This is a genomic window from Methylobacterium sp. P1-11 (genome assembly GCF_008329595.1).
In the GTDB taxonomy this organism is placed as follows: Bacteria; Pseudomonadota; Alphaproteobacteria; order Rhizobiales; family Beijerinckiaceae; genus Methylobacterium.
The window spans coordinates 113,259-167,932 of the sequence record NZ_NPKS01000012.1 but is presented as its reverse complement, the minus strand read 5'-3'; the positions used below and the strand labels follow the sequence as shown (position 1 = coordinate 167,932).

General features: G+C 70.6%; 56 protein-coding genes (2 of these 56 cut by a window edge). 23 read left to right on the top strand and 33 right to left on the bottom strand.

The window, feature by feature from the left end; all coding sequences use genetic code 11:
* The 7 genes from phnE (CIW48_RS14410) to CIW48_RS14380 all read right to left on the bottom strand — a co-directional run.
* On the bottom strand, window positions 1-627 hold the 5' portion of the coding sequence (phnE, locus tag CIW48_RS14410) for a phosphonate ABC transporter, permease protein PhnE (protein ID WP_149311390.1). The gene continues 240 nt to the left of window position 1, outside the view; only the first 627 of its 867 coding nucleotides appear in the window; it begins with the start codon at window positions 625-627; its stop codon lies beyond the left edge, outside the window.
* On the bottom strand, window positions 624-1,505 hold the full coding sequence (gene phnE, locus CIW48_RS14405; RefSeq protein WP_149311389.1) for a phosphonate ABC transporter, permease protein PhnE: 882 nt from the start codon (window positions 1,503-1,505) through the stop codon (window positions 624-626). The genes phnE (CIW48_RS14410) and phnE (CIW48_RS14405) overlap by 4 nt, the downstream gene beginning before the upstream one ends.
* A 16-nt stretch (window positions 1,506-1,521) precedes the next feature.
* A complete protein-coding gene (gene phnD / locus CIW48_RS14400; RefSeq protein WP_043387933.1) occupies window positions 1,522-2,451 on the bottom strand; it encodes a phosphonate ABC transporter substrate-binding protein in 930 nt (309 codons plus the stop codon).
* 96 nt (window positions 2,452-2,547) lie between these two features.
* Window positions 2,548-3,396: a phosphonate ABC transporter ATP-binding protein gene (phnC, locus tag CIW48_RS14395; protein ID WP_149311388.1), complete on the bottom strand. Its 849-nt coding sequence runs from the start codon at window positions 3,394-3,396 to the stop codon at window positions 2,548-2,550.
* A 114-nt stretch (window positions 3,397-3,510) separates the two neighbouring features.
* Window positions 3,511-4,131: a chloramphenicol acetyltransferase gene (locus tag CIW48_RS14390; RefSeq protein WP_149311387.1), complete on the bottom strand. Its 621-nt coding sequence runs from the start codon at window positions 4,129-4,131 to the stop codon at window positions 3,511-3,513.
* Complete coding sequence (locus tag CIW48_RS14385; protein WP_149311386.1) at window positions 4,124-4,810, bottom strand: DUF1045 domain-containing protein; 687 nt, start codon at window positions 4,808-4,810, stop codon at window positions 4,124-4,126. Before CIW48_RS14385 ends, CIW48_RS14390 begins: the two co-directional genes overlap by 8 nt.
* Before the next feature lie 25 nt (window positions 4,811-4,835).
* A complete protein-coding gene (locus CIW48_RS14380) occupies window positions 4,836-5,984 on the bottom strand; it encodes a ceramide glucosyltransferase (RefSeq protein WP_149311385.1) in 1,149 nt (382 codons plus the stop codon).
* A 210-nt stretch (window positions 5,985-6,194) separates the two neighbouring features.
* Between CIW48_RS14380 and CIW48_RS14375 the strand changes: the two genes are divergently transcribed.
* Window positions 6,195-7,823, top strand: coding sequence for an inorganic phosphate transporter (locus CIW48_RS14375; protein ID WP_149311384.1), 1,629 nt, complete (start codon window positions 6,195-6,197; stop codon window positions 7,821-7,823).
* A gap of 92 nt (window positions 7,824-7,915) precedes the next feature.
* On the opposite strand, the gene CIW48_RS14370 is transcribed toward CIW48_RS14375, so the two are convergent.
* Both CIW48_RS14370 and CIW48_RS14365 read right to left on the bottom strand, forming a co-directional pair.
* Entirely contained in the window at window positions 7,916-8,167 is a 252-nt protein-coding gene (locus tag CIW48_RS14370) for a hypothetical protein (protein WP_149311383.1), read from the bottom strand.
* 3 nt (window positions 8,168-8,170) lie between these two features.
* Window positions 8,171-8,578, bottom strand: a complete 408-nt coding sequence (locus CIW48_RS14365) for a MucR family transcriptional regulator (RefSeq protein WP_149311382.1) — start codon at window positions 8,576-8,578, stop codon at window positions 8,171-8,173.
* A 450-nt stretch (window positions 8,579-9,028) separates the two neighbouring features.
* Between CIW48_RS14365 and CIW48_RS14360 the strand changes: the two genes are divergently transcribed.
* Entirely contained in the window at window positions 9,029-9,274 is a 246-nt protein-coding gene (locus tag CIW48_RS14360; protein WP_149311381.1) for a hypothetical protein, read from the top strand.
* On the top strand, window positions 9,265-9,693 hold the full coding sequence (locus CIW48_RS14355; protein WP_149311380.1) for a hypothetical protein: 429 nt from the start codon (window positions 9,265-9,267) through the stop codon (window positions 9,691-9,693). The genes CIW48_RS14360 and CIW48_RS14355 overlap by 10 nt, the downstream gene beginning before the upstream one ends.
* A gap of 73 nt (window positions 9,694-9,766) precedes the next feature.
* Here CIW48_RS14355 and CIW48_RS14350 read toward each other — a convergent pair whose 3' ends face one another.
* From CIW48_RS14350 to CIW48_RS14330, 5 genes are all read right to left on the bottom strand, one after another.
* On the bottom strand, window positions 9,767-11,095 hold the full coding sequence (locus CIW48_RS14350; protein WP_149311379.1) for an MFS transporter: 1,329 nt from the start codon (window positions 11,093-11,095) through the stop codon (window positions 9,767-9,769).
* 363 nt (window positions 11,096-11,458) lie between these two features.
* Window positions 11,459-12,385, bottom strand: a complete 927-nt coding sequence (locus tag CIW48_RS14345) for a hydroxymethylglutaryl-CoA lyase (RefSeq protein ID WP_149311378.1) — start codon at window positions 12,383-12,385, stop codon at window positions 11,459-11,461.
* Window positions 12,382-13,575, bottom strand: coding sequence for a CaiB/BaiF CoA-transferase family protein (locus tag CIW48_RS14340; protein ID WP_149311377.1), 1,194 nt, complete (start codon window positions 13,573-13,575; stop codon window positions 12,382-12,384). Before CIW48_RS14340 ends, CIW48_RS14345 begins: the two co-directional genes overlap by 4 nt.
* Before the next feature lie 99 nt (window positions 13,576-13,674).
* Entirely contained in the window at window positions 13,675-14,595 is a 921-nt protein-coding gene (locus tag CIW48_RS14335; RefSeq protein ID WP_149311376.1) for a LysR substrate-binding domain-containing protein, read from the bottom strand.
* 25 nt (window positions 14,596-14,620) lie between these two features.
* Window positions 14,621-14,995, bottom strand: coding sequence for a hypothetical protein (locus CIW48_RS14330; RefSeq protein WP_149311375.1), 375 nt, complete (start codon window positions 14,993-14,995; stop codon window positions 14,621-14,623).
* Window positions 14,996-15,197: 202 nt separating this feature from the next.
* On the opposite strand from CIW48_RS14330, the gene CIW48_RS14325 reads away from it, so the two are divergent.
* From CIW48_RS14325 to CIW48_RS14285, 9 genes are all read left to right on the top strand, one after another.
* The gene (locus tag CIW48_RS14325; protein ID WP_149311374.1) at window positions 15,198-15,833 is read left to right on the top strand and encodes a LemA family protein; all 636 of its coding nucleotides are present in this window, start codon (window positions 15,198-15,200) and stop codon (window positions 15,831-15,833) included.
* Between the two features lie 10 nt (window positions 15,834-15,843).
* A complete protein-coding gene (locus CIW48_RS14320) occupies window positions 15,844-16,662 on the top strand; it encodes a YgcG family protein (RefSeq protein WP_246695245.1) in 819 nt (272 codons plus the stop codon).
* Window positions 16,652-17,284, top strand: coding sequence for a TPM domain-containing protein (locus tag CIW48_RS14315; RefSeq protein WP_149311373.1), 633 nt, complete (start codon window positions 16,652-16,654; stop codon window positions 17,282-17,284). Before CIW48_RS14320 ends, CIW48_RS14315 begins: the two co-directional genes overlap by 11 nt.
* Before the next feature lie 264 nt (window positions 17,285-17,548).
* Window positions 17,549-18,865, top strand: a complete 1,317-nt coding sequence (locus CIW48_RS14310; protein ID WP_149311372.1) for a glycosyltransferase — start codon at window positions 17,549-17,551, stop codon at window positions 18,863-18,865.
* A complete protein-coding gene (locus CIW48_RS14305; protein ID WP_091778024.1) occupies window positions 18,862-19,101 on the top strand; it encodes a ferredoxin in 240 nt (79 codons plus the stop codon). Before CIW48_RS14310 ends, CIW48_RS14305 begins: the two co-directional genes overlap by 4 nt.
* Window positions 19,098-20,420, top strand: coding sequence for an FAD-dependent oxidoreductase (locus tag CIW48_RS14300; protein ID WP_149311371.1), 1,323 nt, complete (start codon window positions 19,098-19,100; stop codon window positions 20,418-20,420). Before CIW48_RS14305 ends, CIW48_RS14300 begins: the two co-directional genes overlap by 4 nt.
* On the top strand, window positions 20,413-21,654 hold the full coding sequence (locus CIW48_RS14295; protein ID WP_149311370.1) for a cytochrome P450: 1,242 nt from the start codon (window positions 20,413-20,415) through the stop codon (window positions 21,652-21,654). The genes CIW48_RS14300 and CIW48_RS14295 overlap by 8 nt, the downstream gene beginning before the upstream one ends.
* 225 nt (window positions 21,655-21,879) lie before the next feature.
* Window positions 21,880-23,055 (top strand): zinc-dependent alcohol dehydrogenase, encoded by a 1,176-nt coding sequence (locus CIW48_RS14290; protein WP_149311369.1) that lies wholly within the window; start codon window positions 21,880-21,882, stop codon window positions 23,053-23,055.
* 116 nt (window positions 23,056-23,171) lie between these two features.
* Window positions 23,172-23,840: an SOS response-associated peptidase gene (locus CIW48_RS14285; RefSeq protein ID WP_149311368.1), complete on the top strand. Its 669-nt coding sequence runs from the start codon at window positions 23,172-23,174 to the stop codon at window positions 23,838-23,840.
* A gap of 6 nt (window positions 23,841-23,846) precedes the next feature.
* On the opposite strand, the gene CIW48_RS14280 is transcribed toward CIW48_RS14285, so the two are convergent.
* The 3 genes from CIW48_RS14280 to CIW48_RS14270 form a co-directional block, all read right to left on the bottom strand.
* A complete protein-coding gene (locus CIW48_RS14280) occupies window positions 23,847-24,608 on the bottom strand; it encodes a transglycosylase SLT domain-containing protein (RefSeq protein WP_149311367.1) in 762 nt (253 codons plus the stop codon).
* Window positions 24,609-24,694: 86 nt separating this feature from the next.
* Window positions 24,695-24,955, bottom strand: a complete 261-nt coding sequence (locus CIW48_RS14275; RefSeq protein ID WP_091778012.1) for a hypothetical protein — start codon at window positions 24,953-24,955, stop codon at window positions 24,695-24,697.
* Between the two features lie 48 nt (window positions 24,956-25,003).
* Window positions 25,004-25,300 carry a hypothetical protein gene (locus CIW48_RS14270; protein ID WP_149311366.1) on the bottom strand — a complete coding sequence of 99 codons (297 nt, stop codon included), beginning with the start codon at window positions 25,298-25,300 and terminating at the stop codon, window positions 25,004-25,006.
* 137 nt (window positions 25,301-25,437) lie between these two features.
* On the opposite strand from CIW48_RS14270, the gene CIW48_RS14265 reads away from it, so the two are divergent.
* The gene (locus CIW48_RS14265) at window positions 25,438-25,674 is read left to right on the top strand and encodes a hypothetical protein (protein WP_149311365.1); all 237 of its coding nucleotides are present in this window, start codon (window positions 25,438-25,440) and stop codon (window positions 25,672-25,674) included.
* Here CIW48_RS14265 and CIW48_RS14260 read toward each other — a convergent pair.
* Together CIW48_RS14260 and CIW48_RS14255 are read right to left on the bottom strand one after the other, a co-directional pair.
* Window positions 25,653-26,282: an MSMEG_1061 family FMN-dependent PPOX-type flavoprotein gene (locus CIW48_RS14260; RefSeq protein ID WP_149311364.1), complete on the bottom strand. Its 630-nt coding sequence runs from the start codon at window positions 26,280-26,282 to the stop codon at window positions 25,653-25,655. The two genes, CIW48_RS14265 and CIW48_RS14260, sit on opposite strands and share 22 nt — an antisense overlap.
* Before the next feature lie 54 nt (window positions 26,283-26,336).
* Entirely contained in the window at window positions 26,337-27,524 is a 1,188-nt protein-coding gene (locus CIW48_RS14255) for a hypothetical protein (RefSeq protein ID WP_149311404.1), read from the bottom strand.
* A gap of 117 nt (window positions 27,525-27,641) precedes the next feature.
* Between CIW48_RS14255 and CIW48_RS14250 the strand changes: the two genes are divergently transcribed.
* The 3 genes from CIW48_RS14250 (at window position 27,642) to der (ending at window position 30,435) form a co-directional block, all read left to right on the top strand.
* A complete protein-coding gene (locus tag CIW48_RS14250) occupies window positions 27,642-28,250 on the top strand; it encodes an NnrU family protein (protein ID WP_149311363.1) in 609 nt (202 codons plus the stop codon).
* A gap of 95 nt (window positions 28,251-28,345) precedes the next feature.
* Window positions 28,346-29,056, top strand: coding sequence for a tetratricopeptide repeat protein (locus CIW48_RS14245; protein WP_149311362.1), 711 nt, complete (start codon window positions 28,346-28,348; stop codon window positions 29,054-29,056).
* Window positions 29,057-29,085: 29 nt separating this feature from the next.
* On the top strand, window positions 29,086-30,435 hold the full coding sequence (der, locus tag CIW48_RS14240) for a ribosome biogenesis GTPase Der (protein WP_149311361.1): 1,350 nt from the start codon (window positions 29,086-29,088) through the stop codon (window positions 30,433-30,435).
* A 224-nt stretch (window positions 30,436-30,659) separates the two neighbouring features.
* Here der and CIW48_RS14230 read toward each other — a convergent pair whose 3' ends face one another.
* The 6 genes from CIW48_RS14230 to CIW48_RS14205 form a co-directional block, all read right to left on the bottom strand.
* Window positions 30,660-31,778, bottom strand: coding sequence for a carboxylate-amine ligase (locus tag CIW48_RS14230; RefSeq protein ID WP_149311360.1), 1,119 nt, complete (start codon window positions 31,776-31,778; stop codon window positions 30,660-30,662).
* A gap of 60 nt (window positions 31,779-31,838) precedes the next feature.
* Window positions 31,839-32,249 carry a dihydrofolate reductase gene (locus CIW48_RS14225; RefSeq protein WP_149311359.1) on the bottom strand — a complete coding sequence of 137 codons (411 nt, stop codon included), beginning with the start codon at window positions 32,247-32,249 and terminating at the stop codon, window positions 31,839-31,841.
* Between the two features lie 196 nt (window positions 32,250-32,445).
* Window positions 32,446-33,195 (bottom strand): SDR family NAD(P)-dependent oxidoreductase, encoded by a 750-nt coding sequence (locus tag CIW48_RS14220; RefSeq protein ID WP_149311358.1) that lies wholly within the window; start codon window positions 33,193-33,195, stop codon window positions 32,446-32,448.
* Window positions 33,196-33,259: 64 nt separating this feature from the next.
* The gene (gene purF / locus CIW48_RS14215) at window positions 33,260-34,735 is read right to left on the bottom strand and encodes an amidophosphoribosyltransferase (protein ID WP_091778131.1); all 1,476 of its coding nucleotides are present in this window, start codon (window positions 34,733-34,735) and stop codon (window positions 33,260-33,262) included.
* A gap of 131 nt (window positions 34,736-34,866) precedes the next feature.
* Window positions 34,867-35,475, bottom strand: coding sequence for a CvpA family protein (locus CIW48_RS14210; RefSeq protein WP_043357783.1), 609 nt, complete (start codon window positions 35,473-35,475; stop codon window positions 34,867-34,869).
* A gap of 270 nt (window positions 35,476-35,745) precedes the next feature.
* Window positions 35,746-36,084 carry a hypothetical protein gene (locus CIW48_RS14205; protein WP_246695244.1) on the bottom strand — a complete coding sequence of 113 codons (339 nt, stop codon included), beginning with the start codon at window positions 36,082-36,084 and terminating at the stop codon, window positions 35,746-35,748.
* 699 nt (window positions 36,085-36,783) lie between these two features.
* Between CIW48_RS14205 and alr the strand changes: the two genes are divergently transcribed.
* Together alr and radA are read left to right on the top strand one after the other, a co-directional pair.
* Window positions 36,784-37,872 carry an alanine racemase gene (alr, locus tag CIW48_RS14200; RefSeq protein WP_149311357.1) on the top strand — a complete coding sequence of 363 codons (1,089 nt, stop codon included), beginning with the start codon at window positions 36,784-36,786 and terminating at the stop codon, window positions 37,870-37,872.
* Window positions 37,873-37,916: 44 nt separating this feature from the next.
* Window positions 37,917-39,353: a DNA repair protein RadA gene (gene radA / locus CIW48_RS14195; RefSeq protein ID WP_091777997.1), complete on the top strand. Its 1,437-nt coding sequence runs from the start codon at window positions 37,917-37,919 to the stop codon at window positions 39,351-39,353.
* A gap of 192 nt (window positions 39,354-39,545) precedes the next feature.
* Here the strand turns inward: radA and moaA are convergent, their stop codons facing one another.
* Window positions 39,546-40,598: a GTP 3',8-cyclase MoaA gene (moaA, locus tag CIW48_RS14190; RefSeq protein WP_149311356.1), complete on the bottom strand. Its 1,053-nt coding sequence runs from the start codon at window positions 40,596-40,598 to the stop codon at window positions 39,546-39,548.
* An 81-nt stretch (window positions 40,599-40,679) separates the two neighbouring features.
* Between moaA and CIW48_RS14185 the strand changes: the two genes are divergently transcribed.
* Both CIW48_RS14185 and CIW48_RS14180 read left to right on the top strand, forming a co-directional pair.
* Window positions 40,680-41,105 (top strand): DUF971 domain-containing protein, encoded by a 426-nt coding sequence (locus tag CIW48_RS14185; RefSeq protein WP_149311355.1) that lies wholly within the window; start codon window positions 40,680-40,682, stop codon window positions 41,103-41,105.
* Between the two features lie 210 nt (window positions 41,106-41,315).
* The gene (locus tag CIW48_RS14180; protein ID WP_012320831.1) at window positions 41,316-41,642 is read left to right on the top strand and encodes a cupin domain-containing protein; all 327 of its coding nucleotides are present in this window, start codon (window positions 41,316-41,318) and stop codon (window positions 41,640-41,642) included.
* A gap of 54 nt (window positions 41,643-41,696) precedes the next feature.
* Here the strand turns inward: CIW48_RS14180 and CIW48_RS14175 are convergent, their stop codons facing one another.
* Window positions 41,697-42,362, bottom strand: a complete 666-nt coding sequence (locus tag CIW48_RS14175; RefSeq protein WP_091777991.1) for a L,D-transpeptidase — start codon at window positions 42,360-42,362, stop codon at window positions 41,697-41,699.
* A gap of 415 nt (window positions 42,363-42,777) precedes the next feature.
* Window positions 42,778-44,709 carry a glucans biosynthesis glucosyltransferase MdoH gene (gene mdoH, locus CIW48_RS14170; protein WP_149311354.1) on the bottom strand — a complete coding sequence of 644 codons (1,932 nt, stop codon included), beginning with the start codon at window positions 44,707-44,709 and terminating at the stop codon, window positions 42,778-42,780.
* A gap of 271 nt (window positions 44,710-44,980) precedes the next feature.
* Between mdoH and CIW48_RS14165 the strand changes: the two genes are divergently transcribed.
* A complete protein-coding gene (locus tag CIW48_RS14165) occupies window positions 44,981-46,495 on the top strand; it encodes a glucan biosynthesis protein (RefSeq protein WP_149311353.1) in 1,515 nt (504 codons plus the stop codon).
* A 44-nt stretch (window positions 46,496-46,539) separates the two neighbouring features.
* On the opposite strand, the gene CIW48_RS14160 is transcribed toward CIW48_RS14165, so the two are convergent.
* The 3 genes from CIW48_RS14160 to CIW48_RS14150 all read right to left on the bottom strand — a co-directional run bounded on the left by CIW48_RS14160 (window position 46,540) and on the right by CIW48_RS14150 (window position 49,365).
* Complete coding sequence (locus CIW48_RS14160) at window positions 46,540-46,740, bottom strand: hypothetical protein (RefSeq protein ID WP_149311352.1); 201 nt, start codon at window positions 46,738-46,740, stop codon at window positions 46,540-46,542.
* 135 nt (window positions 46,741-46,875) lie between these two features.
* On the bottom strand, window positions 46,876-48,348 hold the full coding sequence (zwf, locus tag CIW48_RS14155; protein WP_149311351.1) for a glucose-6-phosphate dehydrogenase: 1,473 nt from the start codon (window positions 48,346-48,348) through the stop codon (window positions 46,876-46,878).
* A gap of 174 nt (window positions 48,349-48,522) precedes the next feature.
* Window positions 48,523-49,365, bottom strand: coding sequence for an SDR family NAD(P)-dependent oxidoreductase (locus CIW48_RS14150; RefSeq protein ID WP_149311350.1), 843 nt, complete (start codon window positions 49,363-49,365; stop codon window positions 48,523-48,525).
* Window positions 49,366-49,522: 157 nt separating this feature from the next.
* On the opposite strand from CIW48_RS14150, the gene CIW48_RS14145 reads away from it, so the two are divergent.
* Window positions 49,523-50,701, top strand: coding sequence for an endo-1,4-beta-xylanase (locus tag CIW48_RS14145; protein ID WP_149311349.1), 1,179 nt, complete (start codon window positions 49,523-49,525; stop codon window positions 50,699-50,701).
* On the opposite strand, the gene CIW48_RS14140 is transcribed toward CIW48_RS14145, so the two are convergent.
* Window positions 50,688-51,806 (bottom strand): acyltransferase, encoded by a 1,119-nt coding sequence (locus tag CIW48_RS14140; protein WP_149311348.1) that lies wholly within the window; start codon window positions 51,804-51,806, stop codon window positions 50,688-50,690. The genes CIW48_RS14145 and CIW48_RS14140 overlap by 14 nt on opposite strands.
* A gap of 215 nt (window positions 51,807-52,021) precedes the next feature.
* Between CIW48_RS14140 and CIW48_RS14135 the strand changes: the two genes are divergently transcribed.
* Window positions 52,022-53,761, top strand: coding sequence for a L,D-transpeptidase family protein (locus CIW48_RS14135; protein ID WP_149311347.1), 1,740 nt, complete (start codon window positions 52,022-52,024; stop codon window positions 53,759-53,761).
* Window positions 53,762-54,035: 274 nt separating this feature from the next.
* Here CIW48_RS14135 and CIW48_RS14130 read toward each other — a convergent pair whose 3' ends face one another.
* Window positions 54,036-54,674 carry the final stretch of a bifunctional acetate--CoA ligase family protein/GNAT family N-acetyltransferase gene (locus CIW48_RS14130; protein ID WP_149311346.1) on the bottom strand. Its footprint extends 2,037 nt past the window's final position, so only the last 639 of its 2,676 coding nucleotides appear in the window; its start codon lies off the right edge, out of view — the gene reads right to left on this strand; the stop codon is at window positions 54,036-54,038.

Here is a 54,674-nt window from a genome sequence, read left to right as displayed (position 1 = left end):
GGGGATCAGCCCGAAGCGGATTCGGTGCAGGCGCGAGCCGCCCGAGGCGAGGACGCCCTCGCCGGCGCGCTTGTCGCAGGTCTCGATCGCCTCGGAAAACAGCTTGCCGAGCGCCCCGAAATCGGAGCACGCGATGGCGAGCGCCCCCGCGAACGGGCCCAGCCCGACGACGTTGATCCAGATCAGCGCCCAGATCAGCACGTCCACCGAGCGCATGACGTCGAGGCCGCGGCGGACGGCGAACCGCGCGAAGGGGTTGGGCACGACGTTCCGGGCCGCCAGGAATGCCACCGGGAAGGCGAGGATCGCCGCCGTCAGCGTGCCCAGGAAGGCGATGCCGAGCGTCTCGCCCAGCGCATGCAGGAACGTCCAGAACTGGCCCTCCGGCGCGGGCGGCAGCATCAGCACCGCGAAGGTTCCGAGCCGCCCGAGCCCGTGGAGGTTCCGCGCCACCGAGAAGTCGAGGCGGCAGTAGCCGAGCGCCGCGAGCCCGACCAGCACGGCGATCAGGGCGGAGAGCCGCGCCCGTCCCGGCCAGTCGGTGCGGAACTGCGCGGGATAGCGCGCGCGCAGGCGGGCGAGGTCCGCCCGGGCCGCCGCGCGCAGGGCCTCAGGGCGCGCACTCATCGGGCCTGCTCCGCGCCGATCAGGCGGTGGCGGACCCGCTCAGTGGCGAGGTCGATGCAGAACACGGTCAGGATGATCAGCACGAGGATCGCGCTCACGTCCGCGTAGTAGAAGTTGCGGATCGCCACGAGGAATTCCTGCCCGATGCCGCCGGCACCGACGAAGCCCATCACCCCGGCGCCGCGCACGTTGATCTCGAAGCGCAGCAGCGCGTAGGAGGCGAAGTTCGACAGCACCTGCGGCAGCACCGCGAAGCGCACCGTCTGGACCCAGGTGGCGCCCGAGGCCGACAGGCCCTCGACGGGTCGCATGTCGATGTTCTCGACCACCTCGGAGAACAGCTTGCCGAGCGCGCCCGTGGTGTGGATCGCGATGGCGAGGACGCCCACCATCGGGCCCAGGCCGAAGGCGATCACGAAGATCAGCGCGAACACCACCTCGGGGACGGTGCGGCACAGCTCCAGGAGGCGCTTGGCGCCGATGCGCAGCAGGCGCGACCGCACGAGGTTGGCGGCGGCCACGAAGCTGAGGGCGAAGCCCGCCAGCCCCCCGAGCAGCGTCCCGAGATAGGCCATGAGCAGGGTCTCGCCCAGCAGGCCGAGCCATTTGGGCAAGCCCCAGTACCAGGCGCGGACGTCCTCGAGCGGGTGCTCGAGGCTGATCGGCGGCAGGATCTGCTGGATGTAGGCGGTGAACTTGCCGATGTTCTCGGCGAAGACCAGCGGCCGCACCTCGGCGATCAGGCCAGCGACCACGGCGAGCGCCGCCACAAGGGCGAAGCCCGCCAACGTGCGGCGGCGGGCGGCACCGGTCGCCGCCGCGTAGAGGCCGGAGAGGGCGGCTTCCCGCTCCGGCGACAGGGGTGTCAGACCGCGCAAGGCGGGCGGCTCCGGATCAGGACTTCCGGCGCTGCTCGTCGTTGAACCGCAGCATGTCGATGATCGGCTGGTAATCCTTGAGGGTCACCGGCGTGAGATCCTGGTCCTTGCCGTCGGAGAGCCGGTCGAACGCAGCCTTGTCGGCCTTCGGCAGGGCCACGAAGGCGTCGCGGATCTTGGCCTTCAGGTCGTCCGGCAGGCTCGTCAGCATGGCGAAGGGCCCCTCCGGCAGGAAGTCGGACTTGAACACGACCCGGAAGTCGGACTGCTGCATCGGCGTGCCGTCGGGCTTCTTGAGCATGCCCTTGGCGGCCATGCGGGTGACCATCGTGTCGGTCTCGGAATTCCACAGGTTGGCGGCGGCGTCGGCCGTGCCCTGAGTGAGCGCCAGCACGGCGTTCTCGTGGCTGCCGGCGTAGAAGGTCTTGCCGAAGAACTTCTCGACGTCGTAGCCGGCCCGCTTCAGGAAGAACCGCGGCGCCTGGTTTCCGGAGGTCGAGTTCGGATCGACCAGCGCGAGGTTCTTGCCCTTTAGATCCTCGACGGTCTTGTAGGGGCTGGAGGCCAGCACGTAGACCACCGAATAGTAGCCCGAGGCGCCGGTCTCGTGCTTCTGGTTGACGATCGGCTCGATCTTAACGCCGGTCATCACGGCCCGCGCGAACGAGGCCGGCCCGTACCACGCGATCTGGATGTTGCCGGCCCGCTGGCCCTCGATCACGGCGGCGTAGTCGCTCGCGACCCGCAGCTTCACCGGCACGCCCAGCGTCTTGGTCAGGTAGGCGGTGAGCGGCGCCCAGCGGTCGGCGGTGCCCGAGGCGTTCTCGGCCGGGATCACGCCGAGCGTCAGTTCCGGATACTGGGCCTTCCAGTCCTGGGCGGCGGCCGGCAGGCCGAGGAGGGCGAGGGCCGCGGCGGCGCCAGCGAGGGTGCGTCGGGTGATCATCGTGTCGTCCTTCGTGTCGGCGTAGGGCGGGAGTTCGGCCGGCCGCAGGCCGGTCGGGCGTTTCCCGTGTGGTGTTGTTGGGGCCCGAGGCCCGGATCAGGCGCCGAGGGCGGCCTCGCGGACCGGCCGCGCCGACACCAGCCCGGGCCGGCCCGGCATCGCGGCCCGCTGCTCCGCCTCGCGCTGCGCGGCATCGTCCAGCACCTCGCCGGCCTCCAGGCCGTAGAGCCGGCGCGCCACGTCCTCGGTGAGGTCGAAGGGGCCGCCCTCGAACACGACCCGCCCCGCCGCGAGGCCGACGAGGCGGTCGCAGTAGGCGCGGGCGAGGTCGAGGGAGTGCAGGTTGCACAGCACCGTAATGCCGTAGCGCCGGTTCACGTCGGCGAGCGCGTCCATCACGAGGCGGGTGTTGCGCGGATCGAGCGAGGCGACCGGCTCGTCGGCGAGCAGGATCTCGGGCTCCTGCACGAGGGCGCGGGCGATGGCGACGCGCTGCTGCTGCCCGCCCGACAGGCCGTCGGCCCGCTGGCCGGCGAACTCGCCCATGTCGAAGCTCTCCAGGGCGGCGAGGGCCATGGCCCGGTCCTCGGCGGACCATCGCCGGAGCAAAGAGCGGTAGCTCGGCACGTGGCTGAGCCGGCCCATCAGCACGTTGGTCATGACGTCGAGCCGGCCGACGAGGTTGAACTGCTGGAAGATCATGGCGCAGCGGGTGCGCCACTCGCGCAGCGGGCGGCCCCGCAGGGTCGTGACTTCGCGCCCCTCGTGGAGGATGCGCCCCGAACTCGGATCCGCAAGCCGGTTGATGAGGCGCAGCAAGGTCGACTTGCCGGCGCCCGACCTGCCGATCACCCCGACGAAGCTGCCGGGTTCGATCCGGAGCGACACGCCGTCGACGGCGCGCCGGTCGCCGTACTGGCGCGTGAGATCCTCGATAACCAGCATGCAACCATCCGCCGCGGAATGGCCGCACGTAAACGCCGGTTTCACGACAATTGGATGACGTATTCGAGACGATTATATTTGCCGGCGCAACATCTCCGTTATTCGATAGCCGACTTAATCTTCGTACTGCTCCAGGAATGCTTCGATGGGCAGGCCGCGGAAATCCGGCAGCGCCCGACGCAGCCGCTCGTGGTCCCAGTCCCACCAGGCGAGGCGCGTCAGGCGCGCGGCGATCGCCTCGGGAAAGCGGCGCCGGACCGGCCTGGCGGGATTGCCGACCACGATCGTGTAGGGTTCGACGTCGCGGGTGACGATGGCGCCCGCTCCCACCACCGCGCCGGTGCCGATGGTGCGCCCGGGCAGGACGACCACGCCGTGGCCGATCCAGACATCGTGGCCGATCGAGACCGGGCTCGCCCGGCGTCGGTCGAAGAAGGCCGGCTCGTCCGCCTCTTCCGGCCAGTAGGCGCGCGCCCGGTAGGTGAAGTGCGCCTGCGACGCCCGCTCCATCGGGTGGTTGCCCGGATTGATCCGCGCGCTGGCGGCGATCGAGCAGAACTTGCCGATCGCGGTGTAGATCACCTCGCCGTCCTCACCGATGTAGGAATAGTCGTCGAGCACGGTCTCGGTGAGCCGGGTGCGGGCGCCGACCTCGGTGTAGCGGCCGAGGCGGCTGTCGACGACCCGGGCGCTCGGATCGAGCGCGGGTTCGAGGCCGAGGGGGCGGTCAACCACGGGCCTCTCCGAAGGGCAGGCGCGCCAGGAGCCGGAACGGCCTCGACCCGTCCTGGGTCAGGAGGCTGACGGCGTCGATCCGCAGGGGCTCCGGTCCCGCGGCGGCGTAGGCCTCGGACAGGCGCCGGTGCCAGAGGTCGCGCTCCGCCTCCGGCAGGGCGTCGGTCAGGGTCATGTGGAAGCGGAAGGCCTCGAACACGTACGGGTAGCCCCAGCGCGCGAGCAGCGCGCGGCCGCGCGGGCCGAGGCGCTCCGGCCGGCGCTTGGCGTGCTCGGCCTCGGTGAGCGGCGCCCGGAACGGGTCGAGGGCGGCGACGCACTCGGCGGCGAGGAGCCCCAGCTCCGGCGGCGGGGCCGCCGGCACCAAGGCGAGGAACGGCCCGAGGGCGGCGACCCGGAGCGGGCCCACCGCCACCGGCGGGTGCGCGGCCGCGAGGTCGCGGGCGGCGGCGACAAGGTCGGCCTCCCCGGTGCCCGGGGCGAGGCGCAGCGGCGCCTTGAGGGTGGCGTGGAACCCGTAGGCCCGCGCGCCCGCCGTGACGGGTGCGAGATCGCCGAGCCCCTCCGGATGCGGCACCTGCGTCCCGGTCACGTTGTCGGTGCCGAGGATCGCCCGGCCGAAGGCTTCGAGACGGGAGCCCGGGGCGGGCAGCCAGTAGAGGGCGTAGCGGCGCGACACGTCAGGGCCTCCGATCGTCGGGCGGTCAGGCCGTCGGCGCGTAGGAGCGCGCGTCGGCGGCCCGCCGCGGGCGCACGTCCATGGCGTTGCCCCGCCACACGATGGCGCTCCGCATCCAAGCGCCGAGCCAGATCGCCGGGATCAGGACGTCGCGCGCCAGGAAGGCCGCCAGCATGCGGGGCGAACGGTGCCAGCCCGCGCGGAGAGCGAGCCGGTGCTCGGCGGCATAGCACAGGGCGGCGAGGCCGGAAGCGCCGACAAGGCCCGCGAGGCTGCCGGCCCAGAGGGCGACGAGGAGCGCCGGCAGCAGGACGCCGCTGCCGATCTCGGGGGCGAAGAACAGCGGGAAGGTCACGCGGCGCAGCCGCGCCCAGCGCAGCTGCCGCGCCCAGACCTCCCGGAAGCCGCGCGGGCCGAGCGGCTGCTCGAACGGGCTCGCCACGAGGTGGACGCGCCGGCCGGCGGCGCGGACGAGCTTGGTGGCGGCCGCATCCTCGGCGATCTCGGCCGCCAGTGCCTGGAGCCCGCCCTGCGCCTCCAGGAAGGGCTTGTGCCAGAGCATGCTCTTGCCCTGCGCGAAGCCCAGCCCGAAGGCCTCGGCGGCGTATTGCCAGCGCGCCTGCAGGGTGTTCAGGAAGGCGCACTCCACCTCGGCCATGAAGCTGCCCGGGCGGGCGCCGGCCGGGGTGGAGCAGACGAGGCCGGTGTCGTCCCGCCACGCCGCCTGGAGCCGCTGGAGGTAGTCCGGCGGCATGGCCACGTTGGAATCGGCGAGCACCACCCAGTCGTGGGCGGCGGCACGCCAGCCACGCAGGCAGTTGTTGAGCTTCGGGTTCGCGCTGACGCGCTCGTCGCCGAGGATCAGGCGGGCGGGCACGTGCGGGTGGGCCTCGATCAGGCGCTCCACCATCGGGACGATCGGGTCGGCGGGGTCGGCGACGCAGAAGATCAGCTCGTAGGACGGGTAGTCGAGGCGGAAGCTGCGAACGAGCATCTCCTCGCTGTAGGCCTCGACGCCGCGCAGCGGACGGACCAGGGAGACGGGCGCGCCTTCCGGAAACCGCGACGGCCCGTAATTCCGGCCGAGGCGCCGGCCAGCCACGGCGATGCTGCCGATCTGGACGAGGGCCAGGAGCGCGCCGAGGGACAGGGCCGGCACCGTGGCGTCAAGCATGCGGATCCCTCGATCAATGAGGTGAGCGGTCCGGTCCGCTAGCGGCCGGACCGCGTCAGGCGTGTGACAGGGGCGACGCCGCCCGGCGCTTTCGGACCCGATCGCCGACGCGGCCGGTCACGGCACCGTCCTGCAGCCGGACGTCACCGAACCGTCACCGGCCCATTTTAATCCCGGTTCACCACCACAAAAGATTCCGCGCGAGGGTTCATGTCCGATTCCGCCGTGATGCCGTCGGGTGCGGTCGAAGATGGGCCGGCGGGCGGCCCGCGCCTCGACCACGGGATGCATCTGGGCGGGGTGGTCGCGTTCCTCCTCGTCCTGGTGGCGGGTCTCGGCTACGCGGTGGTGAGCCTCGTCGCGGACATGAACGCGGTCGGGGAAGCGCCCCTGGCCTACGGCGCCTTCGCGCTGCTCGGCCTCGCCCTGCTGATCGCCCTCGCCTTCGAATTCGTGAACGGCTTCCACGACACCGCCAACGCGGTCGCGACGGTGATCTACACCCACTCGCTGCCGCCGCTCGTCGCGGTGATCTGGTCGGGCTTCTTCAACTTCCTCGGCGTGATGCTGTCCTCGGGCGCCGTGGCCTACGCGATCGTGACTCTGCTGCCGGTCGAGCTGATCCTCAACGTCGGCTCGCATGCGGGCTACGCGATGATCTTCGCGCTCCTGTTGGCGGCGATCCTGTGGAACCTCGGGACCTGGGCCTTCGGGTTGCCGAACTCGTCGTCCCACGCGCTGATCGGCTCGGTGCTCGGCGTCGGCCTCGCCAACCAGCTGATGAACGGCGGCGACGGCACCGCGGGCGTCGACTGGAACCAGGCGCTCAACGTCTTCAAGGCGCTGCTGTTCTCGCCGGTCTGCGGCTTCGTGCTGGCGGCGCTGCTGCTGCTCGCCCTGAAATTCGCCGTGCGCCGCAAGGACCTCTACGAGGCGCCTAAGGGCGAGGCGCCGCCGCCCCTCTGGATCCGCGGCCTGCTGATCCTCACCTGCACGCTGGTCTCGTTCTTCCACGGCGGCAATGACGGGCAGAAGGGCATGGGCCTCATCATGCTGATCCTGATCGGCGCCGCCCCCACGGCCTACGCCCTCAACCGCACGATGGCGGACGACACGACGCCCGCCTTCGTGCAGGCCTCGACGGCGGCGAGCGGGGTGTTCTCCGCCCGCGCCCCGGGCGCAGCGGTGCCGGACGCCGCCGCTGCGCGCCGGACGGTGACCGAGGCGCTCAAGACCAAGGCCCTGAACGCCCCGCCCGTCTACGCGGCGCTGGCGGCGCTCTCGGACGACATCGCCGCCAGCGTGAAGAATTACGGCGCGATCCGCACGGTGCCGGCCGCCCAGACCCAGAACCTCCGCAGCGACATGTATCTCGCCGCCGACGCGGTGCGCGTGCTGCCGAGCGCCGGAGCCGATTTTTCGGAGGCCGAGAAGGCGGACCTGAAGCGCTACACGAGCCTGCTCAACGACGGCACGCGCTACATCCCGGGCTGGGTGAAGGTCTGCGTCGCCCTGGCGCTGGGTCTCGGCACCATGGTCGGATGGAAGCGCATCGTCGTCACCGTGGGCGAGAAGATCGGCAAGACCCACCTGACCTACGCGCAGGGCGCCTCGGCCGAGATCGTCGCCGCCGGTACGATCGGGCTGGCCGAACTCTACGGCCTGCCGGTCTCGACCACTCATATCCTGTCATCGGGCGTCGCCGGCACGATGGCGGCCAATGGATCGGGCCTGCAGATGGCCACCGTGCGCAACATGGCGCTCGCCTGGATCCTGACCCTGCCGGCGGCGATCACCCTCGCGGCCGTGTTGTTCTTCCTCCTGCGCCAGGTCTTCTGACGCGGGCTCCGCGCGTTCGGGCCGGAGACCGCGCTCCGTCCCCCCGGACAAAGCAACTCGGTCTCCGGCTTCCTGAGGCTCCCCCAGGCGCCTCAGGAATTTGCCATCGCCCGCACGAAGGCCAGGCAGGTTCGGCGCGCCGCCGAACTTTCGATCGCCACGAAGGCGGTGACCAGGTCGGCCGCCTGGGTGATGGCCGCGTCGGGCCGGTCGGCATCCGGGAAGAAGCTCGCGACCGGCACGTCGAGGATTCCGGCAATGCGGCTCAGGGCGTCGTTGGCGCACGCGGCGCCCGGAGGCGGTTTGCGCGTCTGGGCCGAGCCCGCGGAGGTGTCGGGCCTCATCGCTCAGGCCGCCTTGTGGCCGAGCTGGATCGCCCTGGCGATCTCCGAGCGCCGCGCGGCGTAGCCCGGGGCGACCATCGGGTAATCGGCCGGCAGGCCGTACTTGGCCCGGTAGCGCTCGGGGGTGAGGCCGTGCGCGGTGAGATGGCGCTTCAGGGTCTGGTAGGACCGGCCATCGATGAAGCTGATCAGGCCCGTTTCCTGGATCGAGGCCTCGACCTGCGCGTCGCTCAGCCCGGCTCGGCCGAGACCCGATGGCGCGCAGCGGAGGACCGCGATGGCCGAGTGCACTTGGTCGATCAGTGCGGGCAGCGCCGTGACCTCGATCGCATTGCGCGAGACGTAGGCTGCGACGATCGCGCCGACCTTCTCGAGCATGAAGGTTGAACGGTGGTCGGTAAGATGATCCATCTGAGACATCACTGTTGGAGGGCGTCCCACCATGCGGGCCTCCTCTTCGAAAGACCGGCGCGTACCGGTCTCGTGGAGAGCAAGGCCGAGCGACGGTCAGCCGGCGGGACATTTCTACCTCAAGTTGATTTCGCTCCATTTCTTGAAGTTGCAGATAATATACAATATGAGCGGGACGCGGTTTGTCTGGCGGCGCGAGGTTTCTTGCTCGGCCGCGCAACCGGCGGCATTCCCGGTTTGGTTACTGAGGCGTTCACTGTTTTCGGCCGCGGACATCGGCGCCGGAATCCGACTTCGGGCAATGTCGGCTCCGGAGCATCACGTCTGGAACGGCTGACCGGTGCGGTTGTCCGGCGTGGGTGAAGGTCCCGCACAATCCGCCGGCCCCAGCGACGTTCCGCGGCCGGCCTCCCGACTTCCTCCTCACCTCGGTGTCGCGGGGATCGATCCTTGCAGACCCTGTTCTCGACCGCCGGCCTGCCGCCGATGGACAGCTTCCGACGCTGGCGGGAGGTCATCTCCGATCATCTGATGGCGGTGGAGCTTCGGAAGCTCCATGACGGCCCGTTTTCGGCCAAGCTGGAACAGGCGGTGATCGGCTCCCTTGTTGTGACGCATGCGACGCACGGCGCCATGCGGACCGCGGCGACGCACCGACCGCCCGGAGGCACGACGGCCCCGATTCGCTGTTCGTAGTCCTGAAGCGCGCCGGCCGCTCGGTCATCCAGCAGAACGGCCGCGAGGCGGTGACCCAGTCGGGCGACCTCGTCGTGGTCGACCGGCAGCCGCTGGTGGAGATGACGGAGACGGACGGCCGCTGGATCCTGGATGTGCCGCGCGAACGTCTAGAGCGCGTGCTCGGGCTGGCTCGTCTCTATACGGCCCTGACCGTCGGCGCGGATCTCGCCTCCGCGAGCTTGGCGACAACCTTCTTCACCGAGCTGATGACCGTTCGCGACCGGCTCGGGGCGAACGCGGTCGCGCATGACGGAAATCGGCATCGATCGGATCGTCGCCGGGCTCGCCGAGCGGATGGCCCGGAAGGTGCCCCAATCGATCCACGGCAACGTCGTGGTTCAGCGCGCCAAGGCGTATGTCGAGGCCAACCTGAGTGACCCGGGTCTCGATCCGCCCCAGCTCCGGGCGCCCCGTAGGTCAGTCGACCCGGGACGCCCTGGGCGGGCCCGGTCAGGCCGCGCGGTCGCTCCGGCGAAGGCTCGCCGGCATGGCAAAGAGCGCGAGCCCGGCGGCCACGAGGCACAGGACGCCGATGCCGTAGAGGGCGGGCGTGGTCGAGCCGGTGAGGTCCTTCACCCAGCCGACCATAACCGGGCTGACGATGCCGCCGAACTGGCCCAGCGTGTTGATCAGCGCGATCCCGCCCGCCGCGCCGACACCGGTGACGAGCTTGGCCGGCAGCGTCCAGAAGGTCGGGATCGAGGCGACGATGCCGGCGCCCAGCAGCGCGAGCGCGACCATCAGCGGCACGATATGCTTGTCGAACAACCCGGCGCCGAAGAAGCCGAGTGCGGCCGCGATGGCGAGACCGGCGACGAATTTCGGCCGCTCGCCCGAGGCGTCCGAGAGGCGCCCGATCACCACCATACTGATCGCCCCGCAGATGTAGGGAATCGCCGTGAGGAAGCCCACCGAGGCCGCTTGGCCGCCGCTCGCTGTCTTGATCAGGTCCGGCCCCCAGAAATTCAGGCCGTAGGAGCCGATCTGCAGCAGGAAGTAGATCAGCCCGATCATCAGGAAGCCGGGCTGCCTGATCGCCCCGAGCAGCGAGTGGTCGCCGATCTCGCGGTTGTGGTGGGCGATGCGGCTCGACAGGAGCGCCTTCTCGGGCTCCGACAGCCAGCGCGCATCTGAGATGCGGTCGTCGAGGCGCGTCAGCACGAGCACGCCGAGCACGAGGCAGGGCAGGCCGCCGGCCAGGAACAGCCATTGCCAGCCGGCGAGGCCGCCGACGCCGTTGAGGCCGCCGAGGATCAGGCCCGCCACCGGCGCGCCGAAGATACCCGAGAAGGCCGAGGCCACGAACATGAAGGAGGTGATCCGGCCGCGATGCGAGGCGGGGAACCAGATGGTCAGGTAATAGAGGATGCCCGGCGCGAAGCCCGCCTCCATGGCGCCGATCAGGAAGCGCAGGGCGTAGAAGTGCCACTCGCTGCGGATGAAGATCATCAGCGCGGTGGCGATGCCCCAGGAGATCATGATCCTGGCGATCCAGCGCCGTGCCCCGACCCGGTAGAGGAACAGGTTCGAGGGCACCTCGAAGATCACGTAGCCGACCACGAACATGCTCGCGCCGAGCCCGTAGGCGACGTTGCTGAAGCCGAGGTCGCTCTGGAGCTGGAACTTGGCGAAGCTGATGTTGATGCGATCGAAGAACGCGAACATGTAGCAGATCATGATCAGCGGCATGAGCCGCCACGCGACCTTGCGAACGATTCCGTCCTCCGTCACCGCGCCGGCCTCGGCGGCCGCCGGTGAACCCGACAGGGCTGCGGTCATGGTTTCCTCCGTTTGATGTTAGGGACTCGGATGAGCGGCGCCGCCTTCAAACGGGCGGCTTGAAGCGCTCGGCAATCTCGCATCGGCGGCTCCGCGACGCTGGACGGCGATGCCGGTATCGCCGGACCAAGCGCGGGTCCCCTCTCCCGCACGGGAGAGAGACGGGGTGAGGGGTGAGCGTTGTCCGGATCAGGCTCGCCTTGCGCCGCGATGGCGCGCACGATCCCGAAGCGGCTGATCCCTCACCCCAACCCTCTCCCGCATGGGAGAGGGGGCACGGTGCGTCTGTTCGAGACGACAGCGCCTCACTGTCGTGTACCCGCAGGTCGGGTCACCGTGAGCCTGCCCCATTCCGTCTCCGCTTCAGGCCGCTCTCGCGGGCGCCGGGTGGAGGTCACAGGGCCGGCCGGCCTTGGCGACTTGGCCGGGCACGTCGTGGCCGACGAGCCGCGGCAGGTCCCGCGACAGGCCGATCAGCGCCGGAAGGTCGAGCCCCGTCGGCACACCCATCTCGTGGGCCATACTGACGAGATCCTCGGTGCAGATGTTGCCCGTGGCGCCAGGCGCGAACGGGCAGCCGCCGAGGCCGCCGAGCGCCGCGTCGAAGCGGCGGGCGCCGGCATCATAGGCGGCCAGCACGTTGGCGAGGCCGAGCCCCCGGGTGTTGTGGAAGTGGAGCGTCAGGCGCCCGGGGCCGACAAGCGGCAGGATCCGCGCGACGAGGCGCGCCACCTGCCGGGGATTGGCCATGCCGGTCGTGTCGGCGAGCGTCACCCCGTCGATGCCGAGCGAGAGGTAACGCTCCACCTGCGCGACGACTTTATCGGGCAGCTGGTCACCCTCGAACGGGCAGCCGAAGGCGGTCGCCACCGTGGCGTTGGTTCTGACAGGGGCGCCGTGCACCGAATCCATGATCCGGGCGAAGCCGGCGATCGAGTCGGCCGGGCTCATGCCCATATTGGCGCGATTGTGGGTCTCGCTCACCGACGCCACGAGGTTGACCTCGTCGACCCTGGCGGCGAGCGCCCGCTCGGCGCCCTTCGGGTTCGGCACCAGGGCGACGTAGACCGTCCCGGGCCGCCGCCGGATCGCGGAAAAGACCTCGGCCGCATCGGCGAGCGCCGGCACCGCCTTCGGCGAGACGAAGGACGAGACCTCGATCCGGCTGAGGCCGGTCTCCGACAAGGCATCGATCAGGCGGATCTTCTCCGCCGTCGGCACGAAGACTGGCTCGATCTGGAAGCCGTCCCGCGTCGCGACCTCCTGGACGATCAGCGTGTCGCCGCTCATGCCACGGCTCCCTTTTCGCGCAGGGCGGCGATGCGCGCCGCGTCGAGACCGAGTTCGGTGAGCACGGAATCCGTGTGGGCGCCGAGCGCCGGTCCCTGCCAGCGGACTTCGCCGGGCGTCTCGGAGAGCTTCGGCACGATGCCGGGCATCTTCACCGGGGTCCCGCCGGGCAATTCCGCCTGCAGGATCATGTCGCGCGCCTGATAGTGCGGATCGGCCACGATATCGGCCACCGAGTAGATCCGGCCCGCGGGAACGTCGGCGGCGTCGAGCACGGCGAGCGCCTCCTCGACACTCTTGGTCTTGGACCAGCCGGCGATGAGCCCGTCCAGCAGGGCGGATTGCTTCGAGCGGCCCTCATTGGTGCGCAGCGCCGGGTCGTCCGCGAGGTCGGGCCGGCCGATCGCCGTCATCAGGCGGCGGAAGATCGGGTCGCTGTTGCCGGCGATGACCACGTAGCCGCCGTCGCGCGTCGGATAGGTGTTCGACGGGGTGATGCCCGGCAGCGCGCCGCCGGTGCGGGTGCGGACCTCGCCCAGCAGGTCGTATTCGGGGACGAGGCTCTCCATGACGTTGAACACGCTCTCGACGAGCGAGACGTCGATGACCTGACCGCCACCCTGCCCGGTCTTGACCCGCAGCAGCGCCATCAGCGCGCCGATCACGCCGTGGAGCGAGGCCAGGGTGTCGCCGATGCTGACGCCGACCCGGGCCGGCGGGGCCTCCGGGCTGCCGGTGGTGAAGCGGATGCCGCCCATCGACTCGCCGATGGCGCCGAAGCCGGGCCGGTCGCGGTAGGGGCCGGTCTGGCCGTAGCCCGAGATCCGGACCATCACGAGGTTCGGGTTGAGCGCGGAGAGCACGTCCCAGCCGAGGCCGAGCTTCTCCAGGCCGCCGGGACGGAAGTTCTCGACCACGACGTCTGCGCTCCGGGCGAGCTGCTTGACGATCTCGAGACCCTCTGGCGACTTCAGATTGACGGCGATCGACTTCTTGTTGCGCGATTGCAGGTACCACCAGAGCGAGGTGCCCTCGTGCATCTTGCGCCACTTCCGGAGCGGGTCGCCCTCGCCCGGGGGCTCAACCTTGATGACCTCGGCGCCGAATTCGGCCATCAGCCGCGTCGCGAAGGGCGCGGCGATCAGCTGACCGAGCTCGAGAACGCGGATACCGGTGAGCGGACCGGACACGGCTTTCCTCCATCGTTTGTTGCCCCGAGATAAGGCTCTTCCCGACGCGAAGTCCAAACGCGATGCACCAGCGCGCGTTCGCCGACGGAGAACGCACGCTCAGCGCGCGGCGGCCCGGAGATGCTCCAGCAGGAGCGCCGCCGCCGGGGACAGCGCGCCCGGGCGGACGACGAGGCGGAGCGTGCGCGCGGCCCAGGGATCGGTGAGCGGTACTGCGGCGAGCCGCATCGGAGGTCCCAGCAGAGCGTAGACGTGCTCCGGCACGGTCCCGAGGCCCAGGCCGACCTGCGCCATCCGGCAGATCGCGTCGAAGCTCGGGACGTGCATGCGCAGCCGCAGCGGCCGGCCGAGACGCCGGGCCTCGTCGCGCAGGGCGGCGTAGATCGAACTCTCCGCATGCAGCCCGACATGGTCGTAATCGAGGGTGTCGGCCAACGCGACGGCGCCGCGCTCGCTCAGGGGATGGTCGGCCGGCATCACCAGGACGAGGCGGTCGCTCCGGTACGGGAAGGCGGTGAGGCTGCGGGTGTCGGTGTTGCCCGCACAGAGGCCGAGATCGGCGAAGCCCTCCTCGACGCCGGCGACGACGCCGCCGCTCGGGCGCTCCTCGAGGTCGACCCGGATCCCATGCTGCGCCGCCAGGAAGGCCTGCAGGTCCTCGGGCAGGAACTCCACGATGGCCGAGAGGTTGGCGAGGACCCGCACGAAGCCGCGGACGCCCCGGGCGTGCTCGGCGAGTTCCAGGGCGATCTGCTCGGCGCTCGCCAGCATGCGGCGGGTGTGGTGCAACAGGGTCTCGCCCGCCGGCGTGAGGCGCATGCCGCGGGGCTCGCGGGTGAGCAGGGTGCAGCCGAGGGCGTGTTCCAGTTCGGCGAGCCGCTTGCTCACAGCCGACGGGGCGATCGCCGCCCGCCGCGCCGCGCCGTTCAGCGTCCCCTCGGCGCAGATGGCCGCGAACAGCCGGAGTGTCTTGAGGTCGAGGCGGCTCAGGGTCGCGGCCGCGGGCAGGTCGGCGGACATCCGGCGGCTCGGCTCGGGTGCGCCGTCAGTCGCGGGATCCGACCGGCTGGCCGTAGGTGCCGAGGCCGGCCTTGGCCCCCTCCCGGTTGACGAGGCCGAACCGCAGCACCGCCTGCTCCAGGTAGTCGATCGCGTCGACCAGATTGGCGCGCGCCTCGGCGATGCTCGCGTCCCCCTCCTCGGCCGGCGTCTCGGCGAGCTTCACGGCGGCGATCAGGACGCGGTCGCGCTCGTCCTCGATCCGCGGATCGCGGGCGAGGTGGCCCCGGACCCGGGCGTCGAACGTCTCGATGATCGACCAGGGCAGCGCGTCCTTGCCGGACGGCGCCCGGTACGCCCGGGCGTGGCGCCGCGCGTCGGCGCTGGCGGCCCTGACATGGTCGGCGAGTGCTGCATCCATTTCCGGTCTCCGCGACGCCGCGCCGATGGGTCCGCTCGTTGGTCCGAACGTGTTCCGGCCCGGTCCGTTGCCGACGCCCATACCGGGCGGCGCCACAAACCTTCAAGGCCGCGGACACGGGGCCTTACCTTGGCGGTTCCGGCCCTTATCTCTCGTGTTCGTGATCAAGCGGCCGAGTCTCGGCCGGCAGATGGGGGACGATATGGGAATGACGCTGACGGCTGGCGCAGTGCGCCGCACATCGCCCGCGGTGCGCCTCCTCGGCGTGCTCTCGGTGATCCTTGTGGCCGCGGGTCTCTCCGGCTGCGGGGCGGTCAACCGGGTGCCGACGCTGCAGGAGCAGGCCAAATCCTCATGGAGCGAGGTGCAGAACCAGTACCAGCGCCGGGCCGACCTGATCCCCAACCTCGTCGAGACCGTGAAGGGCTACGCCCAGCAGGAGAAGGACGTGCTGATCGGCGTCACCGAGGCACGCGCCAAGGCGTCGAGCGTTAAGGTCGATGCCTCGACGGTGAGCGACCCGCAGAAATTCAAGGAATATCAGGACGCCCAGAATCAGCTCTCGGGGGCGCTCGGTCGGCTGCTGGTGACGGTGGAGAAGTACCCCGACCTCAAGTCGAACCAGAACTTCCTCGCCCTGCAATCCCAGCTGGAGGGCACCGAGAACCGCATCGCGGTGGCGCGGCGCGACTACATCACGGCCGTCCAGGCCTACAACACCGAGGTGCGCACCATTCCAGGGCGGTGGATCGCGGCGATCCTGTATCCGGACGCCAAGCCGATGGAGACCTTCACGGCGACGCCGAATGCCGACCGGCCGCCGAACGTGAAGTTCTAGGGTGCAACCGATGGGGCTGAGTTCGGGGCGGACCACGGGCCAGGCCATGCCCCTCCGGGCGCGGCTTGCCCTGGCGCTCGCCGTCCTCGTCACTTGCCTCACGATCTACGCGTTCGGGGCGCTGGCGGCCGAGCTGACCTTCCCGGCGCTGACCGGCCGCGTGGTCGACGCTGCCGGCGTCCTCACGCCGGAGCAGCGCGGCACGCTCGAAGCCAAGCTGAAGGCGCACGAGGACAAGACCTCGGATCAGGTGGTCGTTGCCACGGTGCCGAACCTGCAGGACACGACCATCGAAGACTATGCCAACCGCCTGTTCCGCGATTGGAAGCTGGGACAGGCCAAGACCAACAACGGCGTCCTGTTGCTGGTGGCGCCGAGCGAGCGGAAGGTCCGGATCGAGGTCGGCTACGGCCTCGAGGGCGCCCTCACCGACGCCCTGTCCAAGGTGATCATCGCCAGCGCCATCACCCCGCGCTTCAAGACCGGCGACTATTTCGGCGGCCTCAACGCCGGCATCGACGGAATCCTGTCGATCCTGGCCGGCGACGCGGAGGAATGGCAGCGCAAGCCCCAGGTGCGGACCGACGAGGTCGATCCCGCCCAGGTGGCGGTCTTCATCGCACTGTTCGTGATCGTGCTCTTCGTCGCCTGGCGCATGAGCCGGGGCGGAAGGGCCGGGCGTGGCGGCGGTATCGTGCTTCTGCCGGGCCCCGGCTCGGGCGGATGGGGCGGCGGCTTCTCGGATGGCGGGTCGTCGGGCGGCTTCGACGGTGGGTTTTCCGGCGGCGGTGGCTCGTCGGGCGGCGGAGGAGCCTCCGGTGACTGGTAGACGTGCGGATGTGCTGACTCCGGAGGCGCGGGACCGGCTCGCCCGCGCGGTGGCACGGGCAGAAGCCGGAACATCCGGCGAGATCGTCGTGATGGTGAGCCGGCGTGCCGGCGCCTATCGCTCGGTGGTCCTGCTCGCCACCCTGGCGGCGGCGCTGATCCTGCCCTGGCCGCTGATCATCCTGACCGCCTGGAGCGCCGCGTCGATCCTGCTCGCCCAGGCGGGGCTGGTGGCCGCGATCCTCGTGGCGAGCCAGAACGAGCGGCTGCGCATGGCCCTGGTGCCGCGCAGCCTGCGCAGCGCGCGCGCCCGGGAGGCCGCCCGCCGAGCGTTCTGGTCCCGGGGCCTGAGCCTGACGCGCAACCGCACCGGTGTCCTGCTCTACCTGTCGCTCGCCGAACGGCACGCGGAGATCGTCACCGATCTCGGTGTCCTGCGGGAGATCCCGCCGACCGCCTGGGACGGAATCCTCGCCGAGCTGGTGCCGGCCCTCGGGCGCGGCGCCGTCGAGGCCGGCCTGACGGCGGCGGTCGAGCGTGTCGGGGCCTGCCTGGCGGAGCATCTCCCCGCGGGTCCCGGCGACCCCGACGAGTTGCCGAACCGGGTTGTCGTGGTCGACTGACAGCAGTCGCAACGCGTGATGGCCACCGGCACCCGATGCGCGACGGCTGCAGCATACGACATTCCGATATTGCACCGGACCTCAACCGGATGCCATGGTGCGGTGCCGCACGAAGCACCCTTCGGTTGTGTAACTGCGCCGGACCGGCCGCGATTCCCCCTCTGAGTCCGGCGTGCCGGAGCCCCGGGGCACCTGCGCATGACGCCGCCGGGTTGCTGACCAGGGACGCCGCCGGCGCGACCGGCTGCGCGCGAGGAGGCCGTGATGAAGATCCTGATCGCCGCGACGCCGCTCACCGGCCACGTGAACCCGCTGCTCGCCATCGGGCGCACGGCAGCCGCCCGAGCGGACGACGTCCTCGTGCTGACCGACCCGGCCTTCCGGCCGAAGGTCGAGGCGGCGGGCCTGCGCTTCACGCCCTACGCGGATAATCATTCGGCCGAGTACCGCGAGACCAAGCTGCCGGCGGGGCCGGAGCGCTACCGCCGCGAATTCGAGCGCCGGTTCTTGGATCCGATGGCGATCCAGGCCGCCGCCTTGCGGGCGCTGATCGCCGCCGAGGCGCCCGACGTGATCGTGGCCGGCAGCATGTTCCTCGGGGTTCTGCCGCTGCTCCTCGACACCGCGCCGCGGCCACCCATCGTGACCGTCAATGTCAGCTTCCTGTTCCTCGACCGTCCTGACCACGCGCCCGTGGGCCTCGGCCTGCCTCCGGCCCGCGACCGGGAGGATCTGGTTCGCTATGCCGCCCTCAAGGCCGGCATGGACGCGGCCTTCGTCAATCCGGTGCGGGCCTACACGGACGCGAAGCTCGCAGAACTCGGCCGGCCGCCTCTGCCGGCCTCCCTCCCGCATTCCATCGTGATCCTGCCGGACCTGTTCCTGCAGCCGACCGTGCCAGGCTTCGAGTACGATTACGGCACCCTGCCGCCGGGCCTGCGCTTCATCGGCCTGCTCCAGCCGCCAACGCCACCAGCGCCGCTCCCGGACTGGTGGTCCGAGCTGGAGCGGGCGAACGCGGCGGGCCGGCCTGTCGTGCTCGTCACTCAGGGAACGCTGGCCAACGCGGATTTCGGCGAGCTGGTCGAGCCGACTCTGACCGCCCTGGCCGACCGGGACGATCTGCTGGTCCTGGCCACCACCGGCGGGCGCCCGGTGGATGCGCTGACGGTTCCGGTTCCGGCCAATACCCGCGTGTCGTGCTTCCTGCCGTTCCGGGAGTTGCTGCCGCGCGTGAGCGTGCTGGTGACCAACGGCGGCTACGGGAGCGTCTCGCAGGCGCTCGCCGCCGGTGTTCCGATCGTCTCGGCCGGGCTGACCGAGGACAAGGCGGAGGTGAACGCGCGCATCGGCTGGTCCGGTGTCGGGATCAACCTCGGGACCAACGCCCCGAGCCCGGAGGCCGTCGGCACCGCGGTGGCGCGCGTGCTCGATGAGCCCGGCTTCCGGACGCGTGCCGGGGCATTGCGGGATGCCTTCGCGGCGCGCGACGCCATGGCCTCCATCCTGACGGCTCTGGACGATCTCGCGCGATCCAATGCCGGGGCCGGCGTCGCGCGCGCGCTGGCGAGGTCGGCATGAAGCCGGCTTCCGGCGCCGGGGTGCTCCGGGTCGTCGTGGATCTTAACCGCTGCCAGGGCTACGCCCAGTGCTGCTACGCCGCGCCGGACGCCTTCGCCATCCGCGGCCACGAGATCCTGTTCTACGATCCCGCGCCGCCGGCCGAACGGCGCGGCGCCATCGAGCGGGCCCTGCAGGCCTGCCCGGTCCGCGCCATCAGCCTTCAGGCCGGCCCCGATGACGGAGACGCTCCGTGACCCCCGAACCCGCCGGCATCGTCGTGGTCGGGGCCTCCCTCGCCGGCCTGCGCGGCGCCGAGGCACTGCGGCGGGGCGGCTATGACGGTCCGCTCACCCTGGTTGGCGCCGAGCCCTACCGCCCCTATGACCGGCCACCCCTGTCGAAGCACGTGCTCGCCGGGGAACTTGCCGCCGACGCGACCCGGCTGCCGGAACTGACCGACCTCCGCGCACGCTGGCGCCTCGGGAGCCCCGCCGTTTCCCTCGACCGGGCTTCCCGCACGCTCCGGCTCGGCGACGGGTCCGTCCTGGCCTACGAGGCCCTGCTCATCACCACCGGCGCCGAGGCCCGGCCCTGGCCGGCCGAGACTGGCGGCGGTCTCGCCGGCATCTTCACGCTGCGCGGACGCGACGACGCGGCCGCCTTGCGGGAAGCCCTGGTCGCGCGGCCGCGCCAGGTGCTCATCGTGGGCGGTGGCCTGATCGGCTGCGAGGCGGCGTCCTGCCTGCGCGATCTCGGCCTGCCCGTGACCCTGGTCGATCCGAATCCGGCACCCCTGGCCCGGGGTCTGGGAGGCTTCGTCGGCGGGGTGATCACCGGGTGCCTGCGCGATTCCGGCGCCATGTTCCGCCCCGGCACGATGGTGCGCGCCTTCGAGGGCGATGCGGCGGGGCATGTGGCCCGGGCGCGGCTGGCGGACGGCAGCACCATCGAGACCAATCTCGTCATCGCCGCCCTGGGAGCGACCCGGGCGACGGGCTGGCTGCGGGGCGCGGACCTGAAGGCGGATGCCGGTGGGGTGACCTGCGACGCGGCCTGCCGGGTCCTCGCCGCCGACGGGACGCCCTGTCCGGACATCTACGCCGCCGGCGATGTCGCCCGGTGGCCGATCGCGCTCTATGGCCATCGTCTGATCGCGGTGGAGCATTGGGGTAACGCCATCGAGCAGGCGGCGCATGCCGCACGCAACCTGCTGGCCGGTCCCGGTGACCAGCGCCCCTACACGCATCTGCCAGCCTTCTGGTCGAGCCAGTTCGGGGTCAACATCAAGCTGGTCGGGCTCCCCGAGGGGGCCGATTCCGTCGCGGTCGTGCAGGGTTCGCGGGCCTCCCGGCGCTTCCTTGCCGTCTATGGACGGGCCGGGCGCAGCATCGCGGCCGTCTCGTTCGATCAGGCGCGCTGGCTGCCCGCCTACGCGGAGGCGATCACGGCCGGCGCCCCGTTCCCGCCGATCAACGACGCCACCGACCGGCCCCGCATCGAGACGGCCGCCCCGGGCTTCCCGCCGCCGCGCACCGCCCCGGCACACCCCGCCGCCGAGACCGTCCATGTCTGACGATGCGCTGTTCGCAGCCGTGATGGATCCGGCCAACCGGGCCGATCCCTACCCGCTCTATGCCCGGCTGCGGGAGCGACCGGTCTCCCGCCAGCGCGACGGCAGCTACGTCGTCTCTACGCACGCGGCGATCCGCAGCCTGCTGTTCGATCCGCGGCTCAGCTCCGAGGACCTGCCGCCGCCCCGGCGCCCACGCACTGGCAACCCGCTCAAGGACCTGATCCTCAACCCGATCAAGAACCGCATCAGCGCGACGCACCGGCCGTTCATCTTCCGCGATCCGCCGGACCACGACCGGCTCCGCAGCTTGGTCATGCGGGAATTCTCCATCGCACGGGTGCAGGCTCTGCGACCGCGGATCGCCCAGGAGGTCGACGCCCTGATCGACGCGTGCCGGGGACGCGGGGAGGTCTGCCTCGTGAGTGATCTCTCCTATCCCCTGCCGGTGACGGTGATCTGCGAATTGCTCGGCGTGCCGCGCGCGGACGAGCCGCGATTTCAGGCCTGGGCGACGCAGCTCGCCACCGCAGTGGAGCCGGACGCACGCCACGATGACGGGACCCGCCGCCAGATCGTCGGCGCCTTCGATGAGATCGCCGCCTATATGGGCGATCTCATCCGCGAGAAGCGTCGGCGGCCCACCGACGACATGCTGAGCGGTCTGGCCGCCCCCGGTCCGGGCGGCCGGAAGCAGATGAGCGACTTCGACCTCCTGTCCACGGCGGTCCTGCTGCTGGTGGCGGGCCACGAGACCACCGTGAACCTCATCACCAACGCCATGCTGACCCTTCTCCGGCACCCCGAGGAGCTGGAGCGGCTCCGGGTCGATCCGGAGCGCGCGCCACGGCTGATCGAGGAAGTCTTGCGCTATGAGCCGCCGGTGCATTTCCGGACCCGGAAGGCTCTCGGCACGATCACCGTGGCCGGCGAGACGATTCCCAAGGGCGCGCCGGTGATCCTGCTCTTCGCCGCCGCGAACCGCGATCCATCCCGCTTCCAGGCGCCGGACGGCTTCGATCCCGACCGGGGCGACATCGAGCATTTCGGCTTCGGCGGAGGCCTGCATTACTGCGTCGGCGCACCCCTGGCGCGGATCGAGGCCGAGATCGCCCTGGTGGCGCTGAGCCGCCGCCTTGTCGCCCCGCGCCTCGCGGTCGATCCGCCGCCTTACCGTCCGGGCGCTTCGCTCCGGGGGCCGGCGGAGCTGCGCATTGGCATCGACGGTACCGCCTGAAAGAACCCGGCGCGGTGGTGCGAGTCGTAAAGCGATGGTGAACGGAGCTGTTTCACGTGAAACAATTGTAAACCTCTGGGCCCGGGGTGAGCGGACCACGCTCGGGCTGCCCCGCCCGACAGCCATCACGCCGCAATCGTCCCCGGAACTTGGCCGTACCGACGGGAGCTTTACGGGAGAACGGCCTCGGCGGCCGCAATCCCAAAAGCTTCTGGAGATCCTGCGATGAAGGCACTGTGCTGGCATGGCCGCAACGACATCCGCTGCGACACGGTCCCGGACCCGGTCATCGAGGATTCCCGCGACGTCATCATCAAGGTGACGAGCTGCGCGATCTGCGGCTCGGACCTGCACCTCATGGACGGGCTGATGCCGACCATGAAGAGCGGCGACGTCCTCGGCCACGAATTCATGGGCGAGGTGGTGGAGGTCGGGCAGGGCTTCACCAAGTTCAAGAAGGGCGACCGGATCGTCGTGCCCTTCAACATCAATTGCGGGGAATGCCGGCAGTGCAAGCTCGGCAATTTCTCGGTCTGCGAGCGGTCGAACCGCAACGCCGAGATGGCAGCCGCGCAATTCGGCTACCCGACAGCGGGCCTGTTTGGCTACTCGCACCTGACCGGCGGCTATGCCGGCGGCCAGGCCGAATATGTGCGCGTGCCGATGGCGGACGTCGCGCCCATGAAGGTGCCGGACGGCATGGACGACGAATCCGTCCTGTTCCTTACCGACATCCTGCCCACCGGCTGGCAGGGCGCGGAGCATTGCGAGATCCAGGGCGGCGAGACCATCGCAATCTGGGGTGCCGGCCCGGTCGGCATCTTCGCCATCCAGTCAGCGAAGATCATGGGGGCTGAACGGATCATCGCAATCGAGACGGTGCCCGAGCGTGTCGCCCTCGCCAAGAAGGCCGGCGCCACCGACGTCATCGACTTCATGAACGAGGACGTGTTCGAGCGGATCAAGGAGATCACCAAGGGTCAGGGTGCCGACGGCGTGATCGACTGCGTCGGCATGGAGGCGAGCGCCGGCCATGGCGGTCTCACCGGCATGCTCTCTACCGTCCAGGAGAAGCTGACCGCCACCGAGCGCCCTTACGCGCTGGCCGAAGCCATCAAGGCAGTCCGGCCCTGCGGTATCGTTTCGGTGCCCGGCGTCTATGGCGGTCCGATCCCGGTCAATATGGGCTCGATCGTCCAGAAGGGCCTGACCCTCAAGAGTGGCCAGACCCACGTGAAGCGCTATCTCGAGCCGCTGACCAAGCTGATTCAGGAGGGCAAGATCGACATGACCTCCCTGATCACCCACCGTTCGCAGAACCTCGCGGACGGGCCGGACCTCTACAAGGCCTTCCGCGACAAGAAGGACGGCTGCGTGAAGGTGGTGTTCCACCTGAACTGAGACGCCGCGCGCCCCGGCCACGATCGGCCGGGGCGCATGCCGTCGGACCCGGCTGGGCGCGGCGTCCCGGAAGCGTGTAGAGCCGGCTCCGTACTTACGAACCGTCCGGGACGTCCATGTGCAATCTCTACAGCCTGCGGACCGGTCCCGCGGCACTGCGCCGGGCCTTTGGGATCGCGCAGGACCATACCGGAAACCTGCCGCTGTTGCCGGCTATCTTTCCCGATCAGATGGCGCCGGTGGTCCTGAACGGCGAGGCCGGGCGGGACCTGGCAATGATGCGCTGGGGCATCCCGGGTCCGAAGGCGTTCGGCGCGCATCCGATCACCAACGTGCGCAACGTCGCGAGCCCGCATTGGCGGCCCTGGCTCGGCATCGCCCATCGCTGCCTCGTGCCGGTCACGGCCTTCAGCGAGTATGCGGATACCAAGCCACGCAAGACGCCGGTCTGGTTCGCCCTCGATGAGGACCGGCCCCTCTTCGCCTTCGCGGGGATCTGGCGGTCCTGGACCGGCGTGCGCGGGACGAAGCGCGAGAATCCCGACCGGATTTCCGAGGAACACCGGTTGTTCGCCTTCCTGACCACGGACGCGAACGGCGTCGTCGGGCCGGTCCATCCCAAGGCCATGCCGGTGCTGCTCACGAAACCGGACGAATGGGCAACCTGGCTCGAAGCGCCTACCGCGGAGGCGCTCCGGCTGCAGCGGCCGTTGCCGGATGCCGCCATGCGCGAGGTCGCCCGGGGACCGCGATCGGACGGGGCCGACACCGAGATTGGGGACTGACCGGCGTTACCCGCCCGCCGGGTCGCCGGAGGGAGCACCCACGGGGCCGGCCGTCACGCCGCGGGCCCGCCAGCGCGCCATCACGGCGGCGTTGAGCCGGGCGATCCGCGCCCGGTGAACCTCCCAGAACGAGCGCGGCGCGGCCGGGGCAGCGGCCACGCGCTCCCGGTGGACGGGTCCCGTGGGCCTGTCGACGAGGCGGAGCAGGGAGGCCGGGCGGGCGCTGACCCGAACAAGGCGTCCTTCGGGATCGGCCAGGACCGCCTGGGCGCGGGCGCAGTAGAGCTGCGACAGCGGTGACATCACCTCCGCCCCATGTCCGGCCCGGTACTTCATCAGGGCGCGACAGAGGTCGCCGTCGGCCCGGCGCCAGGCTTCGGCCAGGTAGCGCACGCCGTAGCGGACGTTCATCTCCGGCGCCGCCAGTTCCGCGAGGGTGCCGCGGAAGCCGAGCATCGCCGCGGTGGTCGGCCGGACCTGCATCAGCCCGACCTCGCCGACGCTGCCGACCACGGTGGGATCGTAGCCGCTCTCGATCCGCGCGACGGCATCGGCGACCGCGAGCGGCAGGCCCGTACCGGCAATCTCGCGGGCGATGAGCGGCAGGAAGCGGGCCCGCGCGTCGGCGGCGGGTGGCGCCGGCGCGGAAACCGGCGGGACCGGCGGCAGGGACGCCATGCCCAGCGCGTGCACTGCCAGGAAGGTGGCGGGCCGGGCCTGGGCGGAGGCCGCGCAGGTCAGCAGCAGGAGAAGCAACGGAGCGCGCATCGGCCGCCACGGGGAGGGTCCGCGAACCTGCTTACGCCCCTCGCCTCAACGAAGCCTTTCGCGGCGCCCGATTCGCGATCCGGCGTTCACTGGACCGGGCCGCGGTCCCGCGCCTGCAGCAGCCGCAGAGCCTCGCCCAGGACCGCGTGGAGATCGGCCGCGCCCTGCGGGCTGAGCGGCAGGCCGATCCGCTGCCCGTGGATCGTGTCGAGGACCAGCATGGCGAGATCCTCGCCAATCAGCAGGTTGGATCCCGGCAGGCAGAGCGGCAGGACGAAATCGCCCTCGACCTCGCCGAGGATATCGACCGCGTCCGCCGGCCGAAAGGGCGGTTTCCGATCGGTCATCGCTCCCCTCCTCGCGTTTCTCTCGTCACCGGCGGCCGGCAGCGGGGCTCAACCGCGGTTGCGGTCCGGCATCCGCACCGACCGCACCGTCAGCGTGTCGATCTCCAGCGTGCCAACCTCCAGGGAGCCGATGCGGGCACGGCCCACCGAGAGGCGGCCGATCGCGAAGGCGCCCACCGCCACGACGCCGAGGGCCGCGGCCCCGAGGGCCAGCGCGCCCAGGGCCGACGCCCCGATTGTCCCCGCGCCGACAGCGCCCGAGCCGAGGACCGCGGTGTCGCGAGACGGATGGGGCCCCGCCCCGACCGCGCGGATCTCTGCCTCCGGAACCCTCAACTGCGCCATGCGGGCTTCACTCCGACCGGTCCACGTCCGGGACAGCTATACCCGACGTTAACTGCATTTTCACGCCGCTTGGAGACGATGGCCCTCGATCGCGGCCGGCCCGGACAGCGCGTCCGCCGCCAGAGAGGACGTCGCCCGTGCAGCACCTGCTCCAGGCCGTCGCAATCTTCGCGTTCGGCTGCCTGCTCATCCATGTCGGCCGCGCCTATGCTCGGGCGACCACATTCCTGCTCTCGGCCACCGCGCTGATGTTGAGCATGACCCTCGGCACCGTGCTCTGCCAGCGGATCGGTGTCCCAGGACGCTCCATCGCGCTCGCCCCGTCCTACACGGTGGCGCTCGGCCGCCCCGCTCAGCAGAGCCGCGTGCGATAGGCATCGGCGATCGTGGCCTCGGCCTCCGCCACGTCGGCGGCCGCGGTCTGGTCGGACAGGATGCGGCCGAGACTCGGGAAGGTGTCCCGGGCGACCTGGCCTGCCGGATCCCAGAGGCGGGAGCGGATCATCGCCTTGCCGCAATGGAAGAACGCCTCCCGCACCCGCACCACGAGGCCCGCGACCGGCACCTTGCCCTGCGCATGCAGGGGTTCGAGCAGCGCGGCGTCCTGCGTCATCGCCGCCGTGCCGTTCACCCGGAAGGTCTCGTCGATCCCCGGCACCAGGAAGATCAGCCCGAGTCCGGGCTTCTCGAGCAGGTTGAGAAACGTGTCGATGCGGTTGTTGCCGCGTCGGTCCGGGATCAGCAGGGTCCGGGAATCGACGACCGCGACGAAGCCCGGCGCATCGCCCCGTGGGCTGGCATCGACGTTGCCGGCCGCGTCCGCGCTCGCCACCACGAGAAACGGCGAGAGCGCGATGAAGCGGCGGCCGTAATCGTCGATGTGGTCGAGCACCTTGCGGGCCGCGAGCGGCCCGATGGGACCGAACCGCCCGCGCAGCGCAGCGGCGTCACGAGACAGCGTCGCGTCGGCTTGCGCATCCATGCGAACCTCCTGGCCCCCGGGGTGACGCGGTGGGCGCGCCGCGGTCAAGCGTGATCAGGGCCAGACGCGGATCGCCATCGGTCGGCGCAGCAGGTCTCGGTCGGACGTGATCGTGCAGCCCTCCGTGCGCAAACTCGCGTAGGTCAGCAAGGCGCGATCCCCGACATCGTCGAAGTTGCGACCCTGCGCATCCGGATCGAGCAGCGATGGATAGGCGATGAGCGGCGCCGTCGCCGTGCACGGGTCGTCGTAGAGGGTTGCACTCGCAAGGAGCAGCCGCGGGCTGTCCCAAGTGATCAGGTCGCGGGACGTCGTCCAGTAGAATCCGGATTGGGTGAAGCCTTCGCCCACCTTGGCCATGAACACGGCGATCCAGACGCCCGAGCCGCGGTGCCGGACCACGGCCCCGATCGGCCCTGGGAACGGTCCGACAGGTCGGCAGGTCGCAGGGTTGGGGCGGGCGGCGCGATAGGGATCCGGGAAAGCGGCCGTGAAGCCGGTGCCCGTCCAGGCCCGCCAGCGGGTCGGGTCGGCGGGATTGTCGCTGCGGAACAGGCAGAGTCCCGCCTCCTGATCGCTGCCAGGCCGGGCCCAGCCCGTGGTCGAGGCGAGGAAATACCGCCAGCGCCCGTCCGCCACGATGTTCGACGGGTTGAAGAAGCCCCGGTGATGGCCCTGGTCGATCTCCTGCCGGAACGGGGCGCCGGCTACCACGACGGGTGGGTTCTGCCGCGTGAAGCTGCGCCCGCCATCCGTCGAGGCCGCGGCCGTAATCGTGTTGTACCAGCAGGCCATGTACGTCCCCGCCTTGCAGCGACCGGGATGCTCGTTGGCCTGGTACTCGTGGTGGAGGAGCGCGGCCACGCGGGCACCGTCCTCGGTCCAGGTGGCGGTGATCCAGGAGCGGTCGTCATAGGCCGCCGGGTCTGGCTTCTCACCCGAATCGAGCACCACCGTGCAGTCGAGCTTGAGATGGCCGAGATCCGGACCGCGCAGCGCCCGGTTGCGGTAATGCATGCCGTAGAGCGCCACCGCACCGGAAACGTCCCGGAAGGCGCGCGCCGGCGCGTCCGGGACATCGGCCCCGTCGCAGGCGTCGCGGCCCGCCTTGAAGACGAGTGTGGGCGGACCGACGAGGGTCAGAGCGGAGAGGGGCGGCTCGGAGACGGCCGCTGCCGGAGGCGGCATGAGGATCAGGGCCAACAGACCGATCACGGATCCGAGGCGGGACGCCAAGCCCATCGTCGCCATCCAGCTGCGTCCCGGCCGCGCCTGGACAAACAGGCGGAGATTCGCTTGAGAACCATTACAGAGTGCTTGCCGCGGACTGGTCGCGCGCGACCCGACTGAAAGTCTTCCATGGTTCTCCTAATCCTCGGGCTGGTGCTGTTCCTCGGCACGCACGCCTTCTCGATGGCCCGTGCAAGGCGCGCCGCGATCGTCGGCCGGATCGGCGTGGGCCGCTTCAAGCTGGGCTACACCGCCCTGTCGCTTCTCGGGCTGGTGCTGATCGGAATCGGCTTCCACGATTACCGACTCAGCGGCTACATCCCGGTCTGGGATCCGCCGGTCTGGACCCGCCACCTCGCGCTGACGCTGGTCTGGGCCGCCTTCGTGTGCCTCGCGGCCGCCTACCTGCCGGGCCGCATCCGCGCCAAGACCAAGCATCCGATGCTGCTCGCCGTGAAGATCTGGGCGACGGCGCATCTCCTGGCCAACGGCGATCTCGGCTCGATCCTGCTGTTCGGGGGCTTCCTCGCCTGGGCGGTGGCGGCGCGGATCAGCGCCAAGCGCCGCGATCTCGCCCCCGGCGCCGTCGCTGCCCAGCACGGCGGCCCTGTGGCGGCCCCGCAGGGCTGGCGCAATGACATCCTGGCGCTGGTGATCGGGACGGCCGCGTGGTTCGTCTTCGCCCGCTACCTGCACTATCCGGTGATCGGCGTGCCGGTCTGGCCGGGCGCCGCCTGAGACACTGCCTGTCGCCAACCCCGCGCCCGTGTGTTAGGCGCGGGGCCCAATCGCGCTACGAGGTGGCCCGCTGATAGCATGCGGGCCGGGATAGAATGGCCGAGAACAACGAGTTCCTTCGCGAGGTCGACGAGGATTACCGCCGCGACCGGATCCTCCAGATCTGGAAGCGCTATAGCGGCGTGATCATCGCGCTCGCCGTGCTCGTGGTGGCGGGCGTCGCGGGCTGGCGCTACTGGCAGGCCCAGCAGCGCGCTGCAGCCGAGCTGGCCTCGGTGCAGTTCGACGACGCCAACCGCCTCGCCAAGGACGGCAAGGCCGCGGAGGCCGACAAGGCCTTCGACGCCCTGGAGGCGCAGGGCCCGGCCGGCTATCGGCTGCTCGCCCGGTTCCGGGCGGCGGCCGAGACCGGCAAGCGCGACGCCGTGGCGGGCGCCGCGGAGTTCGACACGCTCGCCGACGATACCGGTCTCGGTGACGGCCTGCGCGACCTCGCGCGCCTGCGCGCCGCGCTGCTGCGCCTCGACGGGCCGAGCCCGGATCCGGCCCTGGCCAATCTCCAGGGCCTGGCCGCCGGGACGCCTTTCCGTCACACCGCCCGCGAGATGCTGGGCCTGGCCGCGCTGAAGAAGGGCGATTACGAAGAGGCTGGGCGCTGGTTCGACCAGATCGTGACCGATCCCGACACCCCGCGGAACCTACGGGACCGGATCGAGGTCTACGCGGCAATTGTCGCGGGCGGACCCGTGACGGTGACAGAGGCCAAGCCCGAGCCCGCCGCCCCGCCCCCGCCGATCACACGCTGATTTCTGTTCGGACTGTTTCGAGAACCACCATGGATATGCCGACCGTCGCGATCGTCGGGAGGCCGAACGTCGGCAAGTCGACCCTGTTCAACCGCCTCGTGGGCAAGAAGCTCGCGCTGGTCGACGACCGCCCGGGCGTGACCCGCGACCGGCGCGAGGGTGACGTGACCTTCGGCGGCCTCCAGTTCCGGGTGATCGACACCGCCGGGCTCGAAGAGGCGGACGCCGCGACCCTCACCGGCCGGATGCGCATGCAGACCGAGGCGGCGATCCTCGCGGCCGACGTGGTGCTGTTCGTGATCGACGCCCGCGCCGGGGTGCTGCCCGCCGACCAGCCCTTCGCCGAGCTGGTGCGCCGGGCCGGCTGCCCGGTGATCCTGATCGCCAACAAGGCCGAGGGCGGCAGCGGGCTCGCCGGGGCCTACGAGGCCTTCACCCTCGGGCTCGGCGACCCCATCCCGTTCTCCGCCGAGCATGGCGAGGGCCTGGGCGAGCTGCACGAGGCGCTCAAGGGCGCCCTGCCCCAACGCGACGACGACGAGGAGGAGGACGCGGACGCCCCCGGCGGCCGCGCCCTGAAGGTCGCCATCGTGGGCCGCCCGAATGCCGGCAAGTCGACGCTGATCAACCGGATGCTCGGCGAGGACCGGCTGCTCGTCGGCCCCGAGGCCGGCATCACCCGCGATTCGATCTCACTGGATTGGGAGTGGCGCGGGCGCCGCATCAAGCTACACGACACGGCCGGCATGCGCCGCCGCGCCCGGATCGACGACAAATTGGAAAAACTCGCGGTCTCGGATGGCTTGCGCGCCGTGCGCTTTGCCGAGGTGGTGGTGGTGCTCCTCGACGCCACGATCCCGTTCGAGAAGCAGGACCTCACCATCGTCGATCTCGTCGAGAGCGAGGGCCGCGCTCTGGTGATCGGCCTGAACAAGTGGGATCTGGTCGCCGACCAGCCCGGGCTGCTCAAGCAGCTCCGCGAGGATTGCACCCGGCTGCTGCCGCAGGTACGCGGCGTCGCGGTTGTGCCGCTGTCGGGTCTGGCCGGCGACGGCGTCGACAAGCTGATGCAGGCGGTGGTCCAGGCGTCGGAGGTCTGGGACCGGCGGATCTCGACCTCGCGCATCAACGACTGGCTGAACGAGGCGACCTCCCGCAACCCGCCCCCGGCGGTCTCGGGCCGGCGGATCAAGATCCGCTACGCCACGCAGGTGAAGAGCCGGCCGCCGCATTTCGCGCTGTTCGGCAACCAGCTCAACGCCCTGCCGAAATCCTACACCCGCTACCTCGTGAACGGCCTGCGCGAGGCGTTCGACCTGCCCGGCACGCCGATCCGCCTGTCCTTGCGGACCTCGCAGAACCCGTTCGACAAAGGGTGAGGCGCAGGCAAGGCAGCGTCGGCCCGTCCAACCCGCGCCCTCATCCTGAGGTGCCGGAGCGAAGCGGAGGCCTCGAAGGAGCCCTCCAGAGGTCGCACGACTGGCTGGAGCCCTCCTTCGAGGCCCGCTGACGCGGGCACCTCAGGATGAGGGGGATGTGCTGCAGATCGAGTGGCGCGGCCCACCATGCTCCGCACCGATCCAGAATCGCGCGGCGAGACCCCTCAGCGCGCCGCGTCGGCGATCCAGTCCACCGCCGCCGCGAGCGCAGCGCGCTCGTCCTGGCCGGCGGCGAGCGCGGCCTCGTAGGCCGCGATCTGCCCGTCCGCGCTGGTCCCCTCGGCCACGATCGCCGGGGCGCGGGCCACGTCCGCCGCGCAGCCGAGGGCGTCCGCGTCCTCGGCCACCAGCGTGAGCACCGCCTCCAACGCCTCGGCGAACGGCACGGCCTCGCCCCGCGCCTCGTCGATCAGCGTCGCCTGCACGCCGCTGTGCTGGGCCCGCCACAAGTTCTCCGAGGCCAGCGCCCGCGAGACGCCGTCGAGACCGGCGTGAAGGTCAGGCCGGCGTACGCACAGGCGCACGAGGCAGCGGAACAGGGCGGCGATGCAGAGCGTATCGTCGAGCCGCGTGCAGGCATCGGCGATACGCAGTTCCAGGGTCGGGAACTTGATCGAGGGCCGCAGCGACCACCACAGGAAGCTCGCATCGGCGATGGCGCCCGCGCGCGTCATGACGGCGACGAACCGCGCATGGGCGGCGGCGTCGGCGAAGAGTTCCGGCAGGCCGGTGCGCGGCAATTCCCCGAAGACGCTGAGTCGGTAGGCACGCAGGCCCGTCGCCTCGCCCTGCCAGAACGGCGAGGAGGCCGAGAGCGCGAGCAGCAGCGGCTGGAACGGCAGCAGCCGGTTCATCAGGTCGATGCGGGCCTCCGGATCCGGCACCTCGACATGGACATGCATGCCGCAGATCAGGGCCCGGCGCGCCGCAATGCCGACATCCGACAGGATGCCCTTGTAGCGTTCGCCGTCGGTGGCGGTCTGGCGCGACCAGCGGGCCAGGGGATGAGTGCCGCAAGCCAGCAGCCTCAGACCGTTCTCGGCGGCGATCCCGGCGAGCCGTGCCCGCTGGCCGCCGAGATTGTCCCGGGCGGCCGCCGCGTCGGTGAGCGGCGGCGTGCAGACCTCGACCTGCGCGGCCACCAGCTCGCGGCCCGTCTCGGGCAGTTCCGCCTTCACCCGCGCGTGGAAGGCGGCGAGGTCGCCGCGCGGCGTCCCACGGGTCTCGGCATCGGCCAGGAAGTACTCCTCCTCGATGCCGAAGCGGTAGCTGGGGGCGCTCATCGTGGTCTCCGAAAACGCGACGCGTGCGCGCCAACGCGCCGGCGGGGACGAAGGTGCCGCTCAGGCCGCGCGCAGCGGCCCGCCCACCAGCCAGGCGGGGTCGAACCAGCGGTCGGCCTCGCCGTCATAGGGCAGACGCGTGATGTCCCAGTTCTGAATGTACTGGGCGTAGACGTTCCACACCGCGATGCCGCCGCCCACGAAGATCCGGCGCCCGGGATAGCGCTTGAGCACCGCTTCCGGATCCTCGTGGCTGCGGATCACGTCGATGGTGCGGTCCTTGAAGGCGAATTCGGGCACCGAGGCCACCGTCTTCGGCCCTGCGATCAGCACATGGCCCATGGTGAGCGCGAAGAAGCGCGTCACGTCCTCGACGAAGAGCGGGTCGGTGTTGCCCTCCCAGGGCAGGTGGCCATTGAGGCCGAGCTGGCCGCGCAGGCCGATCGCACAGATGCAGCGGACGTCGATCATCGTGAAGAACTCAGAGAGGAAAATCAGGCCCGTCCCATCCAATCCCTCGACCTGAAGTGCCCGCGCGAGCGGGCTTCGAAGGAGGGCTCCAGGGATCGCGCGATCTCCGGAGTCTTCCTTCGAGGCCTCCGCTTCGCTCTGGCACCTCAGGATGAGGCAGGAGGCGGGATGGGCGTTCGAATAACAGCGTACCGGCTCACTCGGGTGCGCGGAAACTCATCACCCGGTCGGTGGGGAAGTCGTAGAGCTTGCCGGTCTCGGCCCAGTCCGGGGACGCGAGCCGCACGAAATGGGGCGCGAGTTCCTCGGGCGTCCGGAGGGTCTCGGGGTCCTCGCCGGGCATGGCCGAGCGGCGCATGCCAGTTCGCAGGGGGCCGGGATTGAGCAGCATGGCCCGGATCGCCGTGGTCTCGTTCTCGGCCGCGTAGGTCCGCACCAGGGCCTCCAGCGCGGCCTTCGAGACCGAGTAGGGCCCCCAGTAGGGCCGGCACTTCGCGGCGGCCCCGGACGAGACGAAGGTCGCCCGGCCGGCATCCGACATGCGCAGCAGCGGGTCGAGGGAGCGGATCAGGCGCCAGTTGGCGGTGACGTTCACGTCCATCACCTGCCCCCAGATCTTCGGAGTGATGTGGCCGATGGGCATGAGGGCGCCGAGGATGCCGGCATTGGCGACCAGGATGTCGAGGCGCTTCCAGCGCGCGTTGATCGCCGCGCCGAGGCGGTCGATCGCGTCGTAATCGGCGAGGTCGAACGGCACCAGGGTGGCGCTGGAGCCGGCCGCCCGGACGGCGTCGTCGAGCTCCTCCAGGGCGCCCACGGTCCGGGCCACCGCGATGACGTGCGCCCCCGCCCCGGCCAGCGCCAGGGCAGCGGCGCGCCCGATGCCGCGGGACGCGCCGGTGACGACCGCAACGCGGCCTTCCAGGATTCTCTGAGACTCAGCCATGGCGAGGACCTAGCGCATTTCCGCGCCCAGGGGATGCCTGTTCGCGCGAAACGGCGGGATCCTGTCAGTCCGCTTCGGCCAGCATGGCGAAGCGCTTCGGGCCGGCAATGGACAGGTCGGTCAGGCCGGTCGGGTAGTCGCCCGTGAAGCAATGGTCGGTATATTGCGGGCAGGCTGCGTCCCGCGCCTCCTCACCCATCGCCCGGTAGAGGCCGGGGATCGACAGGAAGGCGAGCGAGTCGGCGCCGATATACTTGCGCATCGCTTCGAGATCGTGGGTGGCGGCGAGCAGCTTCTCGCGCTCGGGCGTGTCGATCCCGTAGAAATCCGGATAGGTGATCGGCGGCGAGGCGATCCGGAAATGCACCTCCGCGGCGCCGGCCTCGCGCATCATCCGGACGATCTTCACCGAGGTCGTGCCGCGCACGAGGCTGTCGTCCACGAGGACGATGCTCTTGCCCTCGATCGCCGCGCGATTGGCCGAGTGCTTCATCCGCACGCCGAGTTCGCGCACCGACTGGGTTGGCTGGATGAAGGTCCGGCCGACATAGTGGTTGCGGATGATCCCCATCTCGAACGGGATCCCGGTCTCCTGCGAGAAGCCGAGCGCCGCCGGCACCCCGGAATCCGGCACCGGCACGACGATGTCGGCCGCCACGGAGGCCTCGCGGGCCAGTTCCCGGCCGATCGCCTTGCGCACCGCGTAGACGCTCTTGCCGTTCACCACCGAGTCGGGCCGGGCAAAGTAGATGTACTCGAAGATGCAGGGCCGCATCGGCACGGCGTCGGCGAAGCGGATCGACTCGATCCCCTCCTCGGAGATCACCACGATCTCGCCGTTCTCGATGTCGCGCACGAACCGGGCGCCGATGATGTCGAGCGCGCAGGTCTCGGAGGCCAGCATGTAGCGGCCGTCGAGTTCGCCGAGCACCAGCGGGCGGATGCCCAGCGGGTCGCGGGCGCCGATCAGCTTCTTGTTGGTGAGCGCCACGATCGCGTAGGCGCCCTGGATCGCCTGAAGGGCGTCGATGAAGCGCTCGATGATCCGCGGCTTCCGCGAGCGGGCCGCGAGGTGCAGGATCACCTCGGTGTCGGAGGTGGACTGCGTGATCGCGCCGTCGCGCACGAGGTCGCGTCTGATCGACAGGGCGTTGGTGAGGTTGCCGTTGTGGGCGACCGCGAGGCCGCCGCTGGCGAGCTCCGCGAAGAGCGGCTGGACGTTGCGCAGGATCGTCCCGCCGGTGGTCGAATAGCGCACGTGCCCGATGGCGGCGCGGCCCTTGAGGCGGGCGATCGTGTCGCCGTCCGAGAAGGAATCGCCCACGAGGCCGGGCCGGCGCTCGGAATGGAAGACCGAGCCGTCGAAGGAGACGATGCCGGCCGCCTCCTGGCCCCGGTGCTGCAGGGCATGCAGGCCCAGGGCGACGATCGCGGAGGCATCGGGATGGCCGAAGATGCCGAAGACGCCGCACTCCTCACGGAGCGTGTCGCCGTCGAGATCGAAATCGGACAGGTCGGTGGAGGCGGCGGCGTGTGACATGAGGCTGTCGATCACTCACAGATCCCGGCGGCGACGGGCCGGCGCGCCGGTCGTCGCGGAAGCAACCCGTAAACCACCGGAACCGCTATCTAGTCGTTCCGCACGACGAGACCTACGGCGAATACCGCAGATCAGCGTCGCGTCGGGGTCGGCGCGGTCTCGGTCCGGCGCTGCGGCGCCGCGTCGGTCTCGGCCGGGGCGTCGGCGGCCTCGTTCGGTGGCGTGGCGACCTTCGGCTTCTTGAACTGCTTCAGGAAGCCTTCCGGATTCTCGGGCAGCTGCGCCACCAGGGCGTCGCCGGACTTCTCCAGCATCGGGCGCGTGCGGGCCTGGGCGGCCCAGTCCGGCACCTTGCCCTGCACCAGCCAGGACAGGAACACCCAGCCGATCACGCAGATCAGGAAGCCGCGGGCCGCGCCGAACAGGAAGCCGAGGGAGCGGTCGACGGCGCCGATCCGCGAGTCGAGCACGACGTCGGAAATCTTCACCGTGATGATCGACACGATGATCAGGGTGCCGAGGAAGATCGCCGCGATCGAGGCGACCAGCGCCACGGTGTCGCTGTTCACGTGCTGCTTCACGGTCGGCAGCAGCATCGGATGGAGCGTCCACGCGACGGCGGCAGCCGCCACCCAGGCGACAATCGCCAGGACCTCGCGGGTCACACCACGCACGGCCGCGAGCAGCGCGGAAACCGCGACGATGCCGAGCACGGCGAGATCCAGGACGGTAAACGGCATCGTTAAGCTTTTTGGTACCCGCGGGGATAGCGCGTCGGCCGTGCGGCTCCCCCGGACCGCGGTGGATTTATACCAAGCCCGACCTCGGCCGTCACCCTGGGGTGGCCCGGCAACGTCGCCCCTGTGCCGCTAATGCATCAATTGCTTCTGACACAGTCCAGCGTGCCCAGCGCCGGCAGGCCCGGTGCGACGATAGCCCCTCACAGATCTTTTCAGCGGACGGGTTTCTTGACACGCAAACTCCATCGGGCTGGAACGCGCGCCTGATGATCAGCCTTCAAACGCCTTGTCTGCTCCGATGAGCATATCACGGCCGTTCTTGGGCACCGGAAATCCGTATCCGTCCCCGGATTTTTCCCATTTTAAGTTGCCAGACAGATGGTGAGGACTGACATACAGTTCCATACCGATCTTTTGTAAAGCTAAATGGAGAGCCTGGATCGAATCGACACCAGCAGCATAGCTCTGCCTTTTCTGATGCGGCCAATCGGTCGTATATCTACACACCCAGACTCCGCCCTGCGACTCGGGGACGTAGATTGAGATTTCAAATGACCGCATACCCAAAGAAGATACTAATTCTAAAACTCTGCTGGCGATAATCATCATTTGACCTCAAAATTTTAAGGGCGGAATTTGATGGCCGCGCTCACACGCAACTAGCCTAACCATTGCCTGAGCGTAGCAGGCGCGAAGGCCGGTAAATTTACAAACAATCAAATCACGCCGATATTGCTCGTCGCAATCTTCCTGAGACGCGGCGAGCGCAAAGAGGGGAGTTTTATGGACTTTCTCGTTCCGTGGCTCCGAGGAAGAATTAGGTGCGCCAGTATTTACCCACTGCCCGCCGCCGTCTTGCCCAGCAGGAACCCGTGGCTGATTTGGATTTTATTCCTTCAACAGGAGCGATTGTTCAAGGTCTGTCATACGAAGTTCGAGCAGTTAGAGTTCCAATTTCCTGCTCGCAATCGCAGACCTCATCTTTAAATGCATTTGCATATTGCGCCCCCCCCAGGACAGCCACAGGGTATATGATTAAATTCCTAATATCAATGGTTTGATGCGACGGTTTGCTGACGGCCCAGAGATCAAAAGGTTCTTCGGTATGCTGGCCCAGTTTGCCAATGGCACCCCAATGCCGGCATCCCGGCGCAGCGCAAAGGAACGAACCCTCGTGCCGTCTCAACTATAGGTTTTCTGTCTTATCCTCCACACCGGACCCTACCCCACAGCCCTGACTGGTCTAAAACCGAGGCAGCACAGCAAGCATGTCCGCGCGGACGGCATTTGGATGATAAGCATTTCGAAATGGAAAAGTCCGGAACGATCGAGATGGCCCACGGCGCCCGGCTCACGATCGACCTCGGGGCGATCGCGGCCAATTGGCGGATCCTGGCGGCCCGCGGCGCGGGCGCCGGCTGCGCCGCCGTGGTGAAGGCCGACGCCTACGGCTGCGGCATCGGCCGGGTCGGACCGGCCCTGTGGGCCGCGGGCTGCCGGACCTTCTTCGTCGCGCACCTGTCGGAGGGCGTCGCCGCCCGGGCCGCCCTGCCGGAGGCGGCGATCTACGTCCTGAACGGTCTGCCCCCGGGCGCGGCCGCCGCCTTCGCGGCCCACGGGCTGCGCCCGGTGCTCGGCAGCGTCGAGGAGCTGACGGACTGGGCGGCGTTCCCGGGGAGCCGCCCGCCCGCGGCGCTCCACGTCGATACCGGCATGAACCGGCTCGGCCTGTCGGTGGACGAGGCGCTGGATCTCGCCGGGGACGCGCGGATCGCGGCCGCCGGCATCGACCTGCTGCTCAGCCACTTCGTCAGCGCCGAGAAGCCGGAGGACCCGGTCAATGCCCGGCAGATCGCGGATTTCGCCCGGGTCCGGGCGGCCTATCCCCAGCTCCGGGCCTCGCTGGCGAACTCGTCGGGCGTCTTCCTCGACGGCGCCCGCCACGATCTCCTGCGGCCGGGCTACACCCTGTTCGGCGGCAACCCGACGCCGGGCGCCGCGAACCCGATGCGCCCGGTGGTGCGGCTGGAGGCGATGATCGCGCAGGTGCGCAGCGTCGAGCCGGGCGCGAGCGCGGGCTACAACGGTCGCTGGACCGCCACCGTGCCCAGCCGGCTGGCGACCCTCTCTCTCGGTTACGCCGACGGCGTCCCCCGGGCGATCAGCGGGCGCGGCCAGGCGCTGGTCGGGGGCGTTCCGTGCCCGATCCTGGGCCTCGTCTCCATGGACCTGATCATCCTCGACGTCACGGCGGCGCCCGCGGCCCGGCGCGGCGCCAGCGCGGTGCTGATCGGCGACAGCCTCGACATCGACGCGGTCGGCCGCGCCGCCGGCACGATCGGGTACGAGATCTTAACGAGACTGGGTTCTCGTTATGTTCGAACCTATGTAGGGTAGCTCCCTCCCCTGACCGGAAGGTCGGACGGCCGGCGCGGACTCGAATGGCCAAGATCCACCAGACCTTCGTCTGCCAGTCCTGCGGGGCGGTCTACAATCGCTGGCGCGGGCGCTGCGAGGCCTGCAACGGCTGGAACACGATCGTCGAGGAGGCGCCCTCGGCCCCCGGCCAGTCGGGCCCGGCCGCGACCCGGCCGTCGCGCAACCGCGGCCGGGTCTTCCCCCTCGAGGGCCTGACCGGCGAGGCCAAGGAGGCGCCGCGCATCCCCTCGGGGATCGGCGAGCTCGACCGGGTGACCGGCGGCGGCTTCGTGCGCGGCTCGGTGATCCTGCTCGGCGGCGATCCCGGCATCGGCAAGTCGACCCTGCTGATGCAGGCCTCCGCCGCCATGGCGGGCACGGGCGAGCGGGTCGCCTACATCTCGGGCGAGGAAGCGGTGGGGCAGGTCCGCCTGCGGGCCGAGCGGCTGGGGCTCAGCGCGCTCCCCGTGCAGCTCGCCGCCGAGACCAATGTCGAGGACATCGTCGAGACCCTGAGCCAGGGGCGCCCGCCCGCGCTGGCGATCATCGACTCGATCCAGACCATGTGGACCGAGACGGTGGAATCGGCCCCCGGCACGGTCACGCAGGTCCGCTCCTCGGCCCAGGCGCTGATCCGCTTCGCCAAGACCACCGGCACCGCCGTGATCTTGGTGGGGCACGTCACCAAGGACGGTCAGATCGCCGGCCCCCGCGTGGTGGAGCACATGGTCGACGCGGTCGCCTCCTTCGAGGGCGACCAGGGTCACCATTTCCGGATCCTGCGCGCCGTGAAGAACCGGTTCGGGCCCACCGACGAGATCGGCGTGTTCGAGATGACCGATGCGGGCCTGAGCGAGGTGCCGAACCCCTCGGCCCTGTTCCTGGCGGGCCGCGACCATCAGGCGGCCGGCACGGCGGTCTTCGCCGGCATGGAGGGGACGCGGCCGCTGCTGGTGGAGATCCAGGCCCTGGTGGCGCCCTCGTCGCTGGGCATGCCCCGGCGCGCCGTGGTCGGCTGGGACCCGAACCGGCTGTCGATGGTGCTCGCCGTGCTGGAGGCCCATGGCGGCATCCGCCTCGGGAGCCACGACGTCTACCTGAACGTGGCGGGGGGCCTGCGCATCACCGAGCCGGCGGCGGACCTCGCGGTGGCCGCCGCCCTGGTCTCGTCGCTGTCGGGGGCCGTGCTGCCGCCCGAGACGGTCTATTTCGGCGAGATCGGCCTGTCGGGGGCGATCCGGCCCGTGGCGCAGGCCGGCTCCCGGCTGAAGGAAGCCCAGAAGCTCGGTTTTGCCAAGGCGTTGATCCCGCAGGGCCGCGGCGAGGGCGAGAAGGCGCTCGCGGTGGAGACGCTGCGCCACATCGCCGACCTGGTGGCGGGGATCAGCGCGGGCGCGCCGCGGCGGGGATCCGGCCAGCGCGGGCGGCAGCCGGCGCGCTACGCCGACGAGGAGATGTGACGCTCGGGGCGGGCTCTCCGCAGCCTCCGCGCGCTCGCGAATTTGCTCCTCGGATGCGACGACGCAGCCTCAGGATCTGGCGGCGGTCTCTCCCGTGCGGGAGAGGGGGTGCGTCGCGCCCCTTATCGGCGTCGGCGTCCAGCGCGAGGCACGGGCGCTATCGACGGCGCACCGGTCCGCGGACGAACGGCGTCAGCCCCCCGTCACGCTCATGTGCCGCGGCACGGCGGCCGGGCGCTGGCGCTCGATGACGAAGTCGTGGCCCTTGGGCTTGCGGGTGATCGCCTCGACCACCGCCGTGGCCAGCACCGCGTCATCCTGGGAGGCGCGCAGGACCGCGCGCAGGTCGGCTGAATCCTCCTGGCCCAGGCACATGTAGAGCTGGCCCGTACAGGTCAGGCGCACCCGGTTGCAGCTCTCGCAGAAATTGTGGGTCAGCGGCGTGATGAAGCCGAGCTTCCCGCCGGTCTCCTCGACCCGCACGTAGCGCGCCGGGCCGCCAGTTCGGTCGGGCAGCGGCGTGAGGGTGTAGCGGGTCTCCAGGCGTTGCCGCGCCACCGAAAGCGGCAGGAACTGGTCGGTCCGGTCCGCCTCGATCTCGCCGAGCGGCATGACCTCGATCAGCGTCATGTCCATGCCGAGGCCATGGGCCCAGGCGATCATGTCGGGGATTTCGTCGGCATTGACGTCGCGCAGCGCCACCGCGTTGATCTTCACCTTCATCCCGGCAGCCCGCGCCGCCGCGATGCCGTCGAGCACCACCTTGAGGTCGCCGCGGCGGGTGATCTCCCGGAACTTGTCCGGGTCGAGGGTGTCGAGCGAAACGTTGATCCGGCGCACGCCGAGGCTCGCCAGCTCGTCGGCGTAGCGCGTGAGCTGGGTTCCGTTGGTGGTGAGCGTCAGCTCCTCCAGCGCCCCGGAATCGAGGTGGCGCGAGAGGCGGCGGAACAGGTGCATGATGTCGCGGCGCACCAGCGGTTCGCCGCCGGTGATCCGGAGCTTGCGCACGCCCCGGGCGATGAACACGCCACAGAGCCGGTCCAGCTCCTCCAGGGTCAGCAGGTCGCGCTTGGGCAGGAACTCCATGTGCTCGGACATGCAGTAGGCGCAGCGCAGGTCGCAGCGATCCGTGACCGAGATGCGCAGGTACGAGATCGCCCGCTGGAACGGGTCGATCAGCGGCGCGGGCCCGGCGGGCGCGCCGACCGCGGACGTATGCGGCGTCAGGGAGCTGTCATCGAGCATCGTCCGGCATATGATGCCCCGGATGGTCGCGGGCAAGCCGGTCCCGTGCCGCAATCCCGGATTGCGTGAGGAGTGTGACCCGTGAGCGAGGATCTGTGGCCGACCGAGATCCGCCTGTCGGCCGACCGGCGGGTGCTCAACGTCGCCTTCGAGGACGGCGCGCGCTATGCCCTGCCGGCCGAGTACCTGCGGGTGTCGAGCCCCTCGGCCGAGGTGCAGGGTCACTCGCCGCTGGAGCGGAAGGTGATCGGCGGCAAGCGCGCCGTGGCGATCCTGGCTGTGCAGCCGGTCGGCAACTACGCGGTGAAGCTCGGCTTCGACGACATGCACGACACCGGCATCTACGGCTGGGGCTACCTCCACACGCTGGGCCGCGAGTACGAGATGCGCTGGAACACCTATCTCGGCGAGCTCGCCGAGCGCGGCCTCGACCGAGACACCGCGCGGCAGGCGCCCGTCAAGGGCAGCGGCGGCGGTTGCGGCTCGGGCTCGTGCGGCTGCCACTGAGGGCAGCCGCTCCAGCTTACTCTGGGCCCGAGCCTCGTCTTTGCGAGCGGAGCGAAGCAATCCAGCGGCGCCACGATCTCAGAGGTCGCGCGTCCCTGGGTCGCTTCGCTGCGCTCGCGATGACGGCGCGGGTCGAACCGCGCCGTGGAGAAGGCCGGAGGCTTGCATCACGTTCCGCGGGCATCTGCACCCGCCCTCTCTGGAGCCGCCATGGCCTTCGCCTGCACCATCCCCGCCACGCCCACCGTCCAGCAGGACGACGCCGCCGTGCGCATCACGCGCTGGGATTTCCCACCCGGCGGCGTGACCGGCTGGCACGAGCATGGCTGGCCGTATTTCGTGGTGATGCTGGTGGACGGGATCCTGCGCGTCCATGACGGCGCGGCGGTGAGCGAGACGGCGCTCGCGGCCGGCCAGTCGTACATGCGCCCCGCGGGCATCCGGCACGACGTGATGAACGGGTCCGACCACCCGATCGCGTTCATCGAGATCGAGGTGAAGCGCCCGGACGCCCTGGTGACCCTGCCCGCGGCCTGAACGCAGAAGGGCCGACCTCGCGGCCGGCCCTTCCGTCAAAACACCGAGCGGAGATTAGCGCTGGACGACGACCTTCGTGCCGACCTTGGCGCGGGTGTAGAGGTCCATGACGTCGTCGTTGGTCATGCGGATGCAGCCCGACGAGACGGCGGTGCCGATGGTCTCCGGCTCGTTCGAGCCGTGGATGCGGTAGATCGAGCCGCCGAGATACATGGCGCGGGCGCCGAGCGGGTTCTCGAGGCCGCCCTTCATGTAGCGCGGCAGGTCGGGTCGGCGCTTCAGCATGGTCGACGGCGGACGCCAATCCGGCCACTCACGCTTCATCGTGATGGTCTGCACGCCGCCCCACGTGAAGCCCGGCCGGCCGACGCCGACGCCGTAGCGCAGGGCCTGACCGCCGCCCATCACGTAGTAGAGCCGCCGCTCGGCCGTGGAGACCACGATCGTGCCGGCGCCGTAGGGGCCGTTATAGGCCACGGTCTCGCGCGGGATCGCCGACATCTGCGGCACCGCCGCGTCGGCGCTCAACGGGTCGGCCGGGTTCAACGAGGCATTGGCCACCGGCACCGCGACGGTCTCGACGGCCTGCGGGCGGACGCGCACGGTGAGCGCGTCGTTCAGCGGCTGGCGGGTCAGCGGGTCAATCTCGTAGGCCAATGCCGGTGCGGCGCAGGCAGCCGCGCCGAAAAGCCCGATCAGGGCGGGGAGGAAACGACGCATCAAAGCCTCTCGGGGCAGGCGCGGACTATGGCGGGAACGCGGCGAATACCGCGGCACGATGCCGTGCCGATCCTCGCCAAGGGGTAAACGCTCGCGCCTCAAATCCAAGCCTGAAACCGCCCCGCCGGGGCGGTTCCGCCCGCCCGTGACTCGATGGCAACACTGTGGCAGCTTGGCCGTAAGTGCCGGGATGAATGGCGCAGGTCCTGGCCTTGGCGGCAGGTTCCCAGGGCGGCTCGAAGGCAGTCTCACGCCTCGCCGTGTTCGGGCATCGCCGCCGTCGCACCCAGTCATCCCGGAGTCGCTCTGCGGAACCCGGGATCCAAACATGCTGCGGCGCCCGAACCGCGCTCCGAGCGCGGCTCTGGGTTCCAGGCTCGCCCGCGGCGCCCCGGAAGGACGGCGCGGAGCCGCGTCAGGCCTCGTCGGCGGCGAGCCAGATGGCCGGCTCGCGCGGCGCCGGGCGGAGGAGTGGGGCCGGCGCGGCGGGCAGGCCGCGCAGCTGGGCGAGCTCGGCGAGTTCCGGCGCCTGCTCGGTGTCGTCGGCGTTCAGGAACAGGCTCCGCGCCCGGGCGGCGCGGCCGAGATCGCCCCGGCTGGTCCAGACGCTCTGGGCCGGGCTCGTGAGCAGCGCCAGGGCGACAGGCGCCAGCCAGAGGGCGAGCCACGGGTTCCCGACGACGACCAGGGCGAACACCATCAGCGCGCCGACCACCACGGCGTCGGCCTGGAGCCGGAAGGCCTCCGCCCAGGACACCTGCCGGTCGTCCCGGTCCTGCGTCTCCCAGCGGACCACCCGGCCGAAGAAGGTCGAGACCACGGCGCCGGCAGTGAACAGGGTCAGGACCGGCCACAGGATCACCCACACCGCCTGTTCCAGGGCGGCGCTCGCGAGCAGGGCTCGCGCGCCGCCGAAGGCCGCCCGGCGCTCCGCGGAGGCGAGGACGTGGCCGAGGCTCAGGAGCTTCGGCAGCGCCAGCACGGCGACGCTGAGGGCGGCGAGCGCGTGGGCGGCGGCGCCCTGCCCGGTCAGCCCGTAGGCCAGGAGGCCCAGATCGCCGGTCCGGGCAGCCTGCCACGCGGCGAGGCCCAGGAAGGCGATCCAGAACGGCTGCACCCCGTAGGAGAGGATGCCGACGAGGAGATGCCAGCGGCTCGCCGCGCGCAGGCCCGCCCAGGGCAGCACCCGCAGGTGCTGGAGATTGCCCTGGCACCAGCGGCGCTCCCGGCCGAGCAGGTCGATCAGGTTGGTGGGCATCTCCTCCCAGGTGCCGCCCATCTCGGGCAGGAGCCGCACCTCCCAGCCGGCGCGCACCATCAGCGCGCCCTCGACGATGTCGTGGCACAGGATCTCGCCGCCGAGCGGCTCCCGGCCCGGGAGCTTCGGGAGCTGCGCGTTCGCCGCGAAGGCCTCGATCCGCAGGATCGCATTGTGGCCCCAGTAGCTGCCCTCCGGCCCCTGCCAGGTCTCCAGGCAGCGCAAAGCCAGCGGCGCGTAGAGGCGGACGGCGAATTGCTGGATGCGGGCGAACAGCGTGTCGCGACCGGCCGCGTACGAGACGGTCTGGATCAGGCCGGTGCGCGGGCTCGCCTGCATCAGCCCGACGAGCCGGCTCATGGCCGCGCCGGTCATCAGGCTGTCGGCGTCCAGCACGATCATGAAGGCGTATTCGGCACCGTGGCTGCGGCAGAACTCGCCGATGTTGCCGGCCTTGCGGCCGACATTCTCCGTCCGGCGCCGGTAGCGGATCCGCGGCAGCGCCGGGTCGGAGGCCGCCCAGGCCTGGATGCGGGCGTATTCGTGCTCCTCCACGGCGGCGATCGCGCCGTCGCGGGTGTCGGAGAGGACGAAGATATCGATGCCCTCCGCCTCGGCGCGGGCGAGCGACCGGGCCATCACCCGCAGGCGGGCGAAGACCGCCACCGCATCCTCGGCGTGGATCGCCACCACGGCCGCGGTGCGTCCGGCCTCGGCCGGCACGGCGCCCGCCGCCCCGGAGCAGCGCTCCAGCACAGACTTCGCCCGGTCGCCCAGCAGGGCCGCGACGAACCCGTAGACGTATTGGCAGGCGACGAAACCCTGCCAGCCCATCACGAGGCCGAACAGCACCAGGACCGCCCAGGCGAGCGGGCTGGCGTCCGCCGGGTAGGCGATCGCGGCGAGCCCTGCGAGGCCGCCGGCGGTGGCGAGGCTCGGGACGGCCAGGGCGAGACGCCGGGCGCGCAGGGCGCCGCGGGGCGCGCCGGTCCAGACTTCGCGAAGGGATGCGGCGACCGCCGGATCGGGTATGGCGGGAGCCGCGTTCCGGTGCGACCGCTCGGCGGAGGAGGTGACGCGTGACGACATGGCGCGAGGAACTCGACCGTGGAAGGCTGCCGGCCGCCCCGCCGCCGAAGGCCGGGAACCGATGACCGTGGACACCGATATGCGGGGTGAGGATACGGAGCCGACCCGGCAGCCCAGGCCGCCGGAAGCCGAACGGATCAATCCCCCCTCCCGGCGCCGCATTCTTCGAACAGCTCTGGCCGCGGCTGCCGGCACGGTTCTACCTAGCGCGGCTGATCTGAATGCGTCCAGAACGTGGGCCGGGCCGGCGCTTCCGCCGCAGGGCGATGCGATGACCTTCGAAACCCTGTCTGCCCAGGCGGCGCGGCGCGCCGCCGCGCCCTACGCCCCGCCGCCCGAGGATCTGCCGCAGGCGCTCGCCGCCCTCGACTACGACGGCTACCGGGCCCTCACCTTCCGGCCGGACGCGAGCCTGCGGCTCGGTGCGCATTTCAGCGCCCAGTTGTTTCACCGCGGCTTTCTGCAACGCAAGCGCGTGGCGCTCTACGTCCAGCCGCTCCACGAGCCCGCACGCCTGATCCCGTACGAGACCCGACTGTTCGATCTGGGCTCGCGGCTTGCCGGCGCGAGCTTCCCGGCGGATCTCGGCTTCGCGGGCTTCCGCCTGCACTACGCCTTCCCGGACCTGCCGGTATGGCGCCCGAAGGGCTTCCAGGAGGAATTCCTCGTCTTCCTGGGCGCCTCCTATTTCCGCCTGCGCGCGGCCAACCAGGAATACGGGCTCTCGGCCCGAGGGCTCGCCATCGGCACCGGTGCGCCCGAGGGTGAGGAGTTTCCTGACTTCGTCGCCCACTGGATCTGCGAACCGGAGCCGGGCGCGCGCACTTTGACGGTGCTCTCCCTCCTGGATAGCCCGAGCGTAGCCGGCGCCTACCGGTTCGAGATCGCGCCCGGCGACCCGGCCCGGATCGCCGTCACCGCGGCGCTCCATCCGCGCCGGGCGCTCTCGAAGCTCGGACTGGCGCCGCTCACCAGCATGTTCCTGTACGGCCAGAACGGGCCCGGGGTGCGGGGCGCCGAGCCGTTCGACGATTTCCGGCCGCAGGTGCACGATTCCGACGGCCTCTGCGTCGCGGCTGGCACCGATGCGGCGCAGGTCGATCGGATCTGGCGGCCCCTGGTCAACGGACGCAAACAGCCTCAGATCTCCGCCTTCGCGACCAGGCCGCTGGCCGGCTTCGGGCTGCTGCAGCGGGAGCGTAGCTTCGCGGCCTATCTCGACGTGGAGGCGCGCCACGAGGCGCGGCCGGGCCTGTGGGTGGCCCCGGATCCTGACAGGGGCGCTTTCGCGGACGGCGCCGTGCAGCTCTTCGAGATCCCGTCGGACGAGGAGTACATGGACAACATCGTGGCGGCCTTCGTGCCGGCGGCCCCGGCGCAGCCCGGCGCGCCGCTGCACGTCGCCTACGGCCTGACCACCGTGGGGGCTGAGCCGGTGCCGGCGATCCCGGAGGCCGCCCTGGCCCGGGTGACATCGACGCGGTTCGGCTCAGCGGAGCGCCTGCGCCCGTTGAACCCGCCGAGCCCCCGGCGGCGGCTCTGCGTGATCGACTTCGCGGGACCGGCTCTCCCGAAGGATGCCGACGACGCGGTCGCCGCGGAGGTCTCGGCCAGCGCCGGCACGATGCACGATCCGGTGGCCAACTTCGTGCCGCAGACCGGCGGCTGGCGGATCTACGTCGAGTGGCGCCCGCCGGACCCGGTGCCGCCGGGCGACGTCGTGCTCCGCGCCCGGCTGGTCCGCGGGACGGCCCCCCTCAGCGAGACCTGGGACGCCGCCGTTTAGATATGGTCCTCGCGTCGCGACGGCGCGGGACGGTTCAGGCCGCCTCAGGCGGTCCGGCGCTCCTGCTCCAGGCGCCGCGCCAGACGGGTGGCGCCGTAGACCTCGCTCAGGCAGCGGCGGGCGGCGGAGATCGGCGGAGCCTGCCGTTCGACATGGGCGGCGGCGATGACGCGCAGGGCGGCTGCAACCGAACGCTCCAGGCGACGCTCGGCCTGGGCGGCCGTGTGCTGATGATTGTCCAGCATGTGATGATCCCTCGTGCTGAGCCGTATCCGCCCTCTCGCGGGGCGGTATCTGGCGGCACAGACAGATTTCACATCTGGCTTGACCGTATCAAGGCAGCTTGGCCGTAAGCCGCGGAGCGTCCTTGCCGCATCTCCTCAGCGCAGCTCCTCGTGCCACGTGCGGCCGTCGCGCTCGATCAGCGCGATGGCGGCGGTCGGCCCCCAGCTCCCGGCCGGGTAGGGCCGGGGCGCCTCGGGCCGGTCGGCCCAGGCCTTGAGTACGCCATCCGCCCAGGCCCAGGCGGCCTCGACCTCGTCGCGGCGCATGAACAGCGTCGCGTTGCCGCGGACCACGTCCATCAGCAGGCGCTCGTAGGCGTCAGGGTAACGCTGCTTGAAGGTCTCCTCGAAGGAGATGTCGAGGTCGGTCGGGCGCAGGCGCAGGCCGCCGGGTCCCGGATCCTTGGTCATCACCTCGAGCTTCATACCCTCCTGCGGCTGCAGTCGGATCACGAGGCGGTTCGGCTCGCGGCCGAACGCCTCCTCGGGGAAGATCGAGAACGGCGAGGCGCGGAACTGCACCACGATCTCGGAGAGCTTCTGGGGCAGGCGCTTGCCGGTGCGCAGGTAGAACGGCACGCCGGCCCAGCGTCCGGACTGGATCTCGACCTTCATGGCCACGAAGGTCTCGGTCCGGCTCTCGTGGCCGAGTTCGGCGAGGTAACCCTCCACAGGCTTCCCGTCGACCGCGCCGGCCACGTACTGGCCGCGGACGGTCACGAGCGGGATGTCCTGGCTGGTGATCGGCTTGAGGGCGCGCAGCACCTTCAGTTTCTCGTCGCGGACCGAGTTCGCCTCAAGATTGAGCGGGCTCTCCATGGCGGTGAGGCAGAGGAGCTGCAGGATGTGGTTCTGCAGCATGTCGCGCATCGCGCCCGACGTGTCGTAGTAGCCGGCCCGGCCCTCGACGCCGACGGTCTCGGCGACCGTAATCTGGACATGGTCGATCACGTCCGACGTCCAGAGCCGCTCGAAGATTGTGTTGGCAAAGCGGAGTGACAGCAGATTCTGGACCGTCTCCTTGCCGAGATAGTGATCGATCCGGAAAATCTGCGATTCCGGGAAGACCTCGCCGACCGCGTCGTTGATCGCCCGGGCCGATTTCAGATCCTTGCCGATCGGCTTCTCCAGCACGACGCGGGACTTCTCGCCGACGAGCCCGTGGCCGGCGAGGTTGCGGCAGATCGAGCCGTAGAGGTCGGGCGAGGTGGCAAGATAGTAGGGCCGGACCTGGTCGGGCCGCTCGTCGAGCTTGGCGACGAGGTCGGTCCAACCGCTGTCGCCGGCGCCATCGACCGCGACGTAATCGACGTGGTCGAGGAACCGCTCGAGCATGTCATCGGTCAGGTCGGCTGCAGGGACGAAACGCTTGAGCGCGTCGCGGGCGTGCTCGCGGAACGCGTCGAGGGACAATTCCGAGCGCGAGGCGCCGATGATCCGGCTGGTCTCGGGGATCTGACCGTCGCGGAATCGGTAGAACAGCGCCGGCAGCAGTTTCCGCGCGGTCAGATCGCCGGTCGCGCCGAACACGACGCAGTCGAAGGAAGCGACGGGGATGATCGTGGCCAAGTGCGGCTCCCGGGTGTCGTGCGCTGGTCTCGTGCGGCGGCTGCGTCGCACTGACCTAGCCCGTGTGCAAGGGCTTCGCCAGACGAGGGGCGCAGGCCAGCGCTGCCCGGGCCGGGGCGCGACTGCGACAGGCCCGGGCAGCGCGGTCCGGTGGAGCGCGCGGCGCGCGGTGGATCAGCCCTCCATGTACCGCTTGAACGCCTCGGCATAGTCCGGATGCCAGCGCGACAGGGCGGGCCGGTTCTCGACGATGTCGCCGGCGGCCCAGGCGATCCGCTTCTGATCCTGGGCCCGCGTGGTCTCGTTGTCGGGGCAGAGGATGTAGAAGTCGCCGGCGGCGAGCCGCTCCAGCAGGAACGCCACGGTCTCGTCGGGCGTCCAGGCCCCAGCGGGCTTCTCGGCGACGCCGCGCGCCTTCGTGAGACCCGTGTAGACGAAGCCGGGGATCAGCAGGTGGGCCGTGGTGTGGCAGCCCTCCCGGTTGCGCAGCTCGTGGGCGAGCGCCTCGGTGACCGCCTTCACCCCCGCCTTCGAGACGTTGTAGGGCGCGTTGCCCGGTGGCGTGGTGATCCCCTGCTTCGAGCCCGTGACGATGATCGCCCCGGGCTTGCCGCCTTCGATCATGCCGGGCGCGAAGGCGTGGATGCCGTTGACCACGCCGCCGAGATTGGTCCCCAGGATCCGCGTCCAGGTATCGGCGTCGGAGAACAGCGTTCCGCCCGCCTCGATCCCGGCATTCAGCATCACCAGGGCCGGCGGTCCGGCCCGGCCGGCGGCGGCCGCCAGGGCCTCCACGGCGCCCCGGTCCGACACGTCGGTGGGCACGGCCCGGACCTCGACGGCGGCGAGTTCGGCCACGGCGGCGCGGGCCGCGTCCAGGGCCGGCCCCGGCAGGTCCGCGAGCCAGACATTCATGCCGGCCCGCGCGAAGGCCTGCGCGGCGGCGAGCCCGATGCCGCTCGCGGCGCCGGTGACGATCGCGCTGCGGCCCGGGCTGATCGCGGGGTGCTGGCTCATGACGGATCCTCGGCTGACTGGCGCCCTTCAGATGGGGCGACCCGGGAGGAAGGCGAGTTCGCGTCCCGATCCCGCACAGCCCCGGCAGAACCAACGGATCGCCGCTGCGGCGGCTTCTGCTAGGGTGGCGGAACACCTCTCGGAACGAAGCACCCGGATGTCCCCTCCCCCGAGCCGCCGGTCGATCCTCGCCGGCGCGGCATCCCTCGGCCTCGCCAACGCGGCGCGTGCGGCCGGTTCGGCGGGGTTCGGGCCCCTGGGACGGCCGTCCTGGTCGGGTGACAGCCTCCAGGCCGCCGCGGCCGCCAAGGGCCTGACATACGGCTGCGAGGTGCCGTTCCACCGCTTCGACGCGACGCCCGCCTACCGTCAGGCGGTGGCGCGGGAATGTGGCATCCTCGTCTGCGGCACCGAGATGAAGATGGAGGAGGTCCTGCCGGCGCCCGGCAAGACCGACTTCGCCCGCGGCGATGCGATCCTGCGCTTCGCTAAGGGGAACGGCCAGCGCATGCGCGGCCATACGCTCGTCTGGCACGCGGCGCTGCCGCCCTGGGTCGGGCCGCTGCTCGGCCGGGCGAGCGCCGTCCAGGCCGAGGACTTCATGCGGCGCTGGATCGAGACGGTGGCGGGCCATTACCGGGGCCAGATCGTCGCCTGGGACGTGGTCAACGAGATCCTCGGCAACGAGGCCGATCCCGACCGCGGCGGCGGCCTGCGCGACTCCCCCTGGCTCGCCGCGCTCGGCCCCGGCTACGTCGATCTCGCCTTCCGGATCCTGCACGAGACCGATCCGGCCGCCGCCGGCACCTGGAACGAGGACGCGGTGGAGCAGGGCGTGCCCTGGATGGAGGCCAAGCGCACCAAGGTGCTGCGCCGCCTGGAGGCGATGCGGTCCCGCGGCGTGCCGATCCGGCGCTTCGGGCTGCAATCGCACCTCACCAGCACGATCCCGATCGATCAGGGCCAGCTGCGGCGCTTCCTGCGGGAGATCGGCCAGATGGGGCTCGGGATCGAGATCACCGAACTCGACATCGACGACCGCGCCTTCCCGTCCGACTTGGCGACCCGCGACCGGATGGTGGCCGATTACGCAAGGCGCTACCTCGACGTGGTGCTGGACGAGCCCGCCTGCCTCGACGTGCTGACCTGGGACATCTACGACCCGGACACGTGGCTGAACGACCACCCCTACCGCAAGCGGCCCGACGGCCTGCCGCAGCGGGCCTTGCCGCTCGACGCGCAGTTCCGGCGCAAGCCCCTGTGGCACGCGGTGAAGGCGGCCTTCGAGGCCGCGCCGGATCACAGGGCCGCGCGCGAGGCGCTCAGGCGGGCGTGACCCCGGCTCGGCGGCCGCCCTCGGCGAGGCTCGGCTCCTGCGGCCGATCCGCCAGGAGGCGGCGGCGGAGGCGCGTGCAGGGGCGCTCGACGAGCCCGTACATCCCCCAGCACCACAGCAAGGTCACCGGGAAGGCCGCCAGCATCAGCCCGACGCCGTGCAGCCCGGGCCGCAGGTGCAGCACCAGGGCCACCACGGTCATGTGCGCGAGGTAGAAGCTGTAGGACCACAGCCCGAGCTGGCGCATCGGCCGGCTCGCCAGCAGCCGCACCGCGGGCCCCTCGCCGTGGAGCAGGTACGCGAAGGGCACGAACAGGGCGGCGCTCTGGAGCGTGTAGCGCAGGCTCTCCCGGAAGGCGGGATCGCGGATTGCCAGGGTCCCGAGGATGACCGCGAGGCTGGCCGCGACGTGCCAGAGCGTGGGGCGCCACGCCCGGTCGGCCGGAATCACCGGGTTGTTCCATAACCCGAGGCAGCAGCCGAACAGGATCGCGTCGATCCGGGTGTGGGTCCAGCTGTAGTTCAGGCTGTAATCCGGCAGCCGCCAGACGTTCACGCAACGGATCGCCAGGACCACCGCGCAGAGCCCCAGGCAGGCCAGCGCCGCACGGCGCGGCCGCAGGCGCCCGAGCCAGAGCACGAAGGCCAGCGGGAAGACGAGGTAGAAGTGCTCCTCGATGGCGAGGCTCCACAGCGGCACCGGCAGCACCGCCTCGGTGCCGAACAGGCCGGGATAGTTCGTCAGGAACGTCGCCTGTCCGAGGATCGCCGCCGGTTCAACCGGCATCCAGTCCAGCAACCCCGCGGCGTTGAGCGCGCCGGAGGCGACCAGTGCCAGGTACATCGGCGGCAGGATGCGCAGGCTGCGCCGGAGGTAGAAGGCCGAGAGCGATACCGTGCCCGTCTGACCCCGCTCGATCCGCAGGAGCGTGGTGATCAGGTAGCCGCTGAGGAAGAAGAAGACGGTCACGCCGAAGCCGCCCGGTACCAAGCGGCTGTAGCCACAATGGGCCGCGAAGACGATCAGGATGGCGACCGCCCGCACCCCGTCGAGTTGCGGCAGGTAGGGCATCGTCTTCGGGACCAGGAATCCGGAATCCGGCATGGGGGAGGTCGATCTCGCGTCGCGCTTTGACCGCACAGCATAAGCGCGCTTTTCGCGCACACCGACATCCGCACCGCCCGCTGAGCGCCTGAACCAGTGTCCGGATGGTGAATCCCTCCCTCGGAGCGCCGGAAAGACCGGAGGAGATTGGTAACCACGGCCGTCCATGATCCCGCCCGACCGCCCCGTCTCGGGCGCCGTCGGGAGTGTTGCGTATGGTCCCGGTCCAGCTCCGCCGTCACGCCCGCCCGCACGCCGCACTGGGCGCGGGCCTGTCGCTGCTGGCGCTGCTCGGGGCACCGGTCGAGGCTCTGGCCCAGGGGGCCGGCGCGGCCCAGGGCAGCCCGGTTCCGGTGCCGCCCCTCGCCGTTCCAGTCACCGTACCGCCCGCCGGCGCGGCGCTGGAGGCGGCCAAGGGGCAGGAGTCTCGGACGCCGGAGGCGAAGGGCACGGCCGGCAAGGCGGGCGAGGCCAGGGGGGCCGATACCAAGCCCGCGGAAGCCAAGGCGAGCGCGGCCGCGCCGGAGCCAAGCCCAGGGCAGGCCAAATCGCAGGATGCCAAATCCCAGCAGGTCAAGCCTCAGGAGGCGGCCAAGAAATCCCGCGAGCCGGCGCCTCTGGTCTACGCCAAGGTCTCCACCGATCCGAACCCGACGCTGACCCCCCGGACCTTCCTCGACACGCTCCGGGCAGCCGACCGCTACGCGGCCTTCGCGGAAGCCGGCGGCTGGGAGCAGCTGCCCGAGGATCTTGCACGCCTCAAGCCCGGTGAGCGCCATCCGGCGATCCCGGCCCTGCGCCATCACCTCACCCTCACGGGCGACCTGCCGGCGGATGCCCCGCCGAGCGACCGGCTCGATTCGCCTTTGGTGGCGGCGATCACGGCCTTCCAGGGACGCCATGGCTTGCCCGATAGCGGGATCCTTGGCCGCCTCACGATTAACGCGCTGAACGTGCCCGCATCGGTGCGCCAGCGCCAGCTCGCGGCCTCCGCGGCCAGGCTGATGGGCTCGAAATTCCCGTTCGGCGAGCGCTACGTGGTGGTCAACATCCCGTCCGCCGCCGTGGAGGCGGTGGAGAACGGTGCGGTGGCGCGCCGCTACGTCGCGGTGGTCGGCTCCCCCGACAAGGCGACGCCGGCGGTGGAGACGCGGATCACCGACATCAACTTCAACCCGACCTGGACCGTGCCGGCCTCGGTGGTGAAGAACGAGATCATCCCGCAGATGCGCAAGAATCCGGGTTATCTCGCCAAGAACCACATTCGGATCCTGGGGCCTTCCGGGGAAGTCGATCCGACCCGGATCGACTGGGCGGGCGAGAAGGCGGTCAACTACACGCTGCGTCAGGATTCCGGCTTCGACAATTCGCTGGGCCAAGTGCGGATCGACATGCCGAACCGCTTTGCCGTCTACATGCACGATACGCCGGCAAAATCGCTCTTCGCCGCGAGCGTGCGCTTCCACAGCCATGGCTGCGTACGGGTCGGGCAGGTGAAGGAACTCGTGGGCTGGCTGCTGCAGGGCACCGATGGTCCGAACGGGCCGGGCACGAGCTGGGGACCGATCGAGATCGAGACCGGCATCGCCGATGGCGAGCGCCGCGACATCAAGCTCACCAAGCCGATTCCGGTGACCTTCGTGTACCTCACCGGCTTCGCCACGCCGGATGGGAAGGCGCATTTCCGCGACGACATCTACAACCTCGACACACCGGCTCCGGAACCGGCGGCCACCGGCGCGCTCCCGCACGTTGCGCCAGCGGGTGTCGATGCCGGCAGTGCGAAGCCGGCCCTCGCCAGTGCTCCGCCGGCGACGCCTCAGGCGGGCACCCCACACGACGCAAAACCGGCTCCGGCGCGGGCTGCGTCGGCCAAGCCTGCACCGATCCAACCGGCACCGGTCAAATCCGCGCCGGTGAAGTCAGCGCCGGCTCGGCCGGCCAATGCGCCTTAGTTTGTCATCCCCGGATCGCCGCGCTGAGCCTCATCCGACTCTGCAATTCTCGGAGCGCCGGAACCTCACGGAGAGGCGGCGGCGCGCCGAGCCATGGCATTGAACCGGCGGCGACCTTAGCCGGGCCGCCGCATCGCAAGCGCACGTTCGAACAGCTCAACCGATCTCGATCGGGGCGATGCGCGGACGAACGCCGAGGGCCCGACGGAGCTGAATTCGGGCCCGTTCGCGCTCCGCGTCAAGACCAGGAACGTCCGCTGGCACCGGCACCCATCTAGCTGCCGGCGAGATCGAGGTGCACCTTCACCAGACCCGGATCATCCGGATCGCGCCCCTGCGTGAAGCCCAGGCGCCGGCACACCGCCAGCATCGGCCGGTTCTCGGCCAGCACCGACCCCTCGACTCGCCCGATTCCCTCGGAACGCGCCCAGTCGATCATGAGGCGCATCAACGCGAAGGCGAGGCCCGTTCCCCGGACATCGCGGCCCACCGCGATCGCGTACTCGCCGCTCTCGTGGTTGGCATCGGCGTGGAGCCGAACCGCGCCGAGCATGCGCTCGCCGCCGGCCGGTTCGATCTCCGTGGCCACGAACGCGATGGCGCGGGCATAATCGAGCTGGGTCAGACGGGCCAGGAAGGCGTGGCTGAACTCGCGCACCGGGCCGAAGAACCGCAGCCGCAGATCCTCCGGATCGAGTCCCTTGAAGAAGCTCAGGAACAGGCCCTCGTCCTCCGGACGCACCGGCCGCACCCGCACGGTTCGGTCCTTGAGGTTGAGCGTCCGGACCCATTCGGCCGGATAGGGCCGGATCGCGAAGCGCGGATGGCCGCGCCCCTGGGCGCCGCGCTCGGCGCGGCCAATTCGGACCCGAGCGTCGAGGGCCAGCACGCCGGTCTCGTCGGCCAGGAGCGG

Bases quoted from the DNA above. Each gene is read 5' to 3' on its own strand.
- phnD (WP_043387933.1), bottom strand. From the start codon at position 2,451: ATGATCACCCGACGCACCCTCGCTGGCGCCGCCGCGGCCCTCGCCCTC.
- phnC (WP_149311388.1), bottom strand. From the start codon at position 3,396: ATGCTGGTTATCGAGGATCTCACGCGCCAGTACGGCGACCGGCGCGCC.
- CIW48_RS14380 (WP_149311385.1), bottom strand. From the start codon at position 5,984: ATGCTTGACGCCACGGTGCCGGCCCTGTCCCTCGGCGCGCTCCTGGCC.
- CIW48_RS14375 (WP_149311384.1), top strand. From the start codon at position 6,195: ATGTCCGATTCCGCCGTGATGCCGTCGGGTGCGGTCGAAGATGGGCCG.
- CIW48_RS14370 (WP_149311383.1), bottom strand. From the start codon at position 8,167: ATGAGGCCCGACACCTCCGCGGGCTCGGCCCAGACGCGCAAACCGCCT.
- CIW48_RS14365 (WP_149311382.1), bottom strand. From the start codon at position 8,578: ATGGATCATCTTACCGACCACCGTTCAACCTTCATGCTCGAGAAGGTC.
- CIW48_RS14350 (WP_149311379.1), bottom strand. From the start codon at position 11,095: ATGACCGCAGCCCTGTCGGGTTCACCGGCGGCCGCCGAGGCCGGCGCG.
- CIW48_RS14345 (WP_149311378.1), bottom strand. From the start codon at position 12,385: ATGAGCGGCGACACGCTGATCGTCCAGGAGGTCGCGACGCGGGACGGC.
- CIW48_RS14335 (WP_149311376.1), bottom strand. From the start codon at position 14,595: ATGTCCGCCGACCTGCCCGCGGCCGCGACCCTGAGCCGCCTCGACCTC.
- CIW48_RS14330 (WP_149311375.1), bottom strand. From the start codon at position 14,995: ATGGATGCAGCACTCGCCGACCATGTCAGGGCCGCCAGCGCCGACGCG.
- CIW48_RS14325 (WP_149311374.1), top strand. From the start codon at position 15,198: ATGGGAATGACGCTGACGGCTGGCGCAGTGCGCCGCACATCGCCCGCG.
- CIW48_RS14320 (WP_246695245.1), top strand. From the start codon at position 15,844: ATGGGGCTGAGTTCGGGGCGGACCACGGGCCAGGCCATGCCCCTCCGG.
- CIW48_RS14310 (WP_149311372.1), top strand. From the start codon at position 17,549: ATGAAGATCCTGATCGCCGCGACGCCGCTCACCGGCCACGTGAACCCG.
- CIW48_RS14305 (WP_091778024.1), top strand. From the start codon at position 18,862: ATGAAGCCGGCTTCCGGCGCCGGGGTGCTCCGGGTCGTCGTGGATCTT.
- CIW48_RS14295 (WP_149311370.1), top strand. From the start codon at position 20,413: ATGTCTGACGATGCGCTGTTCGCAGCCGTGATGGATCCGGCCAACCGG.
- CIW48_RS14290 (WP_149311369.1), top strand. From the start codon at position 21,880: ATGAAGGCACTGTGCTGGCATGGCCGCAACGACATCCGCTGCGACACG.
- CIW48_RS14285 (WP_149311368.1), top strand. From the start codon at position 23,172: ATGTGCAATCTCTACAGCCTGCGGACCGGTCCCGCGGCACTGCGCCGG.
- CIW48_RS14280 (WP_149311367.1), bottom strand. From the start codon at position 24,608: ATGCGCGCTCCGTTGCTTCTCCTGCTGCTGACCTGCGCGGCCTCCGCC.
- CIW48_RS14275 (WP_091778012.1), bottom strand. From the start codon at position 24,955: ATGACCGATCGGAAACCGCCCTTTCGGCCGGCGGACGCGGTCGATATC.
- CIW48_RS14270 (WP_149311366.1), bottom strand. From the start codon at position 25,300: ATGGCGCAGTTGAGGGTTCCGGAGGCAGAGATCCGCGCGGTCGGGGCG.
- CIW48_RS14260 (WP_149311364.1), bottom strand. From the start codon at position 26,282: ATGGATGCGCAAGCCGACGCGACGCTGTCTCGTGACGCCGCTGCGCTG.
- CIW48_RS14255 (WP_149311404.1), bottom strand. From the start codon at position 27,524: ATGGGCTTGGCGTCCCGCCTCGGATCCGTGATCGGTCTGTTGGCCCTG.
- CIW48_RS14250 (WP_149311363.1), top strand. From the start codon at position 27,642: ATGGTTCTCCTAATCCTCGGGCTGGTGCTGTTCCTCGGCACGCACGCC.
- CIW48_RS14245 (WP_149311362.1), top strand. From the start codon at position 28,346: ATGGCCGAGAACAACGAGTTCCTTCGCGAGGTCGACGAGGATTACCGC.
- der (WP_149311361.1), top strand. From the start codon at position 29,086: ATGGATATGCCGACCGTCGCGATCGTCGGGAGGCCGAACGTCGGCAAG.
- CIW48_RS14230 (WP_149311360.1), bottom strand. From the start codon at position 31,778: ATGAGCGCCCCCAGCTACCGCTTCGGCATCGAGGAGGAGTACTTCCTG.
- CIW48_RS14225 (WP_149311359.1), bottom strand. From the start codon at position 32,249: ATGATCGACGTCCGCTGCATCTGTGCGATCGGCCTGCGCGGCCAGCTC.
- CIW48_RS14220 (WP_149311358.1), bottom strand. From the start codon at position 33,195: ATGGCTGAGTCTCAGAGAATCCTGGAAGGCCGCGTTGCGGTCGTCACC.
- purF (WP_091778131.1), bottom strand. From the start codon at position 34,735: ATGTCACACGCCGCCGCCTCCACCGACCTGTCCGATTTCGATCTCGAC.
- CIW48_RS14210 (WP_043357783.1), bottom strand. From the start codon at position 35,475: ATGCCGTTTACCGTCCTGGATCTCGCCGTGCTCGGCATCGTCGCGGTT.
- CIW48_RS14205 (WP_246695244.1), bottom strand. From the start codon at position 36,084: ATGATGATTATCGCCAGCAGAGTTTTAGAATTAGTATCTTCTTTGGGT.
- alr (WP_149311357.1), top strand. From the start codon at position 36,784: ATGGAAAAGTCCGGAACGATCGAGATGGCCCACGGCGCCCGGCTCACG.
- radA (WP_091777997.1), top strand. From the start codon at position 37,917: ATGGCCAAGATCCACCAGACCTTCGTCTGCCAGTCCTGCGGGGCGGTC.
- moaA (WP_149311356.1), bottom strand. From the start codon at position 40,598: ATGCTCGATGACAGCTCCCTGACGCCGCATACGTCCGCGGTCGGCGCG.
- CIW48_RS14180 (WP_012320831.1), top strand. From the start codon at position 41,316: ATGGCCTTCGCCTGCACCATCCCCGCCACGCCCACCGTCCAGCAGGAC.
- CIW48_RS14175 (WP_091777991.1), bottom strand. From the start codon at position 42,362: ATGCGTCGTTTCCTCCCCGCCCTGATCGGGCTTTTCGGCGCGGCTGCC.
- mdoH (WP_149311354.1), bottom strand. From the start codon at position 44,709: ATGTCGTCACGCGTCACCTCCTCCGCCGAGCGGTCGCACCGGAACGCG.
- CIW48_RS14165 (WP_149311353.1), top strand. From the start codon at position 44,981: ATGACCTTCGAAACCCTGTCTGCCCAGGCGGCGCGGCGCGCCGCCGCG.
- CIW48_RS14160 (WP_149311352.1), bottom strand. From the start codon at position 46,740: ATGCTGGACAATCATCAGCACACGGCCGCCCAGGCCGAGCGTCGCCTG.
- CIW48_RS14150 (WP_149311350.1), bottom strand. From the start codon at position 49,365: ATGAGCCAGCACCCCGCGATCAGCCCGGGCCGCAGCGCGATCGTCACC.
- CIW48_RS14145 (WP_149311349.1), top strand. From the start codon at position 49,523: ATGTCCCCTCCCCCGAGCCGCCGGTCGATCCTCGCCGGCGCGGCATCC.
- CIW48_RS14140 (WP_149311348.1), bottom strand. From the start codon at position 51,806: ATGCCGGATTCCGGATTCCTGGTCCCGAAGACGATGCCCTACCTGCCG.
- CIW48_RS14135 (WP_149311347.1), top strand. From the start codon at position 52,022: ATGGTCCCGGTCCAGCTCCGCCGTCACGCCCGCCCGCACGCCGCACTG.